This window comes from Pseudomonas sp. B21-047 (genome assembly GCF_024748775.1).
In the GTDB taxonomy this organism is placed as follows: Bacteria; Pseudomonadota; Gammaproteobacteria; order Pseudomonadales; family Pseudomonadaceae; genus Aquipseudomonas; species Aquipseudomonas capeferrum.
In genome coordinates, this window is the sequence record NZ_CP087169.1 from 2848580 (window position 1) to 2903235 (window position 54656).

At 62.6% G+C, this 54656-nt stretch carries 59 protein-coding genes and 2 pseudogenes (2 of these 61 running past the window's edge); 36 read left to right on the forward strand and 25 right to left on the reverse strand.

Translation table 11 applies throughout. The features are described from left to right. The 3 genes in view from LOY26_RS12740 to LOY26_RS12750 are tightly spaced (at most 54 nt apart) and all read left to right on the forward strand, a layout consistent with a single transcriptional unit that may run on beyond the window. Positions 1–916 carry the 3' portion of a zinc-binding alcohol dehydrogenase family protein gene (locus LOY26_RS12740; RefSeq protein WP_186653154.1) on the forward strand. 92 nt of this gene lie to the left of the window's left edge, so 916 of the gene's 1008 nt are visible here — the last part of the coding sequence; its start codon lies beyond the left edge, outside the window; the stop codon is at positions 914–916. Between the two features lie 54 nt (positions 917–970). Continuing rightward, positions 971–2143: an L-dopachrome tautomerase-related protein gene (locus LOY26_RS12745; RefSeq protein WP_186653157.1), complete on the forward strand. Its 1173-nt coding sequence runs from the start codon at positions 971–973 to the stop codon at positions 2141–2143. Positions 2144–2162: 19 nt separating this feature from the next. Continuing rightward, the gene (locus LOY26_RS12750; protein ID WP_186653159.1) at positions 2163–2489 is read left to right on the forward strand and encodes a putative quinol monooxygenase; all 327 of its coding nucleotides are present in this window, start codon (positions 2163–2165) and stop codon (positions 2487–2489) included. Positions 2490–3965: 1476 nt separating this feature from the next. Here the strand turns inward: LOY26_RS12750 and LOY26_RS12755 are convergent. From LOY26_RS12755 to LOY26_RS12770, 4 genes and pseudogenes are all read right to left on the reverse strand, one after another. Continuing rightward, positions 3966–4271: a DUF6482 family protein gene (locus LOY26_RS12755; RefSeq protein ID WP_016486281.1), complete on the reverse strand. Its 306-nt coding sequence runs from the start codon at positions 4269–4271 to the stop codon at positions 3966–3968. Beyond that, positions 4268–4441, reverse strand: a pseudogene (locus LOY26_RS12760) (DUF3833 family protein); the annotation flags it as partial. The pseudogene LOY26_RS12760 and the gene LOY26_RS12755, both read right to left, overlap by 4 nt. 36 nt (positions 4442–4477) lie before the next feature. Continuing rightward, entirely contained in the window at positions 4478–5005 is a 528-nt protein-coding gene (locus tag LOY26_RS12765; RefSeq protein WP_186653209.1) for a chalcone isomerase family protein, read from the reverse strand. A gap of 99 nt (positions 5006–5104) precedes the next feature. Next, positions 5105–5665 carry a hypothetical protein gene (locus LOY26_RS12770; RefSeq protein ID WP_033697871.1) on the reverse strand — a complete coding sequence of 187 codons (561 nt, stop codon included), beginning with the start codon at positions 5663–5665 and terminating at the stop codon, positions 5105–5107. 212 nt (positions 5666–5877) lie between these two features. Between LOY26_RS12770 and chrA the strand changes: the two genes are divergently transcribed. Next, entirely contained in the window at positions 5878–7095 is a 1218-nt protein-coding gene (chrA, locus tag LOY26_RS12775) for a chromate efflux transporter (protein WP_258714853.1), read from the forward strand. 241 nt (positions 7096–7336) lie between these two features. Here chrA and LOY26_RS12780 read toward each other — a convergent pair whose 3' ends face one another. The 7 genes from LOY26_RS12780 to LOY26_RS12810 are packed head-to-tail and all read right to left on the reverse strand — an operon-like array spanning position 7337 to position 13610. Next, a complete protein-coding gene (locus LOY26_RS12780) occupies positions 7337–8698 on the reverse strand; it encodes an ATP-binding protein (protein WP_186653230.1) in 1362 nt (453 codons plus the stop codon). Continuing rightward, the gene (locus LOY26_RS12785; protein ID WP_033697875.1) at positions 8695–9357 is read right to left on the reverse strand and encodes a response regulator; all 663 of its coding nucleotides are present in this window, start codon (positions 9355–9357) and stop codon (positions 8695–8697) included. Before LOY26_RS12785 ends, LOY26_RS12780 begins: the two co-directional genes overlap by 4 nt. A gap of 2 nt (positions 9358–9359) precedes the next feature. Next, on the reverse strand, positions 9360–10001 hold the full coding sequence (locus tag LOY26_RS12790; protein WP_258714854.1) for a hypothetical protein: 642 nt from the start codon (positions 9999–10001) through the stop codon (positions 9360–9362). Next, positions 9998–10804 (reverse strand): SDR family oxidoreductase, encoded by an 807-nt coding sequence (locus LOY26_RS12795; RefSeq protein WP_186653236.1) that lies wholly within the window; start codon positions 10802–10804, stop codon positions 9998–10000. The genes LOY26_RS12790 and LOY26_RS12795 overlap by 4 nt, the downstream gene beginning before the upstream one ends. Then, positions 10791–11471 carry a TenA family transcriptional regulator gene (locus LOY26_RS12800; RefSeq protein WP_258714855.1) on the reverse strand — a complete coding sequence of 227 codons (681 nt, stop codon included), beginning with the start codon at positions 11469–11471 and terminating at the stop codon, positions 10791–10793. Before LOY26_RS12800 ends, LOY26_RS12795 begins: the two co-directional genes overlap by 14 nt. Before the next feature lie 8 nt (positions 11472–11479). Continuing rightward, a complete protein-coding gene (locus tag LOY26_RS12805) occupies positions 11480–12943 on the reverse strand; it encodes an AMP-binding protein (RefSeq protein ID WP_258714856.1) in 1464 nt (487 codons plus the stop codon). Further along, complete coding sequence (locus LOY26_RS12810) at positions 12933–13610, reverse strand: thermostable hemolysin (RefSeq protein WP_186653247.1); 678 nt, start codon at positions 13608–13610, stop codon at positions 12933–12935. The genes LOY26_RS12805 and LOY26_RS12810 overlap by 11 nt, the downstream gene beginning before the upstream one ends. A 237-nt stretch (positions 13611–13847) precedes the next feature. Between LOY26_RS12810 and LOY26_RS12815 the strand changes: the two genes are divergently transcribed. Together LOY26_RS12815 and LOY26_RS12820 are read left to right on the forward strand one after the other, a co-directional pair. Continuing rightward, the gene (locus tag LOY26_RS12815) at positions 13848–14273 is read left to right on the forward strand and encodes a potassium channel family protein (protein WP_033697881.1); all 426 of its coding nucleotides are present in this window, start codon (positions 13848–13850) and stop codon (positions 14271–14273) included. Between the two features lie 108 nt (positions 14274–14381). Then, positions 14382–14951, forward strand: a complete 570-nt coding sequence (locus LOY26_RS12820) for a GNAT family N-acetyltransferase (protein WP_033697883.1) — start codon at positions 14382–14384, stop codon at positions 14949–14951. Here LOY26_RS12820 and LOY26_RS12825 read toward each other — a convergent pair. The 3 genes from LOY26_RS12825 to LOY26_RS12835 are packed head-to-tail and all read right to left on the reverse strand — an operon-like array spanning position 14930 to position 17896. After that, entirely contained in the window at positions 14930–15592 is a 663-nt protein-coding gene (locus LOY26_RS12825; RefSeq protein WP_077068405.1) for a hypothetical protein, read from the reverse strand. The genes LOY26_RS12820 and LOY26_RS12825 overlap by 22 nt on opposite strands. Before the next feature lie 19 nt (positions 15593–15611). Next, a complete protein-coding gene (locus tag LOY26_RS12830; RefSeq protein WP_186665311.1) occupies positions 15612–16979 on the reverse strand; it encodes an MBL fold metallo-hydrolase RNA specificity domain-containing protein in 1368 nt (455 codons plus the stop codon). Beyond that, positions 16970–17896 carry a universal stress protein gene (locus LOY26_RS12835; RefSeq protein WP_309475614.1) on the reverse strand — a complete coding sequence of 309 codons (927 nt, stop codon included), beginning with the start codon at positions 17894–17896 and terminating at the stop codon, positions 16970–16972. The genes LOY26_RS12830 and LOY26_RS12835 overlap by 10 nt, the downstream gene beginning before the upstream one ends. 184 nt (positions 17897–18080) lie before the next feature. On the opposite strand from LOY26_RS12835, the gene LOY26_RS12840 reads away from it, so the two are divergent. Beyond that, positions 18081–18629: a GNAT family N-acetyltransferase gene (locus LOY26_RS12840; protein ID WP_186665315.1), complete on the forward strand. Its 549-nt coding sequence runs from the start codon at positions 18081–18083 to the stop codon at positions 18627–18629. A 26-nt stretch (positions 18630–18655) separates the two neighbouring features. On the opposite strand, the gene LOY26_RS12845 is transcribed toward LOY26_RS12840, so the two are convergent. Continuing rightward, positions 18656–19582 carry a universal stress protein gene (locus LOY26_RS12845; protein ID WP_186665317.1) on the reverse strand — a complete coding sequence of 309 codons (927 nt, stop codon included), beginning with the start codon at positions 19580–19582 and terminating at the stop codon, positions 18656–18658. 191 nt (positions 19583–19773) lie between these two features. Between LOY26_RS12845 and LOY26_RS12850 the strand changes: the two genes are divergently transcribed. The 4 genes from LOY26_RS12850 to LOY26_RS12865 all read left to right on the forward strand — a co-directional run bounded on the left by LOY26_RS12850 (position 19774) and on the right by LOY26_RS12865 (position 23163). Further along, positions 19774–20847, forward strand: a complete 1074-nt coding sequence (locus tag LOY26_RS12850; RefSeq protein WP_186653267.1) for an NAD(P)-dependent alcohol dehydrogenase — start codon at positions 19774–19776, stop codon at positions 20845–20847. An 81-nt stretch (positions 20848–20928) separates the two neighbouring features. Next, on the forward strand, positions 20929–21117 hold the full coding sequence (locus tag LOY26_RS12855; RefSeq protein ID WP_186653269.1) for a hypothetical protein: 189 nt from the start codon (positions 20929–20931) through the stop codon (positions 21115–21117). Position 21118: 1 nt separating this feature from the next. Continuing rightward, complete coding sequence (locus tag LOY26_RS12860) at positions 21119–21925, forward strand: helix-turn-helix domain-containing protein (protein WP_258714858.1); 807 nt, start codon at positions 21119–21121, stop codon at positions 21923–21925. Then, a complete protein-coding gene (locus LOY26_RS12865) occupies positions 21925–23163 on the forward strand; it encodes an MgtC/SapB family protein (RefSeq protein ID WP_186653272.1) in 1239 nt (412 codons plus the stop codon). Before LOY26_RS12860 ends, LOY26_RS12865 begins: the two co-directional genes overlap by 1 nt. A 97-nt stretch (positions 23164–23260) precedes the next feature. Here LOY26_RS12865 and LOY26_RS12870 read toward each other — a convergent pair whose 3' ends face one another. Both LOY26_RS12870 and LOY26_RS12875 read right to left on the reverse strand, forming a co-directional pair. Then, positions 23261–24475 (reverse strand): type II toxin-antitoxin system HipA family toxin, encoded by a 1215-nt coding sequence (locus tag LOY26_RS12870; RefSeq protein ID WP_258714859.1) that lies wholly within the window; start codon positions 24473–24475, stop codon positions 23261–23263. Then, a complete protein-coding gene (locus LOY26_RS12875; protein ID WP_186665323.1) occupies positions 24475–24819 on the reverse strand; it encodes a helix-turn-helix domain-containing protein in 345 nt (114 codons plus the stop codon). Before LOY26_RS12875 ends, LOY26_RS12870 begins: the two co-directional genes overlap by 1 nt. A gap of 223 nt (positions 24820–25042) precedes the next feature. On the opposite strand from LOY26_RS12875, the gene LOY26_RS12880 reads away from it, so the two are divergent. From LOY26_RS12880 to LOY26_RS12890, 3 genes are read left to right on the forward strand one after another with little or no spacing between them, the layout of a single operon-like run. Beyond that, a complete protein-coding gene (locus LOY26_RS12880) occupies positions 25043–26698 on the forward strand; it encodes a mechanosensitive ion channel family protein (RefSeq protein ID WP_186665330.1) in 1656 nt (551 codons plus the stop codon). Between the two features lie 13 nt (positions 26699–26711). After that, positions 26712–28052, forward strand: a complete 1341-nt coding sequence (gene potE / locus LOY26_RS12885) for a putrescine-ornithine antiporter (protein WP_186653278.1) — start codon at positions 26712–26714, stop codon at positions 28050–28052. Further along, complete coding sequence (locus tag LOY26_RS12890) at positions 28049–28954, forward strand: amino acid ABC transporter substrate-binding protein (RefSeq protein ID WP_258714860.1); 906 nt, start codon at positions 28049–28051, stop codon at positions 28952–28954. Before potE ends, LOY26_RS12890 begins: the two co-directional genes overlap by 4 nt. Before the next feature lies 1 nt (position 28955). Here LOY26_RS12890 and paaX read toward each other — a convergent pair whose 3' ends face one another. Together paaX and paaY are read right to left on the reverse strand one after the other, a co-directional pair. Then, the gene (paaX, locus tag LOY26_RS12895) at positions 28956–29879 is read right to left on the reverse strand and encodes a phenylacetic acid degradation operon negative regulatory protein PaaX (protein WP_186653285.1); all 924 of its coding nucleotides are present in this window, start codon (positions 29877–29879) and stop codon (positions 28956–28958) included. Between the two features lie 77 nt (positions 29880–29956). After that, positions 29957–30556, reverse strand: coding sequence for a phenylacetic acid degradation protein PaaY (gene paaY, locus LOY26_RS12900; RefSeq protein WP_047583185.1), 600 nt, complete (start codon positions 30554–30556; stop codon positions 29957–29959). A gap of 346 nt (positions 30557–30902) precedes the next feature. Between paaY and paaF the strand changes: the two genes are divergently transcribed. The 16 genes and pseudogenes from paaF to LOY26_RS12980 all read left to right on the forward strand — a co-directional run bounded on the left by paaF (position 30903) and on the right by LOY26_RS12980 (position 46747). Further along, positions 30903–31676: a 2,3-dehydroadipyl-CoA hydratase PaaF gene (paaF, locus tag LOY26_RS12905; protein ID WP_047583186.1), complete on the forward strand. Its 774-nt coding sequence runs from the start codon at positions 30903–30905 to the stop codon at positions 31674–31676. 37 nt (positions 31677–31713) lie between these two features. Further along, complete coding sequence (gene paaG, locus LOY26_RS12910; protein WP_186665347.1) at positions 31714–32505, forward strand: 2-(1,2-epoxy-1,2-dihydrophenyl)acetyl-CoA isomerase PaaG; 792 nt, start codon at positions 31714–31716, stop codon at positions 32503–32505. A 1-nt stretch (position 32506) separates the two neighbouring features. Next, on the forward strand, positions 32507–34024 hold the full coding sequence (paaH, locus tag LOY26_RS12915) for a 3-hydroxyacyl-CoA dehydrogenase PaaH (protein ID WP_258714861.1): 1518 nt from the start codon (positions 32507–32509) through the stop codon (positions 34022–34024). Continuing rightward, positions 34017–34472, forward strand: a complete 456-nt coding sequence (paaI, locus tag LOY26_RS12920; protein ID WP_012314480.1) for a hydroxyphenylacetyl-CoA thioesterase PaaI — start codon at positions 34017–34019, stop codon at positions 34470–34472. Before paaH ends, paaI begins: the two co-directional genes overlap by 8 nt. After that, the gene (gene pcaF, locus LOY26_RS12925) at positions 34465–35685 is read left to right on the forward strand and encodes a 3-oxoadipyl-CoA thiolase (protein WP_258714862.1); all 1221 of its coding nucleotides are present in this window, start codon (positions 34465–34467) and stop codon (positions 35683–35685) included. The genes paaI and pcaF overlap by 8 nt, the downstream gene beginning before the upstream one ends. 106 nt (positions 35686–35791) lie before the next feature. Further along, positions 35792–37111: a phenylacetate--CoA ligase PaaK gene (gene paaK, locus LOY26_RS12930; protein ID WP_039603753.1), complete on the forward strand. Its 1320-nt coding sequence runs from the start codon at positions 35792–35794 to the stop codon at positions 37109–37111. A gap of 303 nt (positions 37112–37414) precedes the next feature. Next, a complete protein-coding gene (gene paaA, locus LOY26_RS12935) occupies positions 37415–38404 on the forward strand; it encodes a 1,2-phenylacetyl-CoA epoxidase subunit PaaA (RefSeq protein ID WP_033697905.1) in 990 nt (329 codons plus the stop codon). A 25-nt stretch (positions 38405–38429) separates the two neighbouring features. Further along, positions 38430–38711, forward strand: a complete 282-nt coding sequence (paaB, locus tag LOY26_RS12940) for a 1,2-phenylacetyl-CoA epoxidase subunit PaaB (RefSeq protein ID WP_004374528.1) — start codon at positions 38430–38432, stop codon at positions 38709–38711. A gap of 8 nt (positions 38712–38719) precedes the next feature. After that, positions 38720–39478, forward strand: a complete 759-nt coding sequence (paaC, locus tag LOY26_RS12945; protein ID WP_258714863.1) for a 1,2-phenylacetyl-CoA epoxidase subunit PaaC — start codon at positions 38720–38722, stop codon at positions 39476–39478. Further along, on the forward strand, positions 39465–39998 hold the full coding sequence (gene paaD / locus LOY26_RS12950; protein WP_033697907.1) for a 1,2-phenylacetyl-CoA epoxidase subunit PaaD: 534 nt from the start codon (positions 39465–39467) through the stop codon (positions 39996–39998). Before paaC ends, paaD begins: the two co-directional genes overlap by 14 nt. 15 nt (positions 39999–40013) lie before the next feature. Continuing rightward, the gene (gene paaE / locus LOY26_RS12955; RefSeq protein WP_095064473.1) at positions 40014–41090 is read left to right on the forward strand and encodes a 1,2-phenylacetyl-CoA epoxidase subunit PaaE; all 1077 of its coding nucleotides are present in this window, start codon (positions 40014–40016) and stop codon (positions 41088–41090) included. A gap of 82 nt (positions 41091–41172) precedes the next feature. Further along, on the forward strand, positions 41173–41481 hold the full coding sequence (locus tag LOY26_RS12960) for a DUF485 domain-containing protein (RefSeq protein ID WP_012314487.1): 309 nt from the start codon (positions 41173–41175) through the stop codon (positions 41479–41481). Continuing rightward, positions 41472–43040: pseudogene (locus LOY26_RS12965) on the forward strand (cation acetate symporter); the annotation flags it as partial. The gene LOY26_RS12960 and the pseudogene LOY26_RS12965, both read left to right, overlap by 10 nt. A 32-nt stretch (positions 43041–43072) precedes the next feature. Next, the gene (locus LOY26_RS12970; protein ID WP_186653316.1) at positions 43073–44305 is read left to right on the forward strand and encodes an OprD family porin; all 1233 of its coding nucleotides are present in this window, start codon (positions 43073–43075) and stop codon (positions 44303–44305) included. A gap of 24 nt (positions 44306–44329) precedes the next feature. Beyond that, entirely contained in the window at positions 44330–46384 is a 2055-nt protein-coding gene (paaZ, locus tag LOY26_RS12975) for a phenylacetic acid degradation bifunctional protein PaaZ (RefSeq protein WP_258714864.1), read from the forward strand. Positions 46385–46576: 192 nt separating this feature from the next. After that, positions 46577–46747, forward strand: a complete 171-nt coding sequence (locus LOY26_RS12980; protein ID WP_186653691.1) for a hypothetical protein — start codon at positions 46577–46579, stop codon at positions 46745–46747. A gap of 46 nt (positions 46748–46793) precedes the next feature. Here LOY26_RS12980 and LOY26_RS12985 read toward each other — a convergent pair whose 3' ends face one another. From LOY26_RS12985 to LOY26_RS12995, 3 genes are all read right to left on the reverse strand, one after another. Further along, complete coding sequence (locus LOY26_RS12985) at positions 46794–47063, reverse strand: DUF6555 family protein (protein ID WP_077068408.1); 270 nt, start codon at positions 47061–47063, stop codon at positions 46794–46796. Positions 47064–47231: 168 nt separating this feature from the next. Further along, the gene (locus LOY26_RS12990) at positions 47232–47441 is read right to left on the reverse strand and encodes a general stress protein (protein ID WP_186653322.1); all 210 of its coding nucleotides are present in this window, start codon (positions 47439–47441) and stop codon (positions 47232–47234) included. A gap of 140 nt (positions 47442–47581) precedes the next feature. After that, on the reverse strand, positions 47582–48133 hold the full coding sequence (locus LOY26_RS12995; protein ID WP_186653324.1) for an ATP-dependent Clp protease proteolytic subunit: 552 nt from the start codon (positions 48131–48133) through the stop codon (positions 47582–47584). A gap of 189 nt (positions 48134–48322) precedes the next feature. On the opposite strand from LOY26_RS12995, the gene LOY26_RS13000 reads away from it, so the two are divergent. Genes LOY26_RS13000 through LOY26_RS13020 form a run of 5 tightly spaced genes read left to right on the forward strand, consistent with a single transcriptional unit; the run spans position 48323 to position 52628 of the window. Then, positions 48323–49240: a DUF72 domain-containing protein gene (locus tag LOY26_RS13000; protein WP_258714865.1), complete on the forward strand. Its 918-nt coding sequence runs from the start codon at positions 48323–48325 to the stop codon at positions 49238–49240. Continuing rightward, positions 49237–50022 (forward strand): endonuclease/exonuclease/phosphatase family protein, encoded by a 786-nt coding sequence (locus tag LOY26_RS13005; RefSeq protein ID WP_186653338.1) that lies wholly within the window; start codon positions 49237–49239, stop codon positions 50020–50022. Before LOY26_RS13000 ends, LOY26_RS13005 begins: the two co-directional genes overlap by 4 nt. Further along, a complete protein-coding gene (gene clsB / locus LOY26_RS13010; RefSeq protein ID WP_033697918.1) occupies positions 50019–51221 on the forward strand; it encodes a cardiolipin synthase ClsB in 1203 nt (400 codons plus the stop codon). The genes LOY26_RS13005 and clsB overlap by 4 nt, the downstream gene beginning before the upstream one ends. Further along, positions 51221–52168, forward strand: a complete 948-nt coding sequence (locus LOY26_RS13015; RefSeq protein WP_047583190.1) for a lysylphosphatidylglycerol synthase domain-containing protein — start codon at positions 51221–51223, stop codon at positions 52166–52168. The genes clsB and LOY26_RS13015 overlap by 1 nt, the downstream gene beginning before the upstream one ends. Positions 52169–52202: 34 nt before the next feature. Further along, on the forward strand, positions 52203–52628 hold the full coding sequence (locus LOY26_RS13020) for a hypothetical protein (protein ID WP_033697920.1): 426 nt from the start codon (positions 52203–52205) through the stop codon (positions 52626–52628). Positions 52629–52679: 51 nt separating this feature from the next. On the opposite strand, the gene LOY26_RS13025 is transcribed toward LOY26_RS13020, so the two are convergent. The 3 genes from LOY26_RS13025 to LOY26_RS13035 all read right to left on the reverse strand — a co-directional run bounded on the left by LOY26_RS13025 (position 52680) and on the right by LOY26_RS13035 (position 54098). Further along, positions 52680–52871 carry a metallothionein gene (locus LOY26_RS13025; RefSeq protein WP_077068409.1) on the reverse strand — a complete coding sequence of 64 codons (192 nt, stop codon included), beginning with the start codon at positions 52869–52871 and terminating at the stop codon, positions 52680–52682. Beyond that, positions 52864–53331: a phosphotransferase system, HPr-related protein gene (locus LOY26_RS13030; RefSeq protein ID WP_095064468.1), complete on the reverse strand. Its 468-nt coding sequence runs from the start codon at positions 53329–53331 to the stop codon at positions 52864–52866. The genes LOY26_RS13025 and LOY26_RS13030 overlap by 8 nt, the downstream gene beginning before the upstream one ends. Positions 53332–53396: 65 nt before the next feature. Further along, the gene (locus tag LOY26_RS13035; protein WP_186653346.1) at positions 53397–54098 is read right to left on the reverse strand and encodes a FadR/GntR family transcriptional regulator; all 702 of its coding nucleotides are present in this window, start codon (positions 54096–54098) and stop codon (positions 53397–53399) included. A 95-nt stretch (positions 54099–54193) separates the two neighbouring features. Between LOY26_RS13035 and LOY26_RS13040 the strand changes: the two genes are divergently transcribed. After that, a protein-coding gene (locus LOY26_RS13040) for a FadR/GntR family transcriptional regulator (RefSeq protein ID WP_047583192.1) crosses the window boundary here: on the forward strand, positions 54194–54656 show its 5' portion. The gene runs 281 nt beyond the window's last position; 463 of the gene's 744 nt are visible here — the first part of the coding sequence; its start codon is at positions 54194–54196; its stop codon lies off the right edge, out of view.

A 54656-nucleotide genomic window follows, 5' to 3' on the forward strand; every position in this document is an offset into this window, starting at 1 on the left:
CAGGGACCTTCTGGTCGAGGTCAAAGCCGTGTCGGTAAACCCCGTTGACACCAAGGTGCGCGCCGGCACTTTCATGCGTGAGCCAAAAATACTTGGCTGGGACGCGGCCGGTATCGTCCGTGAGGTCGGGCGGCAGGTGACCCTGTTCAAGCCAGGTGACCAGGTTTACTACGCAGGTTCCATCGCCAGGCCCGGCAGCTATAGCGAATATCACCTGGTTGACGAACGTATCGTCGGGCATCAACCACGTAGCCTGGGTGCAGCACAGGCAGCCGCGCTTCCGCTGACGGCCATCACCGCCTGGGAACTGCTGTTCGATCGCTTGGGCATCATGGAAGGCGGCGGGGAGGGCGATGCCCTGCTGATCGTTGGCGCTGCCGGCGGCGTCGGTTCGATGCTGGTGCAGTTGGCCCGGCAACTGACCCGCCTGACAGTTATCGGCACGGCCTCCCGCGCCGAGACCGGCAACTGGGTGCGCGAACTGGGCGCCCATCACGTCATCGATCACCGTGCGCCGCTGCAAGGGCAACTGCAGGCCTTGGGGATCGAGTCAGTCAGCCATGTCGCCAGCCTCACCCATACTGATCAGCACTTTGCGCAACTGGTTGAAGTGCTGCGACCACAAGGTCGCCTGGGCGTGATCGACGACCCGCAGACCCTGGACGTCATGCCGCTCAAGCGCAAGTCGCTGTCGCTGCATTGGGAGTTGATGTTCACCCGCTCGCTTTACGAAACCGACGACATGGTGCGCCAGCACGAACTGCTCGAGCGCGTCGCCGGGCTGATCGACCAAGGCATCCTGCGCACCACCCTGGGCGAGCATTTCGGCGCCATCAATGCCGCCAACATGCGCCGTGCCCATGCGCTGATCGAGAGTGGCAAGGCGTGCGGCAAGATCGTTTTGGAAGGCTTTTGAGGCCTATTTGACAGACAACGGCGGACCGGCCGATCCGTTCCGCCAGGAGCAAGCATGCTTAAACAAACCGTGTTTCTCTGCGCAGCATTGACGGCAGGTATGTCCTCTGCGCAGGTTATCGATGCCGACGCGCTTTCTCCGCATGCGCCTGCAGAGCGGGCATTCGGTACGCTCGAACAGGTCCATGCATTCTATGACGCCATGCCGACAGGCGTTACCGTCACCGAGACCGGGCGCATCTTCGTCAACTATCCGCGATGGGGCGACAAGGTGCCTTTCACCGTCGGCGAGCTTCGGGACGGCGAGATCCGGCCATTTCCGGACCTGTCGGTGAATCAAGAGGACCCGAAGGACCCCGGAAAGGGGCTGATAAGCGTGCAGAGCGTGGTGGCCGACGGCCGGGGCCGCGTCTGGCTGCTGGACACTGCGGCACCGGGGTTCAAGTCGCCGCGCCCAGGAGGCGCGAAGCTGATCGCCGTCGATCTGGCAAACAACCGGATCGTCAAGCGGTTGGTGTTCCCGGAAAACGTGATGCTGCCAAGTACCTACGTCAATGACATGCGCTTCGACTTTCGCCACGGTGCCGAAGGAACGGTCTATGTGACTGACTCTTCGCTCCGCGGTCCTGGTGCCATTATCGTGATGGACATCGCCAGCGGACGCGCCACGCGGCGCCTCAGTGGCGCCACCTCGACCTCCGTGGCACCGGACTTCATCCCAGTGGTCGAGGGAACGCCAGTGATGGCTGGCCAGCCAGATGGCACCTCGAAACCGTTGTCGGTGGCGTCCGATGGCATCGCCTTGTCGGCCGATGGCCAGACGCTCTACTTCACACCGCTGTCGAGCCGGCACTTGTATGCCATTTCCACCGCCTTGTTGCGCGATCCTGCCATCAGCGAGATACAACTCGCCGCAGCCGTGAAGGACCTCGGTGAAAAGGGCGCCTCCGACGGAATGGAGGCCGACGCCGAGGGCGCTGTCTATGCCGGCGATTACGAGCATAACGCCATCCGCAAGCGCTGGCCGGACGGGCGCTGGCAGACTTTGGTACATGATCCGCGACTGCTCTGGCCCGACACCCTGTCGATCGGGCCGGACGGCTACCTGTATTTCATTGCCAACCAACTTCACCGGCAGGCGTTATTCCAGGGTGGGCGGGACCTGCGGCAGAAACCCTATGCCTTGATGCGTCTGAAGATTGATGCGGCGCCGGCACCGACCCATTGAGCACTTGCAGGAGTACGATATGAACCGACAGGATCAACCCCTATTTTCCCTTGCCATCCTCAAGGCCAGGCAAGGCCAGGCACCGGCACTGAAAGCGGCCTTGCTGGCCTTGATTGAGCCAACCCGAGCGGAGCCCGGCAACCGCGACTACATGCTGTTCGAACGCAGCGACGAGCCCGGGACGTTCTACATGCGCGAAGCGTTCGACCACCAGCAGGCCCTGGACACGCACTTGGCCACCGCACACTTCCAGCGTTTTGCCGAGCAGGCCGACCAGCTGTTGGCGGAGCCCTTGCAATTGATCTTCCTTGACCCGGTTTCGTCTGCCGTTGCGCCCCATCCCTGAGGGGGACAGGCAATGCGACCGGTCAAGCGCAGACAATTCATCCAGGCCCGTGCCTCCAAGCTAGTTGAGGTGTGGGGCGCAAAGGCAGAGCTGCTGTTGTTAGCAAGGCAAGGCTGCCTGTAGCTCTTGATGCGTTACGGCACAGAGGTGCTCTTGAGTACGGCTGACGGTGTCCTGAATGACGTCGGCCTCGACTGATCCCATACAGAGTCGTTCATGAGGTGTAGCGGCTTTTGCGGTGCGCGGACTGGCTACTAATCTCGCTGCGCTGTCCATGAATGCCTGCGGAGGATATGGCTGGCAAGGCATCCAAGATGGCGAGGGGGCGTTTCCGCATAATTTCGTGAACGCATCACATTTCTAATGATTACCGACGCTGGTGATATTGGTAAAGCGCACCTCCAGACACACAATTTAACATAATATGCATTATGCGCACCTTCGTATGGAGCTGCCGGGGCGTGTGTTGGCCAGATTGGAAGCCAGATCGCAGTACAATTTTCGCGGACGCGAAAAAATCCGACCTGTTCGGCCGGCACCAGGTATTGCTAGTAGCAACACCCGCCGTACCTGTTAACGGCTATGTCATGTCCCGTTTAGCCTAAGCGGCTTTCTCGACCAGATGCTAATCATACTGGTACTCCAGCTCGTGCTCCCGATCAAGGTCGCTGTCGGTGATGCTGTCAACGACCTCAAACGGAGTCTCTTCATCGAAAGACCAACTGTCGAAACGACGAATGATGTTGAACCTGGCCCAGCTTTCCTAGAGCCTGAATCGTAATTAGCGCTGGTGATTTTCAAGGAGGTCACTCGAAAGTCGGACGCATTCATGTCGGCCCAGGCTTCTGAGGTAGCGTCCTCCAACAAATTGTCAAGCTGAGACGGCAGATCATCTTCCCGAATGGCGTCCTTGAGGTCGTTGACGCCAAAGGCGGCACGACCAAGCCGAGGATCGTCAGGATTACGCGTGGCTACAGTGGTAAGGTCATGAAAATTTTAGAATTTCGCTCTCTGAGCGAATAGCTCTTGAGCCGAGGACAGCGAAATTCCTTCCGATTTGGAAAGAGCTTTGGCCTGCTGCTTGATAAGACTGAAGATAGCGTAGGACATGGCACTTCTCCTTCTGACGACGCGCGCTCAAGGGGAAAACTGCTTGCGCATCTACCCGGTGCATCCAAGGAAAAATGCGATAAATAAAGGGTGTGGGTTGGAGCAATGCGTAGGCCCAGTGACGCGACCTCGGCATGGACTACCCTGCCCCTTTATATGCCTGCAATGAATAACTATGCTAAATATTCATTTAGTTTAGTTATATATGGCTGCGGCAAATGATCCCGACGCTGCCCCTCAAACACAGCTATAGCCACCCCTTCGCTCTCCGAGAGCAAATCACGCAAAGGCGGCACCTAGCGGGCCTTACCCTCCACTTCCGCCATCAGAACAACATCGCGGGCGGGCCCAGGCGCATCGTTCAGGCTACCACTGGCTGGTGAGCGTTACCGGTACGCGCAGCGGCGCAATGGGGCCGTCACGTTGCCCGCACATCTCATCATGCACCACCTGCTGTACCAGCATGCAGGGCACGGGTGGCAGGTCGGCCAACAGCTGCCGCAGCTCGGTAGTGGAGCGCACGCGAACGGGCTGCCCATGGGCATCGCTCAATGTCACGGGGCCGGCGTCGGTCAAGGCGCGCAGGAGGTAGAAACCACCCTCCAGCGACAGCAGTTCAAGTTCCTTTGCTTCGCCGGTCGAGACCAGCTGGGTAAGCGCGATCAGGTTCATGGTGTGCCCTCTGGCAGGCGGCGGAAGAACAGGGTGATCTGGGCGATCTCAACGCCCAGCTTGCTCATGCTTGAACGGTTGATTAGGCTGTCGTCATCCATGAGGTACATCCAGTCGTCCAGGTCTACCTGCCAGTGCCGCCCGTCAACTGGCAGGTCCAGCTGGTAACGCCTAGGAAACCAGCAACAGCACTTTGTACATGTTCCTCAGTCGTTGCCAGCCAGCCCAAGCAGGCGCTGGCGCAGTTGTGTATCCCGGGCTCCGGGGTCGAGCCAGATGGCAAAGAACGCCCTGGCAAAGACCGGGTCGGCGATATCGCGGCTGAATTTACCGTCGACGTAAAAGCGGCACCCCTGCCCCGGCAGGTACAAGCCAGTAATGCGCATGCCGGGGCGCACATCCACGAATGCCTCTTCAATCCCATGGGTCCACGCCGTGCGTTGTTGCGGCGTTATGCTGCCACCGTTGAGGCGGCGCATTTCCTCAAGGCTGGCCTGTACCAAGGTGTCCCTGGACAACGAACGGTGGTAGAGGAGCTCAAGGGCGAAAGGCTGGCTCCAGTCATGAACTGGCCCTGCTGTCCATAATTGTGCTGTGTAAAGACGCAGGCCAAACCAGGTGAACTCACCACTCCCCAGCCGTTGCGCCCCAGGCAGCTCCGCTCGCCAGCCCGCCACCGCCGAAAAGGCCGCCAGTAGCAGACAAAGGCAAGTCCAACGAGCACGGTGCGCCATACTGACCTCAAGCACGCGTAAATACTGTACAACAATAGCATTTTGTACAGATATTGTGCTCGCAATGCATAGATTTTAATGCACAGCGCAAGACCTCGGTCACGCCACTAGCGATATGATCAGGTCCGCAATATTAAGAGGTACGAATGCCACGGTCAGCAGCGCATAGGCCTTGCGCGAGCTGGCTGCAAACACACACAGCGGGATCATGATCATGACCACGTCAAAGGCGCCCCAAAGCGCCATGGGCGAAACGCCGAACAACAGAATGTTGACGATGAACCCAAGCAGGTAATAGCCCGACAGGAACAGCAGCGCGTAGCGGCCATCCTGCTCGAAGTACACACGAAGCCCTTCACGCTCGTCCTCGCTGCGGCTAGGCAACATCAGCGCCGAGGAAACGAACAGCGCAAGAGCCAGCAGCACCAACAGCAAGAACTCCTGGAACGAGAAGGTCGCCCTGACTTGCGGCAGCGAATTGACCGCCCACCAGAAATCCATCTGGGTGGTGAAGAGCATGACCGCCCAGACCAGAGCCACCCAGTCTGGAGCAGCGGTGCGACGGATACGGAAGACGGTCAGCGCCCCCAGAAGCAGGCGCGTGACAGAAAGGCCCAAGACCATAGACAGGACGGTAGCAACGATAGGGAAATTGCTCATGGTGCCTCCTGCTGACCAAGACTCTGGACAGCGTAGGCGGCGAACAGCAAACTTTGCACAAATGAGTACGGATTATGGGGCTTGTCGCAGGATTTTAGTGCCGGTGAAACCGAGCGCCGCGCGGGCGGCGCTGGGGCTACGCGCCAAAGCAACCTTCAAGGCTGGCTGTTCCCCACCAAAAACTGCAGCGTCACTTACCCAAGGAGCCTGTCTTGTCAGAACGCACTCACTGCGGCGTGAAGCCCAGCGACTCTGCCTGGTCGGTGTTTCTGGTGTTCTTGCGCCTGGGGCTGACGTCTTTCGGTGGCCCCATTGCGCACTTGGGTTACTTTCGTGAAGCATTTGTAGCGCGCCGCCAATGGCTCAGTGAACGCAGTTATGCCGAGCTGGTCGCCCTGTGCCAACTGCTTCCCGGCCCCGCCAGCAGCCAGGTGGGCATCGCGCTGGGCCTTTCACGGGCGGGGTACCCGGGCGCTGTCGCTGCGTGGGCTGGGTTCACATTGCCATCGGCCCTCCTGCTGACGCTGTGTGCTCAGGGCCTGGGGGCATGGGGAGGTGGCGCCCCAAGTGGCCTGTTGCACGGCCTGAAAATCGTCGCAGTCGCCGTGGTGGCCCAGGCCGTATGGGGCATGGCACGTAGCCTCTGCACCGATTTCGCGCGGGTAGCCATCGCCCTGTTCGCTGCCTGTACCGCGCTGCTGTGGCCCAACGCAGTCGGGCAGATAGCCGTGATCACAGGCTCGGCCATCACAGGCTTGATCCTGCTCAAGCCTCCGGGCTCCCCGGCAGGGGAAGAGCTGCCGTTTTCACTCAGCCGAAAGGCCGGGCTGGCTGCGCTGGTAATGTTCTTTGCCTTGTTGGTGGGCTTGCCGCTATTGACCCGCATCTGGCCCTCGCAAGCACTGGCAATGATCAACGCCTTTTATAGCGCAGGCTCGCTGGTATTCGGCGGTGGGCATGTCGTTCTACCGTTGCTGGAATCGGCCACAGTGGCCAATGGCTGGGTCGCGAATGACACCTTTCTCGCAGGTTATGGCCTGACGCAGGCCATACCGGGCCCACTGTTCACGTTTGCAGCCTTCCTGGGTGCATCCATGAGCGTGCAGCCGTCCGGCTGGGTGGGCGCGACCGTTGGCATTCTCGCCATTTTTACCCCCTCCTTCCTATTGGTGGTCGGTGTAGTTCCCTTCTGGGTAACACTGCGGCGCAGCGCCCGCAGCCAGTCAGCGCTTGCCGGTGTAAACGCCGGCGTGGTCGGGCTTCTGCTGGCAGCCTTGTACCAACCGGTGTGGACGAGCGCCATAGCCAAGCCAGCAGACTTGGCATGGGCGCTGATCGCCTTGATGGCCCTGATGTTCTGGAAGTGGCCTGCGTGGTTGGTTGTCCTGGGCTGCGGCGTATTCGGTTGGCTGCTGAGCAGCACCTTTTAGGCTCTGTACGAAAAGTTTTGTGGGAGCGGCGGTGCGGCGATCCGACTTGTCCCGCGATGGAGTGCGAAGCGCTCCTGTACCCGACATCAAATGGTGTCAAAGAAGCCGCGAACTCAGGCTTTGCTGCCGCGTTGCGGCAGATCGCGGGGCAAGTCGGATCGCCGCACCGCCGCTCCCACAACGATGAATGACCCTACTTTTCGTACAGAACCTAAGGGCCTTAAAGACAGTATCGGGCCGCTCACTGCAAGGGAAGCGACACGATGGCAGCCAGCCCACCAATGGCCCTGTTTTCCAGGCGCACCTGCCCCCCCAGCCGCTCGACGATAGTGGCCACGATGGATAACCCCAGCCCTGCGCCATTGGGGCTATTGCGGCTATAGAAGCGCTCGAATACCCGCACAAGATTCGCCTCGTCTAGACCTGGCCCTTCATCTTCGACAACCAGTTCGAAGCGATTGGCCAGGCGCCTGAGTGATACCGTGATACGCCCGCCAGGCGGTGAATGCTCTACCGCATTGGAAACCAGGTTCTGCAAGGCGATGCCCAGCGCTCCGGAGTCGATCATCAGGGCATGGTCACCTTCGCTGAGATCCAGCGAGGGCTCCAGGCCGCGATCCAGTATCCAGGGTGTGAGATCCGCCAGCACATCGGTGACCACTTCGCCCAAGTCGACACGGGTGGCGCGCTGACCGAGGCGCGGCTCGACGCGGGCAAGGGTCAGCAACTGGTTGACCACCCGGGTCAGCCGGTCGACACCGCCAATTAAAAAGCCCAGGGCTTTCTGCCGCTCGGCATCGGTACTGGCGGCCTGTGCGTTTTGCGCATGCAGGCGCAGGATCGCCAGGGGCGTGCGCATCTCATGGGCGGCGTCGGCAATGAACCGATGCTCGCGCCGCAGCAGGTCATCGATCTGCGCAAGCAGGCGATTGATAGCCGCCTGCATGGGCTCAAGCTCGGTCGGCAACGGCACCAGTTGCAGGGGTTCGAGGGAGTCGGCATGGCGCGCACGAATCACATCGGCCATGTTCTGCAACGGGCGCAACCCCCAGCCGATGGCCGCCCAGACCAACAGCGCCAAGCCCAGGCTGCCGAGCAGGAACGGGAACAGGGTATGGCGTACGATGCGGTCGATCAGGTCGTAACGCACGTCGTCGCGCTCACCCACCCAGATCACCCACTGTTTTTCGGGTACCGGTAATACAAAGCCGCGCCATTGTTCGCCACCGCTGGCAAAATCGTAGAAGCCCGCCGCCGTAGGCGGTGCGTCGAGGGTCGGTGCACTGGGGGTGTGCACCAGCAACCGTGCTCCCTCCCCCCACACCTGGAACGCCAGCTTGCTCTCATAGGGGTGGCCCACACGGTGGCGCCCGGCCTTGCCCAGCGCCTCGTCGAATGCCTGATACAGCTTTTCGCGGTTGCCATCCTGCACCGGCAGGCTCATCACTCCCTGCAACAGCCGGGCATTCTGAGCCATGTGAGCATCGTAGACTTCGTTGATCTCGCGTCGGCTGTCGTGATAGTTGTACAACGCCAACAAGCCGGTGCCGAGCAGCATCAGCACCATCACCCGCCACAGCGTGCGCTGGCGCAGCGAGCTCATACCTTGCCCTCGACCAGATAACCGATACCGCGCACCGTGCGGATCAGGCCGTTGAACAGTTTCTTGCGCAGGTGATAGATGTTCACTTCCAGCGTGTTGCTCTCAGGCTCCTCGTCCCAGCCATACAGCAGCTGGGTCAGCCGCTCACGCGTGAACACCTTGCCCGGTTGCGCCAGCAACTCGTGCAGCAGGCGATACTCCTTGGGCGTCAGTATCACGGGCACACCGTTGTAGTGCACCTGCTGAGTGGCAGGGTCCAGGCTTACGCCTGCGTGCTCGATGAGCACCTTGGCCCGGCCGGCGCTGCGCCTGAGCAAGGCGCGCAGGCGAGCCTTGAGCTCGTTGAGGTCGAAAGGCTTGACCAGGTAGTCGTCGGCACCGGCATCCAGGCCAGAGATACGGTCCTCGGTCGCATCGCGGGCAGTGAGGATCAGCACCGGCAGGCTGTTGCCCCCTGCCCTCACCCGTCGCAGCAGATCGATGCCGCCCAACCGCGGCAGCCCGAGGTCGAGGATCACCAGGTCGAACACTTCGTGTTGCAGGGCATGCAGCCCGCTCAGGCCATCGCGCAACCAGTCGAGGGTGTAGCCCTCCTGGCGCAACCCGTCGCAGATCCCCTCGCCCAGGGCGGTATCATCCTCAACCAGCAGCAGCCGCATGTTCAGTCCTGTTTGTCCTTGATGGCCTTGAGTAAAGCATCGATATCGCCACGCCGGCCCTGGTCGGCCAGCTCGCGGCCTGGCCGTGGCGGCGCCTGGCGTGCTTTTTCCAGGGCGGCGGTGGCTTCAGCGTAGCGTTTTTGCCGGAACAGATGATCGGCCCAGAAGTAATTGCTGTCGATACCGTTGGGGTTCACTTGCAGCGCCTTGCGCAATAAAGTGTCTGCCTTGTCGCTGTCACCGAACCCGATGGGCCAGCCCGGCACCTGGTCGTACAAAGTGCCCAGGCTGGTATAAGCCGAGCCCTGCAGGGCATTAGGGTCGAGTTTCATCGCCTCTTCGAGGCTGGCCTTGGCCGACTTGACCTTGCCCAGCGCCCCCAGGCCGCCGATGGCACCCGCCCAACTGCTGTTGATGATGCCCTCCCAGATCAAGGGTTCGGCCGAGCCCGGATGCTGATGGACCAGCGTAGAAGCGTCGGCTGCGAGTTTCTCGAACGCATCGGCGCGTTTGTCTTTGGGCGTTTGGTACTGGATCTGCGCCCAGCGCTGCTGCAAGTTAGCCAATTGTTGGCTGCCGGCCTGGTTCAGCGCCCAGGTGAGCGGTGCGAATGCCAGCAAGCCAGCGATGAACAGACGTTTCATTTGATCGACTCCTTGGAATGGCTAGCGAGGTAACGACGGATCACCGGCAGTTGCTTGCGCAATGCACGGTCGACCACGCCGGGCAACATGCCGTTGATGCGTACGAAGAGCTTTTCCGGCCAGCCCAGGTAAAGCTCCCTGCGCTCTGACTGCACGGCCTTGAGCACAGCGCGGGCCACATCTGCCGGGTCGTCCATGCCGACTTTCAGGGCCTTGTTGAGCGCCGTGGCAGCGGTGCTGTTCATCGCGGTGCGTGTTGCCCGGGGGGCGGCGTACATGACATTCACCGAGGTATCGGCCAGCTCGCGGCGCAGCGCCTCCGAGAAGCCGCGCAGGGCAAACTTGCTGGCGCAGTAGGTGGCATAGCCGGGGTAGCCGATCGAGCCGTAGGTGGAACCGACGTTGACCACCAGTGCCCTGGGTTGTGCGCGTAGCAGCGGCAGGCACACACGCGTCAGTTGCAGGGCGGCTTTGAGGTTGATGTCCAGCAACTCGTCCAGCGCCTGCTCGTCGATCTGATCGAACAGGGCAAAACGGTTCACGCCCGCGGCATTGATCAGGACGTTGACCCCGCCCATCTCCTGGGCACGGGCAAGCACCTGCTCGCGCCCCTCATGGCTGCGCAGATCGGCCGACTGCCAGAGCAGCCTGTCGTGATAACGGTTCATCAACCCGGCGAGTTTGCCCATCTGCCGGCTCACCGCCAGTACCCGGGCACCGGCTGCGCACAACTGCTCGGCCAGTTCCAGGCCGATGCCTCCGCTGGCGCCGGTGAGTATCACTACACACTCAGGCAAGCGCATGACGCACCTCTTGCAGGCCCGCACGCGGCAGCCCCTGGAACATATCGGTATACAGCCGGTAAACCACTTTGGCCGCTTGGATCACAGCCCGCTGGTCGTCAGCATCATCAAGGCGGTCCATTAACTGCCGGTAGGTGACCATGTGATCCTGGTCCAGCGCGCCATGGGAGCTGAGGTAGCTGAAGGCCCTGTCGGGCAACGCCAGCGTGCTCTGGATCGTGCCGGCGGCCTGGGTGGCCAGGGCAATGCTGGTGCCTTCGAGCACATTTACCATGCCAAACAGCCCGACCGGGTTGCCGCGGGCGATGATGTCGTAAAGGTAGGCGACCATCAGCTCGATCGGCAGTGCCGGGCGACCGTCGCGTACCGCTTCCCAGTCGCCACCGCAGGCATTGATGTCATTGAGGATCCACTGCTCGTGGCCGTACTCTTCCTCGATGTATTCGCAGACGGCGCCGCGCAGCCATTCCAGGCGCGAAGGCAGGCGCGCCCCGCACGCCATCATCAGCGGCACGGTATGGCGTACATGGTGGTATGCCTGGGTCAGGAAGGCCACATAGCTGTCGAGGCTGACGAGCCCGGCCAACGCATCGCGTATGATCGGCACGGCGAACAGGGCCTGACGCTCCTGGCTGGTTTGCATTTGCAGGGTATCGAAAAAGGACATGGCAGACCTCACAACGGGATATCGGATAACAGGGAGTGGTAACGCCGCAGGATGGCCTCGCGGCGCGGGCGGCCATTGGCGGTCAGGGTGTCTTCGGTACTGGACAAGGGGCACGGCAGGCGACGCCAGGCATGGACCCTGGCGTAGTCCGGCAGCACGGCATTGCAATGCTGCACAGCCTGGTCGATGAGGGTGTCGGGGGTAGCGGGGTCCAGCGGCCAGAGCAATGCGAGGTTCTTTGGCAGGGCCTCGCCATGCACGAACGCCTGGGCGATCACGCCGCTCTGGGTCAGTTCGGCCTCCACCCACTCCGGGTTGACGTTGCGCCCGAAGCTGGTGATGAACTGGTGTTTCTTGCGGCCATCGAGGTACAGGTAGCCCTCCTCGTCGAAATGGCCGAGGTCGCCGGTGGCCCACCAGCTATCGCAAACAGGTGGTTCCGCCAGATAGCCGAGCAACACCGAGCCCGCCACCAGCACCTCCCCGTCCTCGGCGATACGCACCTGCACATGGGGCAGCGGTTTGCCGACACTGCCTCGGCGGGCTGCGCCCGGCTGGTTCAAGGCCACCACCGAAGCGCACTCGGACAGGCCATAGCCCTCGAACACCGGCAGGCCGATCGCTTCGGCGCGGGCCAGCAAGCTGGGCGCCACCCGGGCACCGCCGACCGCAACGAACCGTAGCGCCCCCACCTGCATCAGCCCGCGCTCGATGGCAGTGATCAGCCCCATCAACAGCTGTGGCACCACAATCAGGCTCTGCGCGCCGCTCAGGGCGATAGCCCCCAGCAAGCGCTTGAAATCGACCTGGCTTGCACCGCCCATGCCCAGTTGCGCCTGGGGGTACAGCAGCAGACTCGCCCCGGCCATCAATGCGGCGTAGACCCCAAGGTTTTCCAGCAGCACACCAAGCGGCAGCACCGCCAGGTAACGCTGAGGTTCACAGGGCCGGCTGGCCACCTCCAGTTCCCGGGCGACACGCAACAGGGCTTCGACAGACAGGCACACGCCTTTGGGCTTGCCCGTACTGCCGGAGGTGTAGGTGATCTTGGCGGTGCCGGCAGGCAGCGCTGCAGCGGGCTCTGCCTCGCGAACCCAGAACACGTCCTGCTGAGCGAACCCCAGCTCGGCGAGCGTACCGTGCCATTGCGGGTCGCACAGCACATGGCTGGCACCACTCTGCTCAATGCAATGGCTGAACTGGGCAACACTGAAGAACGACGGGACGATTACACAGGGACGCTCGGCAAACAGCGCCGCCAAATCCCAGAACAGCAACTGCGGGCTGTTATCCAGCGCCAGTACCAGAGGGCCTGGCGAACACGTACGCAATCTGTGGGTGCGTAACCCCACCTCTGCCAGCAACTGCCTGTAGGTGAAGCGCTCGGTCGCCCCTTGCACGGCAATGGCGTCAGCGTGATCGCGGGCAAACGTGACCAGCAGTTGATGAAAGCGCTCCAGTTCATGCGGCATGGCCAGCCTCCTGAAAGGCCGTAGGTAATCCCAGGCGCTGGAACACTCCAGCCTTGCTCAAGGCATCGAAGCCATGACCGATGCTGCCGGCAAAGACTTGCGGATGCTGAGCGTAGTAGTTACCCCATTGGTCCACCTGCCCATTCAGCCGAGCCGGGTCGGCCGACGCCAGTACCGATGGCACCAATCCCAGGCGCCGGAAACTGTTGATCAGCGTCGTCGCGCCGGTGAACGCCACCCACTTCAGGCCCCGTGTGGCCAGCAACCAGGTCACCGCTATGATCATGATTCGCGCGCTACCGGCACTGAGCGAGGCCAGGTTGCCGACTTCGACCATGCACTCACGCTCAAGGGGGCAGCCTGCTACGCGTGAAACTGCAGCTTCCAGCGGCTCATCCAGGTAGTGCTCGAGAAACAGCGGCCCGCTGCTGGCCGGGCGCAAGCCTGCGGCAGCAACCAGCCGACCATGGCTGTCGTGCAGCGCCAGCAGTTCTGGGAGGTAATGGTGCACATCAGCGTGGTGCACGCTGGCAAAACACTGATGAATGAAGTGTTCCAGCTCATCGCGGCCAGGGTCCTTGTGCAGATGAAGCGACAAGTGGGCGTGATTGTCGACGTGGCTGCCGATAGGCAATGGGAGCAGGCTGCTCCACTGAGACTGGGTCATGAAACTCCCCCCGTTTGGGCTTGATGGGGTGAGTATCAGTGGTCAATCTGAAGGGAATCTGAAGTCAAGGATTCGACCTTGGTCGCAGGGCGCGTGCTGATCGTTGGAGACAGAAGCCAGCGCGATAAGAGCGGCCACTGACTGACCTTTATCAATCACCCCGTGATGTTCAAGCGTAGAACCGACACGATGGCCTTTATCGGCCAAACTTCTGTCAGGGCCACAGGGGAGCCACCAATGTTAACCGTCACACTGATCAACGCGCTGGTCGTGATGCTGGTGGTGGTGATTCATTACGAATGCCTGCTACGCCTGAACGACTGGCTACCGCGGCTCAAGCTCTGGAGCCGGTTTCGCATCGTCATCGGGGTGTTCGGCGCGTTGGCGGCCCACGCACTGGAAGTCTGGTGCTTTGCCCTGGCCTATTACCTGATGGCCAATGCCAAAGGCTGGGGTACGCTGAGCGGCAACTTCGATGGCACATTCATGGACTGCGTGTACTTCTCATTCACCACCTACACCACCATCGGCTTTGGCGATATCGCGCCAAGTGGCGACCTCAAATACCTCACAGGCCTGCAGGCGCTGACGGGCCTGGTGATGATCACCTGGACGGCCTCCTTTCTGTTTCTGGAAATGCAGAAGTACTGGAAGACCAAGTAGCGAGGCGTGGGGAAATCAGCGCGGCAATTGACAACTATCAAGTACGCAAAAGGCGCCGCGTTGAAACTGTACCTCCTTTGTACACCCCCAAATATAAGGAGGCTTGCCATGGCATCCGCCGAAACACCCCGCCCCCACGCCGCAGCGTCATTTCCTGCCACCACCGGCGAACACTGGATCGAAGCGCTCGACAACGGCACCCATGTGCTGATCAGGCCTTTGCAGCCCAAAGACCGCCAGCGCGAGAAGAACTTTATCGAACGCCTGTCGCCACAGTCGCGCCACTTCCGCTTCCTGTGCCAACTCACGGAGCCTGGCGAAGCCATGCTGGATCAACTGATGGTCGTCGACCACGACCAGCATATGGCCTATGTGGCCCTCGCCCATGTCGACGGTGAACTGCAGGAGGTTGGTATTTCCCGTTACGCGACCCGATCGGGTAGTGAAGAATGCGAGTGCGCCGTCACCGTCCTCGATAGCTGGCAGCGTCACGGTTTGGGTACATTGCTGCTCCAGCACCTGATCGACCACGCACGCGCCCAGGGCCTGCGGCACATGTATTCCATGGACGCTGCGGCCAATGTGGCGATGCGCGACCTGGCTCAGGCAGCAGGGTTTACCAGCGCCAGAGACCCGGATGACCCAAGCCAGTTGATTCACCGGCTTTCGCTGGCCTGAGGCGATGCCGCAGCGGTGGCCTCCGGCAGCAGGTCCAGTTGCTCCAGACACTGCCGCTCATCGGCCGCGGTCACCCCCTCGAACGCCCTGACTTCAAGCAACGGCGTATTGAACAGGGCCAGCCGGATGACGCCGTTGCGATCCAGAAACGTTTGCGCCAGGCACTGGCAGACCGATTTGGCCACCAGTGCGGCGAACGCTCGATCCTCTGGCAGATCAATCTGTGCCTGCAAGTGGGTCTCGCACCCGCTCACAATGCCTTGTACGGAACGGCTGGCGAGCACGAGTGTGCTTATGCCCAGCACGGCGAACAGTAGCAGCATGCCCAGCATAATGTTCGACTCTCTGGCCACACCCCGGATCAAGGCAAGCCTCGCTTGCCAACCTGTGCCCTGCTCGGAAAAAATGGTCTCGCCCACAGCGCCCTTGAAACAGCGCTGCACGGCCAACCCGACCGCCGCGCTCAGCGCCAGCACTGCCAGCACAATGACCGGGGCACGCATGGGCAGCCGCCAGGCCGGGCCCAGCACCTGATACACCGAGGCGGCAACCACCAGCGTGGCAATTGCCGCGATCCATCCAAGGCTGCCCTTGGGACGTGTTACCCAGGCCCTGAGCTTTGCCCTTGCTTGCATATTCATGAGAACCTCCAGCACCGTGCTAGCGCACAGGGTCTATGGCAACCGTTTCCAGGTGCTCGGGCACGCACACCTGCCAGCCGAGCTCGAGGCTTATCCGTCGACGCAAGGTGTCCGCAGCATGCGGTTCGCCATGAATGACGTAGGTTTGCCGCGGTGGCCGGGTGAACCCGCGTAACCACTCCATGATTTCGTCCGCATCGGCATGCGCCGACAGGTTGTCCATGGCAAAGACCTGCGCCCGGATCGGCACATCTTCGCCATGCAGGCGCACGCTGCGCGCGCCGGCAACAATATCGGCACCCCGAGTACCGCCTGCCTGAAAGCCGGAGAACAGGATGCTGTTATGAGGATTGGGCGCCAGCGCCTTGAGGTGGTGCAACACCCGCCCCCCCGTGGCCATGCCGCTTGCGGCAATGATCACCGCAGGTTCGCGCAGCTGATCCAGGTGCCTGGATTCATCGACCGTACGGATGATCTGTGTGCCTTTGCACATCTGCGCGCACTCCAGCGCCGTCAGGCGGTGCTCACGCCTGAACTGCTGGTACAGGGCCGTGGCATCCATCGCCATCGGGCTGTTGAGATACACGGGTATGTCGGGTATCAGCCCGTCGCGCTTGAGCGTGTACAGGTAGTACATCAACAGTTGCGCACGGCCAATGGCAAATGACGGTACCAGCGTGATGCCATGGCGCAGCAGGGTCTGGTTGATCACATCGGCCAGGTAACGCTCCGGAGCCTGAGCAGGGTGCGAACGGTCACCATAGGTCGATTCCACCAGCAGCGCATCGGCCGCACCGATCAGCTCGGGCGCGCGCATCACGGGGTCGTGGGGCCGCCCCAGATCGCCTGATGACACCAGCGTCTGGCCATCTACCGTCAGTTGCACGGTCGCCGCGCCCAGAATGTGCCCGGCCGTGCGCAGCAACAGTTCGATACCGGGCGCGATCTGGGTGCGATGGTGCAACGCGACGGGCCTGAACAGCTGCAGTGCGCGCTTGGCATCCTGCTCGGTGTACAAGGGGCGGGCCGGCGAATGCTTGGAATAACCATGACGATTGGCATGTTCGGCCTGCTCCTCCTGCAGCCGGGCGCTGTCGAGCAACAGGATTTCAGCCAGGGCACAGGTCGCAGGGGTGGCATATACAGGCCCGCAGAAGCCTTCGCGCGCCAACACCGGCAGGTATCCGCTGTGGTCCAAGTGGGCATGGGTGAGTACCACCGCATCGACCGCACGCAGTGCCGCTGGCAGTGGCTCCCAGTTACGCAAGCGCAGTTGCTTGTAGCCCTGGAAAAGCCCGCAGTCGATCAGCACCCGTGTCGAATCACGCGTCAGCAGGAACTTGCTGCCCGTCACCGTGCCCGTACCGCCGAAAAAGGTCAGTTGCATGGCGGTGGCTCCCAGGTGTCGATCACGCAGGGATGAACGGTCAGCACGCTGCACGGTGGATCGCTCACCATACGTTCGGTGGTGTCGCCCAGCAGCTTGCTCAAACCCTTGGGCTGCACTACCCCCAGGACCAGTACGTCGATATCTAGGGCCGCTACCTGCTCCCGGATCACGTGCACTGCCCCGCCTTCCTTGAAATGCCGGCAATCGAGGGGCACACCTTCGGCATCGGCCAATGCATCGAAGGACACCTGCAAGGCATCACGCATCTCCTCGACCCAGGTCTGCGCAACCAGCATGTCCGGGGCAAACACACCAACCAGGTCATATGCCGAGAGCAGGTGCACCTGCGCATCGCATTGCAGCGCCAGCGCATCGGCTGCCCGGATGAGGGCGCGATTGAATAGCATCTGGGCATCGGGTTCATCGTGCAAGGCGGTGTCCACGGCTATCAGTATGCGTTTGGGCAAGGACGCGGCTGCCCGGGGCACGAAATGCATCAAGCCTTGGTACGATCGCATCAGCGCGCAGTCCAGCGGCGTGCCGAAAAACCGGGCCAGTGCCGGTGTTGTTTCGGTGTCCTTGATGACCATATCGGGCTTGAGCTCGCGGATGTAGTCGGCTGCCTGGTCGCGCAGGTCTTCTGCCTTGACGATATCCACCGTCAGATAGGTATTACTGGACCGGTGATGTTCGACCAGTTCCACAAGCTGCTTGCGATAGAGCCCGTATTGGCGCTGCAGCTCGGCTTCGTTCAGCCGCTCCTGGTGTAAAGAATGCGCCTCGTACGGCTCGAACAGCCCAACGATATGCACCGCTGCGCCGCTGACCTGCGCCAGGGCAAGTGCCCGGCGCAGAGCCGCCGAGTGCGGGTCTATGGCTGTAAGCAGCACCAGCAGTTGTCGATACTGACCCATGGGAAACCTCCGGCCGCACGCGGCGATGGCAAGTAGCATCGATTTTCGAGCGCCCTACCCTTCAGCGCTTGATGCAGATCAGAAAGTCATCACCCGCGCACCAACTTGATCAATGTCAGAACCGTACCGACGCCTCACGGTACAACCAGTACAGCCCACGTTGATCAGGCCCTCTGGAGGCCCTATGAACAATCAGTTGCTGGAAACCGAAGACACAAGCGAACACTGGGTAGACACCCTTGCTGACGGCACAGCCGTGCTGATTCGCCCGCTGCGCGATGATGATCACGAACGGGACAGGCGCTTTGTGAGCACGATCAGCCATGAGGCCCGGCGTTTTCGTTTTCTCGCCGGACTCAGCGGTGGCTTGCCCGGCCTTGACGCGCAGTTGATGCCGGTTGACGGTCACCAGCGCATGGCCTACGTAGCGCTGGCCCATGCGAATGGCCAGCTGCATCAGCTTGGCGTAAGCCGCTATGCCGCGACCCCGGGTAGCCACAATTGCGAATGTGCCGTCGCTGTCAGTGAACAATGGCAACGCAAAGGGCTGGGCAAGCTGTTGCTGCAGCACCTGATCGAAGCGGCTCGGCGCAATGGCTACCAGTGCATGGTGTCCAGGGACCTGTCGAGCAACTACGCCATGCACCGGCTGACCAAGGCGCTGGGCTTCAGTTCGCGCTACCTGGGCGGCGATGTCAGCGAAATCCTCCATGAGCTTGACCTGCGCGCCTGAAACAAGGCCCTTGCGGGCCTTGCACTTCAACCTTGCGAATGCTCGGGCGAGATCACCAGAACACTGCTGCTGAGCCGATGCAGGATGCGCTCGGCCGTACTGCCGATAAACCAGCCGATACCATGATGGTGGTAGCTCCCCATCACCAGCACATCGATATCGTTGTTGTCCATGAACAGCGCCAGCACCTTGGTCGGGTCCCCCACCCGCATGTGGCGGTGCTCGGCGGGGATCCCGTTGCGTTCGGCCAATGCCTGGAAGGCATCGGCCTGAGCCTCGTGAAGTGTCCGTGACAGGTTCGAATCGAACAGGAATGAATGTTCCCGACTGCCTTCGGTGTCCAGGTACATGGAACTCATATCGTAGGCATACAGCAGTTCGATCTGGGCGTTGCATTGCAAGGCCATCTTGAGAGCTTCGCTGATGATATGGTCGTTGAAGCCTTCGAACTGATCCTCCGGGCGAGAAAGGTCAACCGCTGCAAGTATCCGCCGCGGCAGGGCATTGCTGGCGTTGTGTACAAGGTGTAGGGGAATTCGGGTGTCGCGCAGCAACTGCACGTCGAGCGAGGTGAACATGGCTCGCATCCACCACGGCTCATGCTCCAGCCCCTTGATCAGCAGGGCGAAGGGCTGCTCACGCAGATGCACCTGGATCTCGTCCAGCGGATTTTGCACCCACAAAACCTCCGTGGTTACTGTCACGCCGTTGCGGCGCATCGACAGTGCCTGGGTTTCCAGCCATGCACGGTGTTGCTGAACATAGCCCTCACGCATGACCGCCAACGCCTGGTCGTTGACCAGGCCGGCAGTGGCCAGGCCCTCAAGGTAGTCAAAGGCGACGATGTGCAATGGCATACCCTTGGCTTTGGCCAGGGCCGCCGCACGGTCATACACCGGCGTGCGGCGCATCAAGGGCGATGCGATCAGAAGAAGTCGTTGCGGGTTGGTCATGGCACACCTCTGCGGGCTCGATGAGTACCTTGATGATCTGACAGCGGCGCCTGTGCGGTTTGATGTTTATCAAAAGTCAGAGGGCACTGATCAACGGCTGCCGCCGTTTGACGCAAAATTGACACGGATCAAGACTTACACGCTTTTTAGGCGCACGCTGCTAACAATCAGCGATGCCCCGGAGGCATGCCATGGCACTCATGAAAGCGGCCATTTATGTCGAAAAGAACCGCATCGTGCTGGAAGACAAGCCCATCCCTGAGATCGGCCCGCTAGATGCGCTGATGCGCATCAGCACCACGACGATCTGTGGCACCGATGTGCATATCTTGCGTGGCGAGTATCCAGTGGCCAAAGGGCTGACCGTCGGCCACGAGCCAGTGGGTGTCATCGAAAAACTGGGCTCAGAGGTTCGCGGATTCCACGAAGGGCAACGCGTCATCGCTGGCGCCATCACCCCAAGCGGCTACAGCAATGCCTGCCTGTGTGGCTGTGGCGCCCAGGACGGCGCCGGAACGGCGCATGGTTTCAAGGCCATCGGTGGCTGGAAGTTCGGCAATGTCATTGACGGTTGCCAAGCTGAATACGTGCGGGTGCCGGACGCGATGGCCAACCTCTCCCCCATTCCTGACAGCCTCAACGATGAACACGTGCTGATGTGCCCCGATATCATGTCCACTGGCTTTTCCGGTGCAGAACGCGGGGGCGTGACAATCGGCGATACCGTCGCCGTGTTCGCCTTGGGCCCGATCGGCCTGTGCGCGGTCGCCGGCGCCAAAATGCTGGGTGCCACCACCATCATCGGCGTGGACACCGTGGCGGCGCGCATCAGCGTGGCACGCGAAATGGGGGCTTCACACGTAGTCGACTTCAAGCAAGGCAACGTGGTGGCGCAGATCATGGCGCTGACCGATGGCCGTGGCGTAGATGTAGCCATCGAAGCGCTAGGCACCCAGGCCACCTTCGAATGGGCACTGCGGGTGCTGCGCCCCGGCGGCACGTTGTCCAGCCTGGGCGTGTACAACGCCGACCTGCGCATCCCCGTGGATGCATACGCTGCCGGCCTTGGCGATTACCGCATCGTGAGCACACTGTGCCCCGGCGGCAAAGAGCGGATGCGCCGGTTGATGGCGGTGGTTGCCAGTGGCCGCGTCGACGTTTCCCCCTTGGTCACCCACCGTTTCCGGCTCGATGATATCGAAGCTGCCTACGAATTGTTCGCCAACCAGCGCGACGGCGTGATGAAGGTGGCGATCACGCCCTGAACCTCGCCACGCCGTCGGCAAGGACGCCATTGCCCCCTATCGATAGGCAGTCCCTTGCTCATGCATGCACTGGAGGTTCCGATGAACGTCTACGTCGAGAAAAGCGCCAACGACAATCGCTGGTGGGTACACATGGACGAGTGGCGGGTGAGTTTCAGAACACCCATAGAAGCCGAACGGTTCGTGGGCGTGCTGACCGCCCGCCTCAACGCGCCTCATTCACTGTACAAGATCACCACCGTCGCTTTCAGACCTGCGAAGGAGGCATGAAATGTCGGGCCTGACCGACTTTCAGCTGCTCGGGCAGCCTGCACCAACGTGCAAACCACGGCCCGTTCATTTCAAACCACTGACATGCCCGTGCAGTGAGTGCCGGGTCAGCGGCTTGTGTTTGCCCACGGGTTTGCCCATGCAATGCAACAGTTATTTCGGCACACTGATCGGCCCTCGTATCCGGGTCAGGAAGGGGGCTGCGCTGTTCAACGCAAATGTGCCCTTGAGTAGCCTGTATGCAGTGCACTCAGGCAGCTTCAAAACGAACCTGAACAACGCCGAAGGTCAGGGTGTGATCATCAACTTCTGGATGCCAGGGGACGTAATGGGGCTAGATGCCATAGCCACCGAGCTTCATGTCTGTGATGCCATCGCCCTGGAAGACAGCGAAGTGTGCCCGGTGCCCTATCATCGCCTGCAAGCCCTGGCGCGTGATTTCCCCGCGCTGCAACAGAGCTTGAACCGCCTAATGAGCCGGGAGATTATCCGCGAGCATGAGCGCGTGCTGATGCTCTGCAACCTCTCTGCCGAGCAGCGGCTTGCCAGTTTCCTGCTGAGCCTTTCCCGCCGCTTCGTCAGCCGCGGCTATTCATCCCGAGGTTTCGTGTTGCGCATGTCTCGCGAAGACATCGCCTCCTACCTCGGGCTGCGCCTGGAAACCATATGCCGCTCGGTCGCTCACTTACGCAGTTTGGGTATCGTCAACCTGCACGGCCGGCGGGTGGAGATCCTCGACATGCCAGCGCTGATCGCGCTCGAACTGGGTTCCCAAGGCAGCTTTGCCATCGCCCCGGTGCAGACCTGATGCTCGACCTGGTGAACTTGGCTCACGGGGCCGTGGCATTGGGCATCGGCATGCTGGTTGGCCTTGAGCGGGAGCGCAAGAAGGTCAACAGTGAGGCTCCCGCCGCAGCGGGTTTGAGAACCTTCGCAATCACCGCCCTGATGGGCTATGTCTGCCATGTAATGGCTGGCCCGGTTCTGGTCGGCGTTGCATTGGTGGGCATAGCGCTGCTGTTGGCCATTTACCACCGCACAAAACCCGACGAAGATTCGGACATTACCAGCGCAATCGCCTTGCTGCTGGTGTTGGTGTTGGGAGGCTTGACAGTCGAACACCCCGAGCTGGCAACCGCCATCGGTATCGTACTCACCATACTGCTGGCCCTCAGGCGTGAGCTTCACCGTTTCGTGCTGCAGCAACTAAGCGAGGCCGAACTGCGCGATGGCTTGTTGCTCCTCACAGTAGCGCTGGTTGTGCTGCCGTTGACGCCGGACCGGTTCATTGGCCCCTACGGGGTACTGAACCCGCGGGTGATCTGCACGCTGGTCGTGTTACTGATGGCAGTCGGTGCGCTAGGGCATATCGCCATGCGCCTGCTGGGGCCACGCTATGGCTTGGCCCTGAGTGCGATCGCATCCGGGTTTGCCTCTGGCTCGGCGACCATTGCGGTGCTTGGCCATCAAGCACGAAAGCAGGACACGTTCATGCGCGCGTTCGCCGCTGCGGCGGTGCTGTCCAACCTCGCCACCCTTGTCCAGTTTGGTTTGGTGCTTGGCGTTGTCGACGTGCGCTTGCTGCGCCCTTTCTGGCCATCTATAGGTCTCGGTATACTGGTCACGCTCATTTACGGCGTGCTGTTGCTGGCGCCTTGGCGCCCTGTGCCAGCCGGCCCCACGACCAAGCCTGGCAGCGGTGCTTTCAGCCTGTTCACAGCACTGCTCATCACGCTAGCGATTACCTGCATTGCATTGTTCTCGGCGTTTCTGCTCGAGCACCTTGGTCACAAGGGGGTCAGCATTGCTGCCTTTATCAGTGGCTTGGGCGATGCGCATGCCGCAACTGCTTCGGTCGCTTCGCTCGTTGCTGCAGGCCAGCTGAAAAGTGCCGACCTGATGTTACCGGCAATGATGGCGCTCACAGGGAATACCGTGACCAAATGCGTACTGGCATGGAGCGGCGGCGGATCTTCGTTCGCTCGCCACCTCATTCCGGCTCAGCTCGTCATTCTTGGCACGCTATGGCTTGCGTTGTTGATCTGATACATCAGTCCGAACAGCTACCGTTTGGCGCGCGCCGAAAATGCTAAGCCAGGTACCTGCTGCTGGGTTTTTTAATGATTAAACAGTCCGTACTCGCTCAGCTGAGCATCCGCACCGAACTCGCCGCCTCACACGCCATCCTCAGGTCTTCCCCCGCAAGCAAATGCTGGTAATGCGCCTTCAATGCCGGCTCCCAGCCCGCCACTTCGTCCAGTACTTGCTCGGCCTGCTCCCGCGTCAGGGCAAAGTGAGCGTGGTGGCTGAGCAGGTTTGCGCGACTGATCTGGCTGCCCTCACGGCCAACAGCCATGGCCAAGGTTTGTGCCGGCCCTTCTTCGAGCATGGGCAGTACGTCGTACATCGGCGACAGACGCCACCCGCCTGCCACCCAGATCACTGCATGGTTGCGTGGATGGTCGTCAGAGTTCCCCACCAGAGCGTTGTAGCACATGCGTTTGAACAGCTCCTGCAGATCAGCATCGGGCACGCCCCGCCGGCGCATTTCATCGGCTACGGCGGCGTAGCGCCAATCCCGATGGTGTGCGCCGTTCCATTCTGAATCCAGCAGGGTCAATGCGCTGAGCATGGGAATGCGCCGGGCGCCCTGCGCAATTGGCGTGCGGTCGAAGCGTTCGATCAGCAAGGTTGAAGGGTTTTCGGCATGCAGCGCGGTTTTTGCCACGTTCAAACCCTGCCCTGCTGCAAAGGTCATGCAGGCATATTCGATGGAGGGCAGGTCGTAGTGGTCGTAGCGATCACGGGGCTTGGCCAGGATCAGCATGCCGTTGTCCTGCAGCGTGCGTTTGGGGCGCGCGCCGCCCAGGGCGGAACGCTGTTGGCGGACGTTGAGGGTTGCTACCGACTCGGCGTCGAGCTGGCCGTCGTACACCGCTTCGCACGCGGCGACGAATTTCGCCAGGCCTTTCAAGGTGGGTACCGCGCCGTCGCCCAGGCCAGGTGCGGGCGTGGTTGCGCCGCCGGCCATCAGGTTGCCGACGCGGTCGTTGTTCGGTGACTTGAGCAAGAAATCGAGGGTGCCCAGTTCCTGGCCGTACGCCCTATGCAGCAGCCGCTCGCCCCAGCCATCAGGCATGGCGTCATTGATGAAGCCGGGTATGCCGCGGTTCTTGGCGATCCCCGTGTAGGGCTCGGCACGCAGGGGGTAATTGATGGGGTCGGGTACCCAGCCGCCCTGCGCCACATGGTCAGGCGCATAGAGGAACTCACCAAGCTTGCCTTTGAGGGTCAGCCGGCCAAGGGTGATGACCTCACCCGTCTCGGGGTGCTCCATATAGATGTAGGCACGGGACATCAGAATTCCTCGGGCTTGGGTTTTGCCAGCCGCACGCGGCGGGATGCTAGGCGCTGGTGGCCATCGTCGTCATCACTGAAGCGGGTGATCTGGGAGGTTTTTTCAATGCCCTCCAGCGAGGCGAAGACCGTGTCGCTGATGCCCAGGCGCCATAACACCAGCATGAAAGAACGCAGGTCCACGCGTGCGGAGCCGCCTTCGATCTTGCGAAGGGTATGCGCGGAGACGCCGATTGCTGCCGTGAGGTCTGTTTGACGCAAACCGAGCGACAGGCGCCTTGCCTTCACCAGAAGCCCTATTTTATTAAGAGTATCGACGCAGGCGACAGGGAAAAAGTCATCCATAAAGTCTACCAGTACTAACATTAAGTCTCATAAGGCAAACCATAGCACGCATTACGGTTTGTTACGATGAACATAAAGCTCGAAATCGTAAGCTTTAACTCTAATAAGGGGCACCACGATTGACGTTATAGATTGCTGATGGTCACCTGTCGGTGATACCGGGCAGGCCAGAAACCCGACTATGCTGGAAGCAGCCCAACCTCGGGTCGCAGGGGAGCGAAGCATGAGGATCATGCGTAGATTCAGGCAAGTGTGTTGGCTGGCTCTGGCGGTGCAGATGCTGTGCTCAACCCTCCTCCATGCAGAGGGCCTGGAGCCTTCGGCGACGGCAGCCGATGCTGCCACCCCTGAGCCTGCAGCACTGCAGATCATCAACCGCACGGTATTTGTCTTTCGTGCCACCCTGCTGGGTGAAACACCACAGGTTCGAGCACTGCGGGCCAAGTCGGCCATTGAAGAAGCGTTGCAGGATGAAGATGACCAAGGCATCAGAATCGACGCTATCCTGAACAGTTACCTGGTACTGCTGGGCGATCGGCGCGCGTTCATTGTCACGCCGCAGGACGCCGCCGCCAACGATATCACCGCGCGCGAAGCCGCCGAGCTGGCCGCAGAGAACCTGCGCCTGGTGGTCGAGGAAACACGCCAGGCGCGCAGCGTGCGTTTTCTCCTTAATGCCGTCGGCTATTCGGCTGCGGCCACCTTGGTGTTCATGCTTCTGGTCAAGGGCGCGCGAGGTGTGCGGCGAAAGCTTTTGGGGCTGCTGCCCAGGCTGATGGGCAAGCATTCCGAGCGTTTCAGGGTGGGTCAAACACCCCTGTTCGACCTGCAGAACCTCTACTACCTGGCCGATCGTTCGCTGTGGTTGGTGTACTGGCTGGTGTTGCTGTTGCTCTGCTACCAGTGGCTGGGCTTCGTGCTGTCGCAGTTCCCTTACACCCGGGCGTGGGGCGAAAGCCTGAATGTCTACCTGATGGAGCTGGTCAGCTACCTGGTCAGCGGCATCCTTCACGCCATCCCCGGGCTTACCGTTGCCCTGTCGATTTTCTTCATTGCCCGCGGTATCAGCGCGTTTTCCAAGCGGGTGCTGCGGCGCATGGCACGGCCGGGCACGTTGAAGTGGCTCAACGAAGAAACCCTGCAGCCCACCATGCGCCTGACATCATTGGCGATCTGGCTGTTTGCGCTGGTGATGGCCTACCCGTACCTACCTGGCTCTGGCACCGATGCCTTCAAGGGCCTGTCGGTACTGCTCGGGCTGATGATTTCGCTCGGTGCCACCAGTGTCGTCGGCCAGGCGGCGGCCGGGCTGATTCTCACCTATACAAGGACGCTGCGCGCCGGTGAGTTCGTGCGCGTGGGCGACTATGAGGGCACGGTGACCGAGGTGGGTATGTTCACCACCACCATCCGCACCGGCCTTGGCGAGGTGTTGACGCTGCCCAATTCGATGATCACGGGCACCGTGACGAAAAACTACTCACGCATCGTCGAGGGGCCAGGCTATGTGGTCGATACGGTGGTGACCATCGGCTACGACACACCGTGGCGGCAGGTCGAAGCGATGTTGCTGGAGGCGGCCAGGCGTACCGATGGCGTACTGGCAAAGCCCGAACCCCAGGTGTTCCAGACGGCGCTGTCGGATTTTTATCCGGAGTACCGCCTAGTGGCCCAGGCCGTTCCGTCGCAGCCCAGGCCACGCGCCCTCCTCCTCAGCCTGCTGCACGCCAATATCCAGGACGTTTTCAACGAGTACGGCGTGCAGATCATGTCGCCCCACTACCTCGGCGACCCATTGCAGGCCAAGTGGGTGCCAAGGGAGCAGTGGTACGCCGACCCTGCCAAGCCAGAACATCCGCAGCCAGCCAGCAAGCCTTGAAAGGGAGTTTGCGATGACGGACCCACGCAAGAAGATGAGCCTGATGGGCCTTACTACGCTGGTGACGGTCAACATGATGGGGTCGGGCATCATCATGCTGCCGACCAACATGGCGCAACTGGGCGCAGTGTCGCTGTTGTCATGGGCCTTCACCGCGATTGGTTCGATGGCCATTGCCTACTGTTTTGCTCAATGCGGGATCTTCTGCCCGCGCTCTGGCGGCTTGTCGGCCTACACCGAAGAAGCCCACGCAAAATCAGGCTTCTTTCTCTGCTCCTACCTGTACTTTCTGTCGCTGGCGATCGCCAACGTCGCGGTGGCAATTTCTGCGGTGGGCTACATGACCGCGTTCGTGCCTTGGTTGGGTACCGGTGCCGTGCCGCTGTTCATCGGCACCGTGGGGCTGATCTGGCTAACCATCGTCGCCAACTTTGGCGGCCCGAACATCACCGGCAAGATCGGTGCGATCACGGTCTGGGGTGTCATCATCCCCGTTGCGGGGCTGAGTATCATCGGCTGGTTCTGGTTCAAGCCCGACCTGCTCCAGGCCGCCTGGAACCCCAATGCGTTGCCGCTTTCCGAGGCCATCGGCAAGGCCATACCGCTGACCCTGTGGGCCTTTCTCGGCATGGAGTCGGCAGCCCAGGCGTCTGATGCGGTCGAGAACCCGAAGCGCGACGTGCCGCTGGCGTGCCTCTTCGGCACCCTGGGGGCGGCAGTGGTCTATGTGCTTTCGACCACGGTCATCCAGGGCATCATCCCCAACGCTGAGCTGGCCAACGCGTCAGCGCCTTTCGCGCTAGTCTACGCGAAGATGTTCAGCCCGCTGGTGGGCAATATTGTCATGGCCTTGGCGGTCATGGCCTGTGTCGGCTCACTGCTGGGCTGGCAGTTCACCCTGGCCCAGACCGCCAAGATGACCGCCGACCAGAACCTCTTTCTCAAGCTGTTTAGCAAGCTCAACAGGTTTGGGGCGCCGGTTATTGGCATGATCGTCTGTGGCCTGTTGCAGACTGCAATGGCCGTTTCGACCATTTCACCCAATGCCAGTGCGCAGTTCAGCAAGCTGGTGAACCTTGCTGCGGTGACCAACCTGATCCCCTACGTGACAGCGCTGACCGGGCTACTGGTAATCATGTACAAGGCCAACGTCTCGCCAACGGTGTACTCGCGCAACCTGGTTGTGCTGCTGATTGCCGTGTCCTACTCGCTTTACGCGCTGTATGCCTGCGGCATGGAGGCTTTGTTTGGCGGGTTGCTGGTGCTCGCCTTTGGCTACCTGCTGTACGGGTTTCTCGCCAAGCGGTTTGTCTACTCGCCAACTGACGGCCTGAGCGGAGGGCGCGAGCAATGAAGTCGTTATCAGCGAAGCTTTTGCGTCTGCTGCTGGCGGGTGCGCTTTCTGGTGTTTCGGTTGTTTCCTGGGCCGATACCCTGGAGCGGGTGCGCAGCAGTCATACCCTGACGCTGGGCTACCTGCCTGGGTCAGCACCGTTCAGTGACCTGAACGGCGATACCGTCGAGGGTTATGCCATTGATCTTTGTCTGAAGATCAGTGAACGGGTGAAATCCGAACTGCAGCAACCCGCGTTGCAGGTGCGGTTTCAGCCCGTGGAAATTATCCAAGCGGTTGCTGCGGTCAGCTCGGGCAAAGTCGATATCCTCTGCACGCCGACCCCGCAGACGCTGGAGCGGCGCAAAGCAGTGAGCTTTTCGCTGCCGGTGTATACCGCGGGGCTCTCGGCCGTGGTCCGTAAGCAGTCACCTGAGCCGTTACTCAAGGCGCTCAACGGTGAGGTGGCGCATGACGGGCCGACCTGGCGCGCCACGGTCAATCGGGGCCTGGCCAAGCAGACCTATGCCGTATTGGCGGGTAGTGCCACGCAGCAGTGGGTTGGCGAGCAGATGCGGCTGCTTGGGGTGATCGCGACCTTGGTTAGCGTCAAGAGCAATGAGGAAGGCGTACGGCGCGTGGCCGAGGACGGTGCCGATGCGTTCTTTGCCGACCGTATCCTGCTCAAGACCCACATCGCGTCGGGCTATCCGGACGGCAGCCTATTGCTGCTCGACCGAATCTACGAATATGCGCCGGTTTCGCTGATGATCGCGCGCGGCGATGATGACTTCCGGTTGCTGGTCGATACGGTGCTGAGCGAGATGTACCGGTCGGGCGAAATCGAGCAGGCCTACGTCAAATACCTCGACGGTGTGAGCGACACGGCCAGGCGGTTGTTCAAGGTTTATGCGTTGCCCTGACTCAGCCCAGCCCACCAAACCGCTTGTAGAAGCTCTCGTTAACATCCGGCAACGGCCCATCTGCCGTCTCCAGTGCGGTCCCCAGCCACGCTTCCGCCTTGCCCCACACCAGCCGATAGAGGTTACGGCACAACTGGCGAGCAGCCCTGCCTTCCCAATCCCCAGGCAGCAGCTCATCCGGCAACTGCGGGTCACGCAGCAGCAGCCGGCGGTACTCATGAATCAACAAGGTGCGCGCCAGGAAGCAGTCCTGGGCATCGAGTTCCTTCTGCTCCTTGAGCGCCTGCCACAGCGGTCGGAACAAGCGGATGAACTCGCTGTAGTGCTCACCCAGTTCCTCGATCCGCCAGCTTTCCCGCACCTGGGCGCGCATGGCCTTGGAGGCTAGTACTTCCTGGGTGTGGGTTTCGAAGACGATGCTGTCGTCAGTGGCGTCCAGCTCGCGCAAGGTGGTCGCCAGGTCGGCACGATCAGCGCGCGGGCAGCCCAGTACGTTCGGGGCGATGGCGCCGTAGCCCTGCCACTCCAGTTCCTCGCGCACGGCCTTGCGCTTGCTGGCCTCCAGCTGCGACAGCAACACCAGCGTCCAGGCGCCGTCCCAGGCTGGCAGGCTCGCGCTGTACACACGCTTGAAGGCTTTTTCGAAACGGCGCCGGCCCGTGCCGGTGAGGCTGTAATAGCTGCGCCGGCCGACTTTTTCGGCGGTCAGCCAGCCTTCCTTGGTCAGGCGGAAGATCGAGGTGCGGATCAGCCGTTCGTTGATGCCGATCGGCTCCAGCAGGTTGATCAGGCTGCCCAGCCAGACCGTGCCACCATGCGGCTCGATGGCGTCGCCATACAGGGTGATGATCAGCGAGCTCGCGCGGATCGGCGTCTGCTCCTGGAAGCGGGTGATCAAAGTATTGAGGGGGGCAAGGCTGCTCATGAGGGAACTGTAAGCCGATGGAGCCCCGACTATACCTGCCCGCCGTGCCGCCTGGCCATTACCAGTCACCACCAGGCTCATGCCTGCGCCTCGCCTTTGGGGCGAAAGCCGCAATCACCCATGCGTGGGCGCTGCGCTTCGACTTCGCTCAGGGGCGGGCATTCGACCAGGGCGGCACTGCAGCGCTGGGCCAGACGCTGGTATTCGGCTGTGCCGCGTTGCTTCCAGGCGACCTCTTGATCGCTGAGGGTACGCTTGGCCTGTGCCGGCGCGCCCATTACCAGGCTCTGCTCGGGGCATTCGAAGCCAGCCTTGACGAAGGCCGTGGCGCCGACGATGCAGCGTGGCGCGATGTGTGCGCCGTCCATGATCACCGCATTCATGCCCACCAAGGCATCGGCGCCTATCCGGCAGCCGTGCAAAACCGCGCCGTGGCCCACATGGCCATGGCGCTCTATCACCGTATCGCCGCCCGGGAAGCCGTGCATCACGCAGGTGTCCTGCAGGTTGGCACCCTCCTCCAGCACGATGCGGCCAAAGTCGCCGCGCAATGACGCCAGGGGGCCGACGTAACACTGCGGGCCGATGATCACATCGCCGATCAGCACGGCCGTCGGGTGTACGTACGCCGTTGGGTGGATCACGGGGGTCAGGCCGTCCAGCCGATAGCAAGGCATGTCACACCTCTCAAAATGATTCAGTTAGTGAGGCGATCATGTATCACGATAAATGTAACCGTCAATTGCTGATTCTTTGTATCGCTTTTCGAGGTGCACCTCCCAACTCATAAACCTTGACTTTAATGGCGTATTTGCTGGGCTTTAAAAGCCTAACCCGGGCCTGACTGGAAGTAATTTCTCGCATTAAGGGACACGTAATGCAATATTTGCTATTGCCGTTCTGTATCATATAAGGCATATACTGGACCTCACCCGGGCAGGCCTCAGCGTTTTCCCCTGCCCCTGCAGACAATTCCAATAAATGCCGGCCCACGTGCCGTGCGTGCAGCCTGAGGAAACCGACATGCCTCGCTATCTCGTTGTGCAGGCGCCTGAGGACGGCGTCCGCCTGATCACCCTGCAGCGGCCCGAAGCCCTCAATGCGCTGTGTACCGAACTGCTCGCCGAGCTTGCGGCCGAGCTGGAAAGTGCCGAGCGCGACCCGGCAACCCGCGCCGTAGTGCTCACCGGCAGCCGCAAGGCCTTCGCTGCCGGCGCCGACATCCGTGAAATGGCCGAGCGCGACCTGGTCGGCATCCTCAATGACCCGCGTGTCGCCCATTGGCAGCGCATCGCCAGTTTTGCCAAACCGCTGATTGCAGCGGTCAACGGCTTCGCCCTGGGCGGTGGCTGCGAGCTGGTGATGTGCGCCGATATCGTCATCGCCGGCGAAGACGCACGCTTCGGCCAGCCCGAAATCAACCTCGGCATCATCCCCGGTGCGGGCGGCACACAACGCCTGTTGCGCGCGGTCGGCAAGCCGCTGGCCATGCAGATGGTTCTGACCGGCGAGCCGATCACCGCCCGGCAGGCCCAGCAGGCCGGCCTGGTCAGCGAGCTGACGCAGCCCGAGCTTGCCGTCGAGCGCGCCCTGCAAGTGGCGGCCAGCATCGCCCGCAAGGCACCGCTGGCCGTGCGCCTGGCCAAAGAAGCCCTGCTCAAGGCCGGGGACACCGACCTGGCCACCGGCCTGCGCTTTGAACGCCACGCGTTCACCTTGCTGGCCGGTACCGTCGACCGCGACGAAGGCATCCGCGCCTTCCAGGAAAAACGCCCGGCGCACTTCTTGGGCCAGTAACCCCCTCTTCCCTACCGACTGACGGAGCGAGCCTGTCATGGCTTTCGAGCACATCCTGTTTTCCATCGAGGACGGTGTCGCCCTCCTCTCGCTGAACCGGCCTGACCAGCTGAACAGCTTCAACACGCAGATGCACAAGGAAGTGCGCGAGGCGCTCAAGCAGGTACGCCAAGACCCGCAGGTACGCGTGTTGCTGCTGACTGGCGAAGGGCGTGGCTTTTGCGCCGGGCAAGACTTGTCTGACCGCAACGTCGCGCCTGGCGCGCAAGTGCCCGACCTGGGCGAGTCCATCGAGGCGTTCTACAACCCGCTGGTGCGGGCCCTGCGCGACCTGCCGATGCCGGTCATCTGCGCGGTCAACGGCGTGGCGGCCGGTGCGGGCGCGAACATTCCGCTGGCCTGTGACCTGGTGCTTGCGGCCCGCTCGGCCAGCTTTATCCAGGCGTTCTGCAAGATCGGCCTGGTGCCGGACTCGGGTGGTACCTGGCAACTGCCGCGCTTGGTCGGCATGGCTCGGGCCAAGGCGCTAGCCATGCTCGGTGAACGCCTGAGTGCGGAAAAAGCCGAGCAATGGGGCCTGATCCACCGGGTGGTCGACGACGCCGCACTGCGTGACGAGGCGCTGGCCCTCGCCCGCCAGCTGGCGACCCAGCCGACTTACGGGCTGGCCCTGATCAAGCGTGCGCTTAACGCCAGTTACGACAATCACTTTGACCAGCAGCTCGAACTTGAGCGTGACCTGCAGCGCCTGGCCGGGCGCAGCGAGGACTACCGCGAAGGCGTCGCGGCGTTCATGGCCAAGCGCGCACCGGCCTTCAAGGGGTGCTGACATGAGTGCACTTAACGGTAACGCCCAGGTCGCGGTGATCGGCGCCGGTGCGATGGGGGCCGGCATCGCCCAGGTGGCCGCCCAGGCGGGGCATCCGGTTTGCCTGTATGACAATCGCCCAGGCGCTGCGGCCCTGGCCGTGCAAGGCATCGACCGCCAGCTCGGCCGCCTGGTCGAAAAAGGCAAGCTCGACGCTACCGCACGCCAGGCGATCAGCGCGCGCCTGCAGCCCGTGGAAACGCTCGAAGCACTGGCCGATGCGCAGCTGGTAATCGAAGCGATCGTCGAAAACCTGCAGGTCAAACAGGCACTCTTGCAGCAGCTCGAAGCCCTGTGCAGCGACAGCTGCATATTGGCCAGCAACACCTCATCGCTGTCGATCACCAGCCTGGCCGCCGGCCTGCGGCGGCCCGAACGGGTGATCGGCATGCACTTTTTCAACCCTGCGCCGTTGATGGCGTTGGTCGAGGTCGTCTCAGGCCTGGCCACCGCCCCCGCCTTGGCCGCCACGCTGTACGACACGGCCATGGCCTGGGGCAAGCAGCCGGTGCATGCGCGTTCGACGCCGGGCTTCATTGTCAACCGGGTGGCGCGGCCGTTTTACGCCGAGAGCCTGCGCCTGTACCAGGAAGGCGCCGCTGATTGCGCGAGCCTCGATGCGCTGATGCGTGACGCCGGTGGTTTCCGCATGGGCGCTTTCGAGCTGACCGACCTGATCGGCCACGATGTCAATTACGCCGTGACCTGCTCGGTGTTCGACGCCTTTTATGGTGACTTCCGCTTCCAGCCCTCGCTGGTACAGAAAGAGCTGGTGGATGCCGGCCGTCTTGGGCGCAAGAGCGGCCAGGGTTTCTACGATTACAGCGAAGGTGCGCTGCGGCCGCAGCCCGCCGAGGTGCAAAGTGCGGCGCGTGTCGAGTGCTGCGTGGTCGAAGGCAGCCTGGGCGTGATGCAATCCTTGCTGCAGCGCATCCAGGCCTGCGGCATCCAGGTCACCGAGCGCCCGGGCAGCGGCCTGCTGCGGGTAGGTGATGCCACCCTGGCGTTGTCTGACGGCCGCCTGGCCAGCCAACGCGCGCGTGAAGATGGGTTGCGCAACCTGGTGCTGGTGGACCTCGCGCTGGACTACAACAAGGCCGAACGGATTGCCATCAGCACTTGTCCCGACACCACCCGCGAGGCGCGCGAACAGGCCGTAGCGTTACTGCGCCAGGCGGGCCTGAAGGTTTGCCTGGTCGCCGATCTGCCGGCCCTGGTGGTGTTGCGCACCGTCACCACGCTCGCCAACGAAGCTGCCGATGCCGTGCTGCAAGGCGTAGGCTCGGCAGCCGACATCGACCTGGCCATGCGCGCCGGGGTCAATTACCCGCGCGGGCCGTTGGCCTGGGCCGAGCAGATCGGCATCGGCTACTCCCTGCGCGTGCTGGACAACCTGCAGCGCTGCTACGGCGAGACCCGCTACCGCCCTTCGCTGCTGCTGCGCCGCGTGCATGCCCAAGGAGGCCGACTGCATGACTGAAGCCCAACGTACCCCCGAGCAACTGGCACGCGCCTGCGCCGATGCAATGTTTTCCCGCGACCGCGCCACCCAGGCCCTGGGCGCTCGGCTGCTCGACGTCGGCCCCGGCCAGGCCCGCCTGAGCATGCCGGTGCGCGCCGACATGATTCAGGGCCACGGCAGCTGCCATGGTGGTTTCTTGTTCAGCTTGGCGGACTCGGCGTTTGCCTTCGCCTGCAACAGCTACGACGAAGCGACCGTGGCCTTGAACTGCAGCATCGACTACGTGGCACCGGCTTTCGAGCAGGACGTGCTCACCGCTACCGCCAGCGAAATCACCCGCAAGGGCCGCACGGGCCTGTATGACGTACGCCTGGAAAACCAGCGTGGCGAACTGATTGCCCTGTTCCACGGAAAATCCTACAAAGTGCGCGGCACGGTGTTGCCGCAGGAGACCCAGGATGACTGACCAGACCTTCGACCAGGCGTTGATCATCGACGCCGTGCGCACGCCAATCGGCCGTTACGGCGGCGCACTGAGCAGCGTGCGCGCCGACGACCTCGCGGCCGTGCCGATCAGGGCGCTGATGGCCCGCCACCCCGAACTCGACTGGGCCGCCATTGATGACGTGATCCTCGGCTGCGCCAACCAGGCGGGCGAAGACAACCGTAACGTGGCACGCATGGCTAGCCTGCTCGCCGGCCTGCCCGATGCCGTGCCGGGCACCACCCTCAATCGCCTGTGCGGTTCCGGGCTGGATGCCGTCGGCAGCGCCGCCCGCGCCCTGCGCTGCGGCGAAGCCGGGCTGATGCTGGCCGGTGGCGTCGAGTCGATGTCGCGGGCACCCTTCGTCATGGGCAAGTCAGAGCAAGCCTTCGGCCGCAGCGCCGAGCTGTTCGACACCACCATCGGCTGGCGTTTCGTCAATAAACTGATGCAGGCGCAGTACGGCATCGACTCGATGCCCGAGACCGCCGAGAATGTCGCCGCGCAGTTCGGTATTTCGCGCGAAGACCAGGACGCTTTCGCCTTGCGCAGCCAGCACAAGGCGGCCGCCGCCCAGGCCCGGGGCCGGCTGGCACGGGAGATCGTCCCGGTCGAGATCGCCCAGCGCAAAGGCCCGGCCAAGCGTGTCGAGCATGATGAGCACCCGCGCGCCGACACCACCCTGGACCAGTTGGCCAGGCTCGGCACGCCGTTCCGTGCAGGCGGCAGCGTGACAGCAGGCAACGCTTCAGGCGTCAACGACGGCGCTTGCGCCCTGCTGCTGGCCAGCACTGATGCGGCCCGCCGCCATGGCCTGAAGCCGCGCGGCCGGGTCCTCGGCATGGCCGCCGCTGGGGTCGAACCGCGCATCATGGGCATCGGCCCGGTCCCGGCGACCCGCAAGGTACTCGCGCAGGCCGGCCTGAGCCTGGCCGACATGGACGTCATCGAGTTGAACGAAGCATTTGCGGCCCAAGGCCTGGCAGTGCTGCGCGAGCTGGGCCTGGCTGACGACGACAAGCGCGTCAACCCCAATGGCGGCGCTATCGCCCTGGGGCATCCGCTGGGCATGAGCGGCGCACGGCTGGTGACCACCGCCCTGCACGAGCTGGAAGAACGCGGCGGCCGCTACGCCTTGTGCACCATGTGCATCGGCGTTGGCCAAGGCATTGCCCTGGTCATCGAGCGCCTCTGAGCACATCAGACCAATGGCCTGAGACTGAACACGACACGGGCAGTATGCTGCCCGCATGACACTCAAGGCCTTAGCGCCAACGTACAAGAACAATTCGAGTGAAGCCATGAACATGTACCACGATGCCGACCGCGCCCTGCTTGACCCGATCGAGACTGCCAGTGTCGACGAGCTGCGCCAGCACCAGCTGGACCGCCTGCGCTGGAGCCTGAAGCACGCCTACGACAATGTACCGCTGTACCGCCAGCGTTTCGACGAGTGCGGCGCCCACCCAGACGACCTTACCGCGCTGGAAGACCTCGCCAGGTTCCCCTTTACCGGCAAGAACGACCTGCGCGACAACTACCCCTATGGCATGTTCGCCGTGCCCCAGGAAGAGGTGGTGCGCCTGCACGCCTCCAGCGGCACCACGGGCAAGCCGACCGTGGTCGGTTATACCCAGAACGACATCAATACCTGGGCCAACGTGGTCGCCCGTTCGATCCGCGCGGCCGGCGGGCGCAAGGGGGACAAGGTGCACGTGTCCTATGGCTATGGCCTGTTCACCGGCGGCCTGGGCGCGCACTACGGTGCCGAACGGCTCGGTTGCACGGTGATCCCCATGTCGGGCGGCCAGACCGAGAAGCAGGTGCAACTGATCCGTGACTTCCAGCCTGACATCATCATGGTCACGCCCTCGTACATGCTCAACCTGGCTGACGAGATCGAACGCCAGGGTATCGACCCGCACGACCTCAAGCTGCGCCTGGGGATCTTCGGCGCCGAGCCGTGGACCGACGAGTTGCGCCGCTCGATCGAGCAGCGCCTGGGCATCAATGCCCTGGATATCTATGGCCTGTCGGAGATCATGGGGCCAGGGGTGGCCATGGAATGCCTGGAAACCAAAGACGGGCCGACCATCTGGGAAGACCACTTCTACCCCGAGATCATCGACCCGGTCAGCGGTGAGGTGTTGCCGGACGGGCAACTGGGCGAACTGGTGTTCACCTCGTTGAGCAAGGAAGCGCTGCCAATGATCCGCTACCGCACCCGCGACCTGACACGCCTGTTGCCGGGTACGGCACGGCCGATGCGGCGGATCGGCAAGATCACTGGGCGCAGTGACGACATGCTGATCATCCGCGGGGTCAACGTGTTCCCCACGCAGATCGAAGAGCAGGTGCTTAAAATAAAACAGCTTTCAGAGCTGTATGAGATACACCTGTATCGCAATGGCAACCTGGACAGTGTCGAGGTGCATGTGGAGTTGCGTGGCGAGTGCCAGGCACTCGACGAGGCGCAGCGCAAACTGGTGGTGGCTGAGCTGAGCAGGCAAATCAAGACCTACATCGGCATCAGCACCCACGTGCGGCTGCAGCCTTGCGGCACGCTCAAGCGCTCCGAAGGCAAAGCATGCCACGTTTACGACAAGCGTTTGGCTGGCTGATCGTTCAGCGCTGAATCCTTTTTCCTCGGGGCCGCCAGGTGCTTGGCTTGGCATTTTCAGCGCCCATCAGATCGAGCGCCGCCCGCGCGGCGCTCGATCTCCGCCCCACCTCCAAACCCAAGACAGGCACCTAGCCGCCATCACCCTATCTCCCGACAAGCACATAGCAGCCGCTGTGGGCACTTCTTTGCGGCAATCCGATACAAAAATATTATCCGATACCTAATAATCTGTTTGATGTTGTGTTTTGTATCGCTTATAAATGACTCATGCCCCACCCAGCCCTGAGGCAGGAGTCAGAACATGTACGCACAGCTAGTCGAAACCGGTGTAAAACGCGTCAAGTCGCTAGACGAGATGTCGCCTGAAGAGCGCAACTTCCAGGAAAAGATCGACGCCGAGATCAAGATCGAAGCCAAGAACTGGATGCCCGAGGCTTATCGCCAGACCCTGATCCGGCAGATCTCCCAGCACGCCCATTCGGAAATCGTCGGCATGTTGCCCGAAGGCAACTGGGTCACCCGCGCCCCAAGCCTTAAGCGCAAGCTGCAACTGATGGCCAAGATCCAGGACGAAGCTGGTCACGGCCTGTACCTGTACAGCGCCATGGAAACCCTCGGCGCCGACCGCGACGAAGAAATCGCCAAGCTGCACAGCGGCAAGGCCAAGTACTCGAGCATCTTCAACTACCCGACCCTGAGCTGGGCCGACATGGGCGCGGTAGGCTGGCTGGTCGATGGCGCCGCGATCGTCAACCAGGTGGTGCTGCAGCGCACCTCCTACGGCCCCTACTCCCGCGCCATGATCCGTATCTGCAAGGAAGAGAGCTTCCACCAGCGCCAGGGCTACGAGCTGCTGCTGACCATGATGCGCCACGGCACCCAGGCGCAGAAGGACATGGTCCAGGACGCCATCAACCGCCTGTGGTGGCCGTCGCTGATGATGTTCGGCCCAAGCGACGAGCACTCCCCCAACAGCGCCCAGTCGATGGCCTGGAAGATCAAGCGCCAGACCAACGACGAACTGCGCCAGCGTTTCATCGACCAGACCGTGCCACAGCTCGAACTGCTCGGCTGCACCGCGCCCGACCCGCACCTGAAGTGGAACGAGGCCCGCGGCCACTACGACTTCGGCGAAATCCAGTGGGACGAGTTCTACGAAGTCATCAAGGGTAACGGCCCGTGCAACCTGGAGCGTGTCGCCACCCGGCGCAAAGCCATCGAGGACGGTGCCTGGGTGCGCGAGGCCGCCGTGGCCTATGCGCGCAAGCAACAGAACAAGAACGCCGCCTGAGCGGCGATTGATGCGGAGATCGAAAATGTCTGTCTGGACCCTCTACGAAGTGTTCGTGCGCAGCAAGCACGGCTTGAACCACAAGCATGTCGGCAGCGTGCATGCCGCCGACGCCGCCATGGCCATCGAGAATGCCCGTGAGCTGTACACCCGCCGCAGCGAAGGCGTGAGCCTGTGGGTGGTGCCTTCGGCGCTGATCACCGCCTCCTCGCCTGACGAGAAAGACCCGTTGTTCGCCCCTTCGGACGACAAGGTCTACCGCCACGCCAGCTTTTACGAACTGCCCGACGAAGTCGGACACATGTGAGGTTGGCCATGCATACAGAAACGCTTATCCCGTATTTGCTGCTACTGGGCGACACCGCCCTGGTGCAGGGCCAGCGCCTTTGTGAATGGTGCGGCCATGCGCCGGCCATCGAAGAAGAGCTGGCCTTGATGAACGTCGGCCTCGACCTGGTCGGCCAGGCCCGTAACTGGCTGGAGTACGCCGCCGAGCTGCTCGATGACGGCCGTGATGCCGACGCCCTTGCCATGCGTCGCGACGAACGCGCCTACCGCAACCTGCTGCTGGTCGAGCAACCCAATGGCGACTTTGCCGTGACCATGACCAAGCAGTTCTTCTATGACGCCTGGCATTACGCGGTGCTGCAGGGCCTGGCCGCGTCCAGCGACGAACGTATCGCCGGCATTGCCGCCAAGGCACTCAAGGAGGTCACCTACCACCTGCGGCGCTCCGGCGAATGGGTGCAGCGCCTGGGCGGCGGCACTGACGAAAGCCGTCGGCGCATGCTCGATGCGATCCCCGCGCTGTGGCGCTTCACCGTCGAACTGACGGCAGGCAGCGAAAACGAAGTGCGCCTGGCCGAGGCCGGCATTGCTGCCGACCCGCCCAGCGTCGGTGCGGCCTGGCTCAAGCAGGTGACAGCGATTTTCGATTCGGTGCAACTGCCGCTGCCCAAGGCGGCCAGCCATTTCTACCTGGACAGCCGCAAAGGCCTGCACACCGAGCACCTGGGGCTGTTGCTGGCCGAAATGCAGTTCCTGCCACGGGCCTACCCCGATGCAACCTGGTGAGCTGATTGCCAGCGACCTCGGCGCCCGTGCGGCCCGCGGCGATGACCTGGCCCGGGCCTGGGAAGTACTGGAGCAGGTCATGGACCCGGAAGTGCCGGTAGTCAGCGTGGTCGACCTGGGCATCGTCCGCGACCTCGACTGGCGCGCCGGCCACCTGCACCTGGTAGTCACGCCGACCTATTCCGGTTGCCCGGCGACCGAGGTGATCGAGGCCGACATCCGTGACGCGCTGCAACAGGCCGGCTTCGCTGCCCCTGCGCTGGAGCGGCGGCTGACCCCGGCCTGGAGCACCGACTGGATCAGCGAGCTGGGCCGCCAACGCTTGCGCGCCTACGGCATCGCACCGCCCGAGGGCAGCACCAGCAAGCGCAGTTTGCTCGGTGAAGCGCCCCAGGTGTGCTGCCCGCAGTGCGCCAGCCCCCACACCGAACTGCTCAGCCAGTTCGGCTCCACGGCCTGCAAGGCGCTGTACCGCTGCCGCGAGTGCCTGGAGCCGTTCGACTATTTCAAATGCATTTGAGCCGTGGAGAACACCATGAGCCAGTTTCACAGCCTGACCATCAAGCAAGTGCGTAACGAGACCCGCGACGCGGTATCCATCGCCTTCGACGTGCCTGAGCACTTGCAGGCGCAATTCAGCTTTACCCAGGGCCAGTACCTGGTCATGCGTACCCAGTTGGACAACGAGGAAGTACGCCGCTCGTATTCCATCTGCAGCGCGGTTCAGGATGGCGAGCTGCGGGTAGCCGTCAAGCGCGTGCCGGGCGGGCGTTTCTCCGCCTTTGCCAATGACGTGCTCAAGGCTGGCCAGCAACTGGAAGTGATGCCGCCGTCCGGCAGTTTCCACGTACCGCTGGACCCTGCCCGTCATGGCCACTACCTGGGCGTGGCCGCAGGCAGCGGCATCACGCCGATCCTGTCGATCATCGCCACCACCCTGGCCAGTGAGCCGCACAGCCGCTTCACCCTGCTGTACGGCAACCGCTCCAGCTCCGGTGCGTTGTTCCGCGACAAGCTCGAAGACCTGAAAAACCGTTACCTGGACCGCCTGAACCTGATTTTCGTGTTCAGCCGCGAACAGCAGGATGTCGACCTGTACAACGGCCGGATCGATGCCGACAAGTGCGGCCAACTGTTCGCCCGCTGGCTGGACGTCACCACGCTGGACGCGGCGTTCATCTGCGGCCCCCAGGCGATGACCGAAACCGTGCGTGACAGCCTGCAGGCCAACGGCATGGGCAAGGAGCGCATCCATTTCGAACTGTTTGCCGCCGCCGGCAGCGAAGCACGCCGCGAGGCCCGTGAAGCGGCGCGCCAGGTGGATTCGGCGCTCAGCCATATCACCGTGATCAGCGATGGCCGCGCCCTGTCGTTCGACCTGCCGCGCAACAGCCAGAACGTGCTGGACGCCGGTAATGCCATTGGCGCCGAGCTGCCCTACTCGTGCAAGGCGGGCGTGTGCTCCACCTGCAAGTGCCGGGTGATCGAGGGCGAGGTAGAGATGGATAGCAACCATGCGCTGGAAGACTACGAAGTGGCGGCGGGCTATGTGCTGTCGTGCCAGACCTACCCGGTGAGCGACAAGGTGGTGCTCGACTTCGACCAGTTGTAAACCCGCGCCGCTTTACAACACCGCATGCAACACCCGTGTGACCTCACAAAAAACAACTACAACACCAAGAGATCGCTGACCCATGACCCCCGAACGCATCGCAAGCATCGCCAACCACCCCGACTTCCAGCACCTGGTCCGGCGCAAGCGCCGCCTCAACGGCAGCCTGACCCTGGCCATGCTGGTGATCTACTACGGCTTCGTCCTGCTGGTGGCGTTCTCGCCCAGCACCCTCGGCCAGTCGCTCAGCGGTGGCGTGACCACCGTCGGCATGCTCGTGGGCGTGCTCATGGTGCTGTTGTCGTTCGCCCTCACCGGCATTTACGTGCACCGCGCCAACAACGTGCTCGACCCGCTCAACGACAAGGTCAAGCAGGAGTGCGCGCAATGAACTGGACCGCCATCTCGATGTTCATGGTGTTCGTCTGCTTCACCTTGCTGGTCACCCGCTGGGCCGCATTGCGGACCCGTTCGGCCAGTGACTTCTACACCGCCGGCGGCGGCCTGACCGGCATGCAGAACGGCCTGGCGATCGCCGGCGACATGATCAGCGCCGCGTCGTTCCTGGGCATTTCGGCAATGATGTTCATGAACGGCTACGACGGCTTGCTGTACGCCTTGGGCGTGCTCGCGGGTTGGCCGATCATCCTGTTCCTGATTGCCGAGCGCTTGCGCAACCTGGGCAAGTACACCTTTGCCGATGTGGTGTCCTACCGCCTGGCTCAAACCCCCGTGCGCCTGACGTCGGCGTTCGGCACCCTGGTCGTGGCGCTGATGTACCTGGTGGCGCAGATGGTCGGTGCCGGCAAGCTGATCGAGCTGCTGTTCGGTATCAGCTACCTGTATGCGGTGATGCTGGTCGGGGTGCTGATGGTCGCCTACGTGACCTTCGGCGGCATGCTCGCCACCACCTGGGTGCAGATCATCAAGGCCGTGATGTTGCTCAGCGGTACCACGTTCATGGCCTTCATGGTGCTCAAGCACTTTGGCTTCAGCACCGAGGCGATGTTTGCCAGTGCCGTTGCCGTGCACGCCAAGGGCCAGGCAATCATGGCGCCGGGCGGCTTGCTGTCGAACCCGGTGGACGCGATTTCGCTGGGCCTGGGCATGATGTTCGGCACGGCGGGCCTGCCTCATATCCTGATGCGGTTCTTCACCGTCAGCGATGCCAAGGAAGCGCGTAAGAGCGTGTTCTACGCCACCGGTTTCATTGGCTACTTCTACCTGCTGCTGATCGTCATCGGCTTCGGCGCCATCGTCATGGTCGGCACCGAGCCGTCTTACCGCGATGCAGCGGGCGCGATCATCGGCGGCGGCAACATGGTCGCGGTGCACCTGGCCCAGGCGGTGGGTGGCAACCTGTTCCTCGGTTTCATTTCTGCCGTGGCCTTCGCCACCATTCTGGCGGTCGTGGCTGGCCTGGCGCTATCCGGTGCGTCGGCGGTGTCCCACGACCTGTATGCCTGTGTGATGCGCAAAGGCCAGGCAACCGAGCAGCAAGAGATGAGGGTTTCGCGTATCGCCACCCTGGTGATCGGCCTGCTGGCCGTGGTGCTCGGGCTGGTGTTCGAGTCGCAGAACATCGCCTTCCTCTCCGGCCTGGTGCTGGCCGTGGCCGCGTCGGTCAACTTCCCGGTGTTGCTGCTTTCGATGTTCTGGAAGGGCCTGACTACCCGCGGCGCGGTGTGCGGCAGCATGGCCGGGCTGTTCTCGGCCGTCGTGCTGGTGGTACTGGGCCCGGCGGTGTGGGTCAACGTGCTGCACAACGAACAGGCACTGTTCCCCTACAGCAACCCGGCGCTGTTCTCGATGAGCCTGGCGTTCCTCGGCGCCTGGGTGTTCTCGGTCACCGACAGTTCGGCGCGGGCCACCGAAGAACGTGGCCGCTACCTGGCGCAGTTCATTCGCTCCATGACCGGTATTGGCGCCGCCGGCGCCAGCAAGCACTGATTTCGAGAACAACCATGTCGGGTACAACAACAATGAACCGCACTCGCTTCTCTTGCCTCACCTGGCTTGCCACGCTCGCCCTGCCCTTGCCGGCCATGGCGGACTTCGTCGGCGACAGCCATGCGCGCCTGGAACTGCGCAACCACTACATCAACCGCGACTTCCGCCAGAGCAATGCGCCGCAGGCCAAGGCCGAGGAATGGGGCCAAGGCTTTACTGCCCGCCTGGAATCGGGCTTCACCGAAGGCCCGGTAGGCGTCGGCGTGGATGCCATGGGCCAGTTGGGCGTCAAGCTCGACAGCAGCCGTGACCGCCGCAACACCGGCCTGCTGCCGTTTGGCCCGAACAGCCACGAGCCTGTCGATGACTACAGTGAGTTAGGCCTGACCGGTAAAGTGCGCGTGTCCAAGAGCACCCTGCGCCTGGGCACCTTGCAGCCGATCCTACCGGTGGTGGTGTACAACGACACACGCCTGCTGGCCTCGACCTTCCAGGGCGGCCTGCTGACCAGCCAGGAACTCGACGGCCTGACCGTCAACGCCGGGCGCCTGACCAAGGCCAACCTGCGCGACTCGTCCGGCCGCGACGACATCGGCTACGGCGCCGCCAGCAGCGACCACCTGGACTTCGGCGGTGGCAGCTACGCCATTACCCCGCAGACCAGCGTCAGCTACTACTACGCCAAGCTCGAAGACATCTACCGCCAGCAGTTCGTCGGCCTGGTCGACACCCGCCCGCTGGGCGAAGGCCTGAGCCTGCGCAGCGACCTGCGGTACTTCGACAGCCGCAATGATGGCGCCGAACGCGCCGGCAACATCGACAACCGCAACTTCAACGCCATGTTCACCCTCGGCGTCAGGGCGCACAAGTTCACTGCCACCTGGCAGCAGATGTCCGGCGACAGCGCCTTCCCCTTCGTCAACGGCGGCGACCCGTTCACCGTCAACCTGGTGACCTACAACACCTTCACCCGCGCCGGGCTCGATTCGTGGCAGGTGCGCTATGACTACGATTTCGTCGCCATGGGCATCCCTGGCCTGAGTTTCATGACCCGCTACACCGACGGCCGCCACGCCGAGACCGCAACCGTCAGCAACGGCCGTGAGCGCGAGCGCGACACCGACCTCACCTACGTCATCCAGAGCGGCCCGTTCAAGGACGTCAGCCTGCGCTGGCGCAACGTCACCTTCCGCTCCGGCAATGGCCTGACCAATGCCGTGGACGAGAACCGCCTGATCATCGGCTACACCCTGGCGCTGTGGTAACAGCGCCCTCAAGAGGAGAACAGCATGTCTGACGCCCCAACCCTGCAGAGCTTCATCGCTGGCCGCTGGATCGGACAGCACGGCGCCCAGGCCCTGCGCAGCGCCTTGAACGGCCATGTCCTGGCCTACAGCCATGAAGAACGCCCAGACTTCGCCGAAGCCGTGGACTTTGCCCGCGCCCGTGGCCTGGCCGAACTGATGGCCATGGACTTCCAGCAGCGCGCAGCCTGCCTCAAGGCCCTGGCGCTGTACCTGGCCGAGCACAAAGAGCAGCTCTATGCCCTGTCACACCACAGTGGCGCCACCCGCGCCGACAGCTGGATCGACATCGAAGGCGGTAATGCCACGCTGTTCGCCTACGCCGGCATCGGCAGCCGCGAACTGCCCTCGGGCAACCTGGTGCACGAAGGCCCGGCGATACCATTGGGCAAGCAAGGCCATTTCGCCGGCAGCCATATCCTGGTGCCGCGTGCTGGCGTCGCCGTGCATATCAATGCGTTCAACTTCCCCATCTGGGGCATGCTGGAGAAGTTCGCGCCCACCTTCCTGGCCGGCATGCCGTGCATTGTCAAACCCGCCACATCCACCAGTTACCTGACCGAAGCCGTGGTGCGCCTGATGCACGCGTCGGGCCTGCTGCCGGCCGGCAGCCTGCAACTGGTGATCGGCAGCACCGGCGACCTGCTCGACCGCCTGCAGGGCCAGGACGTGGTGACCTTCACCGGTTCCGCCGATACCGCAGCCAAATTACGTGTCACGCCGAACCTGATCCGCAACTCGGTGCCCTTCACCGCCGAGGCGGACTCGCTGAACTGCGCGATCCTCGGCCCGGACGTAACCCCGGACAGCGAAGAGTTCGACCTGTACATCAAGGAGGTGGTGCGTGAAATGACCACCAAGGCCGGGCAGAAATGCACCGCCATCCGCCGCGCCATCGTACCGGCCAAGCACATCGACGCCGTCGCCACCCGCCTGCGCGAGCGCTTGAGCAAGGTGGTGGTCGGCGACCCTTCGCTGGAGGGCGTGCGCATGGGTGCCTTGGCTTCCCATGATCAGCAACGTGACGTTGGTGAGAGGGTCCGCAGCCTGCTGCAGAGCTGCGACCAGTTGTTCGGCGCCAGTGACGGGTTCGCGCCGCGTGGCGAGGGCGTTGCCGAAGGGGCGTTCTTTGCACCGACCCTGCTTCAGGCGCGCGACCCGCATGCCGAAGGCGGTGCCCACGATATCGAAGCGTTCGGCCCGGTCAGCACGCTGATGGCCTACGACGACCTTGACGAAGCCTTGGCCTTGGCTGCCCGCGGCAAGGGCAGCCTGGTGGCGACCCTGGTCACCGCCGACCGAGCCGTTGCCGCCAAGGCCATCCCAATCGCCGCCGCCTGGCATGGTCGCCTGCTGGTGCTGGACCGCGAAGCCGCGCTGGAGTCCACCGGCCATGGCTCGCCGCTGCCCCAGCTCAAGCACGGCGGCCCTGGGCGTGCCGGTGGTGGCGAAGAGCTCGGTGGCCTGCGTGCGGTCAAGCACTACCTGCAGCGCGCCGCAGTGCAAGGCTCGCCGAGCATGCTCAGCGCCGTGACGGGCGAGTATGTACGCGGTGCCGAGGTAATCGAAAGCGAAGTGCATCCGTTCCGCCGCTACTTCCAGGACCTGCGTATCGGTGAATCACTGCTCACCCACCGGCGTACCGTGACCGAAGCGGACCTGGTCAACTTCGGCTGCTTGTCAGGTGACCACTTCTACATGCACTTCGATGAGATCGCCGCCAAGGAGTCGCAGTTTGGCAAGCGTATCGCCCATGGTTACTTCGTGCTGTCGGCGGCGGCGGGCCTGTTCGTCTCCCCCGGCGCTGGGCCGGTGCTGGCCAACTATGGCCTGGACACCTTGCGTTTCATCAACCCAGTGGGTATCGGCGACACGATTCAGGCGCGCCTGACCTGCAAGCGCAAGATCGACCAAGGCAAGACCAGCCCGCTGGGGCAGCCGCAAGGTGTGGTGGCGTGGGACGTCGAGGTGACCAACCAGTTGGGCGAGCTGGTGGCGAGTTACGACATTCTCACCTTGGTGCTGAAGAAGCCTGATTGAGCGCGGGCCAAGGGTAGCCGCGCTTTACCGTTGGTCAGGGCGTGCGGCTATCGGACTGACCTCCCCCGGCGCTGGTCGCTCTGAGTTCATGAGGGGTGGTCAATGGCTTCGCCTCTCACTCCTGTATTGGGCCCGCCTGATCGCGGGCCCTTTTTTATCGAAGTGGACTCGATCCAAGCGGAGGGTTGCGAGATGAAAGACAGACTGCAGATGGGGGGTGGCAGCGTCGAGGATGACTGGCCAGAGCTGGAACCTGACAGGCGCCAGGACCAGGTGGACGACCCGGATGCCGATCCGAACCTGACCGATGATGACGAAAACCGCCCCGGGGTACCTGCCAGCGACCCTGAATCGGGCGCCTGATTGCCGAATCGATGGGCTGCAGTGCAGCCCATCGCCGCACCACCGATCAGCCCACTACTGCAGGGTCACCCACTGGCTGATTGGGTTTACTCCCGGAAATACGCCAGCTCACCGCCGTAATCCCGTAGCGTTCTGCCATCGGCCTGCTCACTTTCTTGATTTTCTCCCGCCCGAACTTGGGAATGATGCCGATGCCCGCATCACAACTTGCCCAATGCCAGGCTTCGGCGTTGTCCAACCGTTCAAGACGAATGATGAAACTGCGCGGCTGACCATGCAGTTGATAATCGATGATGTAAAGCTGTGGACCAGGCATCGCAGGGGCCTCCTCTTCTCCATGGATGACTCACTGATTGATCGGGGCAGTGTGAGAAAATTCAAAATTTTTGCCGACCTTCGGTACCAGTGGCCTCGAATGGCGTTGAAGCGGGTTCAACGCGGCGCCGAACCCGCTCCCATCACATTCAATCGGCTAGGCCCTGGGTCACGAGTGTCGCCCGCCACCATGGCTGTTCTGCCCACCCTTGCGTCCGGCTTGCGACGCCCGTTCACGGTCGTTGGCGAAGTTGCCGCCGGACACTTTCCCGCCCTTGTGCCCCGCGCGGGACGCCTTTTCCCGGTCATTGGCGAAATTGCCCGGGTTGTTCTCCTTGGTGCCGCCGCGCTGGCTGGTCCGCCCTTGTTCAAGCGCCATGTCGTTTCTCCTTGCGATGGAAGGGTTGTCTGCGCAATGCCTTAATTCCGAGCCAGTGATCAGCGCCAATGCTCAATCGTTTTGCACAGGGCTGACGGGTGGCATGAAACAGCCGTAGGCCAAATGTTTGCGCCGCAGCCTCAGGCATGCACACTCCACTGGGTGCTTTGCGATTCGATCGGCATCTCGTCGATGGCGTGGATCAGCCCGTTCTCCAGCGCCTCCTCGGGCCCCAGTATCCGCGGATACGCCATCAGGTAACGGGGCACATCCAGCACTTCGGCACTGCCCTCGGTCCGTTCGGCGACGATCTGCGCGTAAAGGCGCAGGTCGTAGTCCAGGCTCATGGCGTATTCAGCCATCCTGGCATGGTCGACCGAGCCATGCAGCGTCCAGTGAAAGGGGTGAAACAGGAACTTGCTGAACGCACAGGCGGTGCGGTGCTCGCCTGCCAGAAACAGGATATTGCCCATCGACTCCACCGTGCCCAGGTTGTGGGTGTGCAGCGGAATCGGCAACGCGCGCAGGAAGTTGTACAAGGTGAACCCATAACTGCACTCACCGCCCATGGTGGCGATGTTCAGTTGCAGCAATTCGGCGCCTTGTTGCATGGCCCGCGAGCAGGTGCTGATCAGGTTGCCGCAGGTGGATGAGTTGATCGGGCCGGTGAAATGGATGATATGTCTGGCCATGCTTGCCTCCAGGGTGGCGGGTCATCCATTGAATGGGCAGGCCCTCATTGGTATGCGGTGGAGACGCCATCGGCGGCAAAGTTCAACTCTGCTCGCGCTCCCGTTGGTCAACCGTGCTGAACCTCACAGGCCCGTGCCAGTCGCAATTTCAGAGTGACCTCTCAAAGAGCTGGCAATGAGGAAGGCAGCGTGAGCGAGATCCGCATCGGAATATCAGGGTGGCGCTACGGCCCTTGGCGCAGGGATTTCTACCCCAAGGGGCTGCGCCAGGACAGCGAACTGGCGTTCGCCTCGCGGGCAGTCAACAGCATCGAGATCAATGGCTCGTTCTACAGCCTGCAAACTCCCGAACGGTATCTGGGCTGGCGTGAGGAGACGCCAGACGGTTTCGTGTTCTCGGTCAAGGGGCCGCGCTATATCACCCATGTACGCAGGCTCAAGGATATCGAAGAGCCGGTGGCCAATTTCTTTGCCTCCGGGCCGTTGTTGCTGGGTGACAAACTGGGCCCCATCCTGTGGCAGTTTCCGCCCAACATGACGTTCGACGAAGCACGCTTCGCCCGGTTTTTCCAACTGCTCCCGCGCAACCGGGACGCCGCGCGCGAATGTGCCAAAGGGTGTGCCGAGCGCCTCAAGGGCAATGGCAGTACCAACATCGATGGCAACGCACGGCTGCGCCACGCCGTGGAAATCCGCAACGAGAGCTTTCTATGTGAAGCCTTCGTCAAGCTGCTGCGCAAACACCGTATTGCGCTGGTAGTGGCCGACAGCGCAGGCAAATGGCCATATGTCGAAGATATCACCGCCGACTTTGTCTACATGCGCCTGCACGGCGACGTGGAACTGTACAGCAGCGGCTACACCGCGCACGCCTTGCGCCGCTGGAAGCAACGCATCGTGCGTTGGAGCCAGGGCGGCCAGGTGGAAGACGCGCAGTTGATTGTGCCCGGCGCGCCACCCCAGCGTGCCTCCCGCGACATCTATTGCTACTTCGACAACGACCAGAAGGTGCATGCGCCCTACGACGCGCGACGCCTGCTGGAAAAGCTGAAACTCGATTACGACCTGGTCACCGAGCCTGGCGTCGCACCGGAGGTCGAGCTTTGAACCGAACCCTGACAGCCCCCCGCTGCATCATCGACAACGTCACCACGGTGCATCGGCTGAACGTGCTGACTATCAACGTGCACAAGGGCTTCACTGTATTCAACCGGCGTTTCATCCTGCCGGAGCTGCGTGAGGCCGTACGCGCCACCGGTGCCGACCTGGTGTTTCTTCAGGAGGTGCACGGCAGCCATCAGCAACATGCCATACGCCATGCGGCGTGGCCGGAAATCCCGCAGTACGAGTTTTTGGCCGACAGCATGTGGCCGCAGTTCGCCTATGGGCGCAACGCCGTGTACCCCCATGGCGACCACGGCAATGCCCTGCTGTCGAAGTTCCCGATCCGCCAGTTCACCAACCTCGATGTCTCCATTCAGGGCAATGAACAGCGGGGCCTGCTGCACTGTTGCCTGGACGTGCCAGGCCATCAGCAGGTACACGCGGTGTGCGTGCACCTGGGCCTGCGCGAGGCCCACCGCCAGCGCCAGGTGCGCTTGTTGCTGGAACTGCTCGACAGCTTGCCGCCCAAGGCGCCGGTGATCATTGCCGGCGACTTCAATGACTGGCGCCTGAAGGCCGATGCGGTGTTGTCCGAACACCTGGTCGAAGCCTTTGGCGAGCATTTCGGGACCCCGGCGCGCAGCTTTCCGGCGCGGTTGCCACTGCTGCGGCTCGACCGTATCTACCTGCGCAATGCCATGCCGGGCAAGGCGCAGGTGCTGGCGAAGTACCCTTGGTCGCACCTTTCTGACCATGTCCCCCTTGCTGCGGAGATAAGCCTGTGAACCGACCTTGGCTAGAGGGCAACAGCGTGCAGTTGCTGATCAACGGCGAACAATACTACCCACGCGTATTCGAGGCGATGGCCCAGGCGCGGGAAGAAATTCTGCTGGAGACGTTCATCATTTTCGATGACAAGGTCGGCCAGCAGCTGCAGCAGGTGCTGATAGCGGCCGCTGGCCGTGGTGTGCGCGTCGAGGTGGCGGTCGATGGCTACGGCACTGCCGACCTGCCCGACGCCTTCATCTCGGCGATGACCGACGCCGGCGTCAACTTTCATGCCTTCGACCCCCAGCCCAGGCTGGCGGGCATGCGCACCAACCTGTTTCGCCGCCTGCACCGCAAGATCGTGGTGATCGATGGGCAGCGCGCGTTCATCGGCGGCATCAACTACAGTGCCGATCACCTGGGCGACTACGGGCCCATGGCCAAGCAGGACTACGCCGTCGAGGTCACCGGCCCCGTGGTGGCCCAGGTGCACGCCACCAGTAGGCGCCTGATGTCGCCGGTGCTGCAGCCCCCCAGCGAGGTGCGCCCGGTCACCGAGCCTACCGGGGCGATCACGGCCGTGCTGGTCGAGCGCGACAATGGCCAGCGCAGCACCGCCATCGAAGCGCAGTACCTGCAAGCCTTTCGTGCGGCCCGGCAGCGTATCGTGGTGGCCAATGCCTATTTCTTTCCGGGCTACCGGTTGCTGCGCGAACTGCGTAATGCAGCGCGGCGCGGGGTGGCCGTGACCTTGATTCTGCAGGGCCAGCCCGACATGCGCTGGGTGCGGGCCTTGTCGCGGCTGCTGTACAACTACCTATTGCGCGACGGGGTGCGTATTCACGAGTACTGCAGCCGGCCGTTGCACGGCAAGGTCGCCTTGGTCGACGACCAGTGGGCCACTGTGGGTTCAAGCAACCTGGACCCGTTGAGCCTGTCGTTCAACCTGGAGGCCAACCTGTTCATCCGCGATCGTGGGTTCAACCAGCAGTTGCACCAGCATCTGCAGGCGCTGGCCAGCGAACAATGCAAATCGGTCACCCTGGAACGGATGATCCGCGGCTACTGGTGGCGGGCACCGCTGATCTTCCTGTGCTTCCACGCCATACGCCACTTCCCGCGGATAGCCGGCTGGTTCCCGGCGCACCGTCAGCGCTTGCGCTCGGTGCAACCGGAGGTCGAAGCACACGGCGATTTTCACGAGGGGCAGACCTGATGGCGCGCACACGGTGGCAAACCTGGGCCAAGCGCCTGTTCACCTTGCTGTTCCTGTTGCTGATACCCGCCTTGCTGTACATGCTGGCGCGCAACCTTGACTGGAACGAGGTGCGTCAGTCACTGCTGGCCTACAAACCCGGGACCCTGGCCATCGGCTTGGTCATCGCCTTGTGCAGCTACCTGACGTTTGCCAGTTACGACCTGCTCGCACGTGCCTACACAGGGCATACGCTGCCCGCCAGGCAGGTGTTGCCGGTGGCGTTCGTGTGCTACGCCTTCAACCTCAACTTCACCACATGGGTGGGCGGCGTCGCCTTGCGTTATCGGCTGTATGGCCGGCTTGGCCTGGACACCGCGACGATCACCCGCATCCTGACCTTAGGCCTGTTGACCAACTGGATGGGCTACATGCTGCTGGCCGGTACGGTATTCGCCCTGCGCTTGGTGAAACTGCCCGAAAGCTGGGCGGTGGGCGCTACAGGCTTGCAACTGATCGGGTTCGGCTTGCTGGCCATCGCCCTTGCCTACCTGCTGGCCTGCGGCTTTGCAAAAAAACGTACCTGGCAGTGGCGCGAACATGAAGTCACCCTGCCGGCCTTGCGCCTGGCGCTGTGCCAGGTAGCCCTTGGCGCCAGCAACTGGGCGTTGATGGCGCTGCTGATCTTCTGGCTGCTCCCTGAAAAGGCCTTTTACCCGTCGATTCTCGGGATCCTGCTCATCAGTTGCGTGGCAGGTGTGGTCGCGCACATCCCGGCAGGCCTTGGCGTGCTTGAAACGGTGTTCCTGGCCTTGCTGCACGGCCAGATCCCTCAAGGCACGCTGGTAGCCGCGCTATTGGGGTATCGAACGCTGTACTACCTGATCCCCCTGGTGCTGGCAGTCGTTACGTATCTGATTCTGGAAAAGCGCGCCAAGGCCATGCGCCAGCGCGATAACCCAGCCTAGCGCGGTTCAAGGGCCTTGGCCCGGGAGGTAGCGTATGCGAGTCGCTCTGTTGATGATGATGCTCACAAGCTTTGCCAGCACCCATGTGCTGGCAGAGGCCTGCAATGTGCTCACCCGTTCCTCCAGCGAAGCCGTCAAGCCGGTTGAGCAGCACACCTGTTACAGCTACAGCAACCTGCCTGCCGAAGCGATCAACTGGTCGTGCAGCAACGAGAGCAAGGACATGCTCAGTACGCAGAAGCAGAAAGTCGCGCGGTGCGCGGATGGCAGCGTAGGCAGTTGCATCGCGCCCTTGACCCAGGAAGCCTTGGCCAACCCCAAAGCCGGGGGTGGGCAACCTTCGACACGGCCGGCGTTGTCCAAGGATGCGCGGGTGATTACCTACTATTACGACACGCCCAGCCTTGGCCAGGCGCGGGCAGATTGCGAGCGCAGCGACGGGATCTGGCAAACGCATTGACCCGTAGTGGCGCCTTTTGGGGCTGCTCGCACCCCCAAAAGGCGGTCCAATTCACACCGCGCTGTCGTCGTCCTCGACTGGCCGCGACGCCTCAGCGCAATCACAACCGCTCATGCGGCACGGCTCGCCATTGCGATGCCCCGACGCACAGGCTTCACAGCAATACGCCTTGCCCTCTTGTTGCAAGGCATTGACATCCACCGTGCAAGAACAGTGGGCACAGGCACAGCGTTGCTCATTCATGGGGTTTGTCCTCCTCGTCTACTACGTCATCGGTCCAGGGTTCACCGTCCAGCGGCGCCGAACGCGCCAGCTCAGCCTCGTCCAGGCCGAACCCGCCGCCAATTTCGCCCGCACCGACCCGCCGCAAGGACTGGTCAGCCGGGCCTTCGCCGTCACCGGCTTCATACGGGTCACGGGCACCGGTCTCGTCCAGCAAGGTGTCCGGGCTCATGTCGTCATAGGTGACATTGTCTTCATGGAGGCTGTCGCTCAGCGCCTCGCCGCCCGTCATGCCGGCTTCGGCGACACGTTTGGGCGCAAATTCCTGGTCGACTTCACGGGCAGGTCGCTCGTCACCCACCCGCCCTTCGCGTTCGTCGTTATGGTCATCGAAGTCAAGCTCGTGGACACTGCCCATGCGGTCTTCGGTGTCGTCGATTTCCGCTGGCGTGTAAGGCTTGGGTTGATCGGGGCGAGACATGTGCGTTCTCCGTCAGTTGGCTACAACCGGTCGACTGCGCTACCCCCGGGAAGATTCAGAGTTTTTCACGCCGGCGCCTGAACGGCGCTGCGCGCGCGATGCAGGGCATTGGTCAGATGCAGCCGCATGGCGGCCCGAGCGGCATCGGCGTCGTGATGCTCGAGCGCAACGTACAGCTGCGCGCGCTCACGCACGTGCTGGGCGCGTTGCCCGTCGCTGAGCGTGCGTTGTGCGCCGCTCATCAAGGTATCGGCCAGGTGCTGCATGGCATCGATGAAAAAGCTGTTGCCGGTGCACAGGGCAATCTGCAGGTGAAACTCGAAGACGATACGGGTGCTGTCCTTGTGCAGCGGCCCCACGGCATTGGCATCGTCCAGCGCCGCGCGAATGGCCAGCAACTGGCCGGGTGTAGCGCGTTGCGCAGCCAGCGCAGCGCACTCCACTTCAAGGCTCAGGCGTAGTTCGAGCAGTGCCACCGCATCAAGGGCGCTGCCCTTTTCATGTGGATGAGCTTGAAGGTCGCCCGGCCGGATGGTGTCCATCACGAACGTACCGATGCCACGCCGGGTTTCTACCAGGCCCTCGGCCTGCAGCCGCGACATCGCCTCGCGAACCACGGTACGGCTGACCTTGCGCGCTTCGGTGAAGGCTTGCTCGGTCGGCAGCTTGGTACCGGCCGGCAGTTCGCCGGCCAATATGCTGCGCGACAACTCCAGCACCAGTTGCTGGGCCAGGCTGACCCGTCGATCAGGGTTAACACGCTCCATGGGAGGATCCATTCAAACCAGACGATGGAGGATTGTAACCGCAGTTTTGCCGCAAAACGCACTATAATGCCCGCTGATCAGCCAAGAGCACGACGATGTCGGACTTCAACGCCACCGCCCAAATCAAACCGCGCCGCCTCGCCGAATCGCTGGTCGAGCGCTTTGCCCAACGCATGCGCGAGGGCACCCTCAAGCGTGGCGACAAACTCCCCACCGAAACCCAGATCATGGCCGCCGAAAGCGTCAGCCGGTCGGTGGTGCGTGACGCCTTGTCGCGGATGCAGGCGGCCGGCCTGGTCGAAACCCAGCACGGCGTCGGTACCTTCGTCCTCGATATGCCGGCACCGGAAGGCTTCAACGTCGGGCCGGCGACCATCATGCTGTTGTCCGACGTGCTCGACCTGCTGGAGTTTCGCCTGAGCCTGGAGGTGCAAGCCGCCGGCATGGCCGCCGAACGGGCCACGCCCCAGGCCATCGACGAACTGGAACAGGCGCTGAAGGCGCTGCTGCAAGGTCCGGAAAAGTCCGGTAGCACCACCAACGCCGACTTCCAGTTCC

Coding starts and splice junctions, on each gene's coding strand:
- LOY26_RS12745 (WP_186653157.1), top strand. CDS start 971: ATGCTTAAACAAACCGTGTTTCTCTGCGCAGCATTGACGGCAGGTATG.
- LOY26_RS12750 (WP_186653159.1), top strand. CDS start 2,163: ATGAACCGACAGGATCAACCCCTATTTTCCCTTGCCATCCTCAAGGCC.
- LOY26_RS12755 (WP_016486281.1), bottom strand. CDS start 4,271: ATGAACCTGATCGCGCTTACCCAGCTGGTCTCGACCGGCGAAGCAAAG.
- LOY26_RS12765 (WP_186653209.1), bottom strand. CDS start 5,005: ATGGCGCACCGTGCTCGTTGGACTTGCCTTTGTCTGCTACTGGCGGCC.
- LOY26_RS12770 (WP_033697871.1), bottom strand. CDS start 5,665: ATGAGCAATTTCCCTATCGTTGCTACCGTCCTGTCTATGGTCTTGGGC.
- LOY26_RS12780 (WP_186653230.1), bottom strand. CDS start 8,698: ATGAGCTCGCTGCGCCAGCGCACGCTGTGGCGGGTGATGGTGCTGATG.
- LOY26_RS12785 (WP_033697875.1), bottom strand. CDS start 9,357: ATGCGGCTGCTGCTGGTTGAGGATGATACCGCCCTGGGCGAGGGGATC.
- LOY26_RS12790 (WP_258714854.1), bottom strand. CDS start 10,001: ATGAAACGTCTGTTCATCGCTGGCTTGCTGGCATTCGCACCGCTCACC.
- LOY26_RS12795 (WP_186653236.1), bottom strand. CDS start 10,804: ATGCGCTTGCCTGAGTGTGTAGTGATACTCACCGGCGCCAGCGGAGGC.
- LOY26_RS12800 (WP_258714855.1), bottom strand. CDS start 11,471: ATGTCCTTTTTCGATACCCTGCAAATGCAAACCAGCCAGGAGCGTCAG.
- LOY26_RS12805 (WP_258714856.1), bottom strand. CDS start 12,943: ATGCCGCATGAACTGGAGCGCTTTCATCAACTGCTGGTCACGTTTGCC.
- LOY26_RS12810 (WP_186653247.1), bottom strand. CDS start 13,610: ATGACCCAGTCTCAGTGGAGCAGCCTGCTCCCATTGCCTATCGGCAGC.
- LOY26_RS12815 (WP_033697881.1), top strand. CDS start 13,848: ATGTTAACCGTCACACTGATCAACGCGCTGGTCGTGATGCTGGTGGTG.
- LOY26_RS12820 (WP_033697883.1), top strand. CDS start 14,382: ATGGCATCCGCCGAAACACCCCGCCCCCACGCCGCAGCGTCATTTCCT.
- LOY26_RS12825 (WP_077068405.1), bottom strand. CDS start 15,592: ATGAATATGCAAGCAAGGGCAAAGCTCAGGGCCTGGGTAACACGTCCC.
- LOY26_RS12830 (WP_186665311.1), bottom strand. CDS start 16,979: ATGCAACTGACCTTTTTCGGCGGTACGGGCACGGTGACGGGCAGCAAG.
- LOY26_RS12835 (WP_309475614.1), bottom strand. CDS start 17,896: ATGGGTCAGTATCGACAACTGCTGGTGCTGCTTACAGCCATAGACCCG.
- LOY26_RS12840 (WP_186665315.1), top strand. CDS start 18,081: ATGAACAATCAGTTGCTGGAAACCGAAGACACAAGCGAACACTGGGTA.
- LOY26_RS12845 (WP_186665317.1), bottom strand. CDS start 19,582: ATGACCAACCCGCAACGACTTCTTCTGATCGCATCGCCCTTGATGCGC.
- LOY26_RS12850 (WP_186653267.1), top strand. CDS start 19,774: ATGGCACTCATGAAAGCGGCCATTTATGTCGAAAAGAACCGCATCGTG.
- LOY26_RS12855 (WP_186653269.1), top strand. CDS start 20,929: ATGAACGTCTACGTCGAGAAAAGCGCCAACGACAATCGCTGGTGGGTA.
- LOY26_RS12860 (WP_258714858.1), top strand. CDS start 21,119: ATGTCGGGCCTGACCGACTTTCAGCTGCTCGGGCAGCCTGCACCAACG.
- LOY26_RS12865 (WP_186653272.1), top strand. CDS start 21,925: ATGCTCGACCTGGTGAACTTGGCTCACGGGGCCGTGGCATTGGGCATC.
- LOY26_RS12870 (WP_258714859.1), bottom strand. CDS start 24,475: ATGTCCCGTGCCTACATCTATATGGAGCACCCCGAGACGGGTGAGGTC.
- LOY26_RS12875 (WP_186665323.1), bottom strand. CDS start 24,819: ATGGATGACTTTTTCCCTGTCGCCTGCGTCGATACTCTTAATAAAATA.
- LOY26_RS12880 (WP_186665330.1), top strand. CDS start 25,043: ATGAGGATCATGCGTAGATTCAGGCAAGTGTGTTGGCTGGCTCTGGCG.
- potE (WP_186653278.1), top strand. CDS start 26,712: ATGACGGACCCACGCAAGAAGATGAGCCTGATGGGCCTTACTACGCTG.
- LOY26_RS12890 (WP_258714860.1), top strand. CDS start 28,049: ATGAAGTCGTTATCAGCGAAGCTTTTGCGTCTGCTGCTGGCGGGTGCG.
- paaX (WP_186653285.1), bottom strand. CDS start 29,879: ATGAGCAGCCTTGCCCCCCTCAATACTTTGATCACCCGCTTCCAGGAG.
- paaY (WP_047583185.1), bottom strand. CDS start 30,556: ATGCCTTGCTATCGGCTGGACGGCCTGACCCCCGTGATCCACCCAACG.
- paaF (WP_047583186.1), top strand. CDS start 30,903: ATGCCTCGCTATCTCGTTGTGCAGGCGCCTGAGGACGGCGTCCGCCTG.
- paaG (WP_186665347.1), top strand. CDS start 31,714: ATGGCTTTCGAGCACATCCTGTTTTCCATCGAGGACGGTGTCGCCCTC.
- paaH (WP_258714861.1), top strand. CDS start 32,507: ATGAGTGCACTTAACGGTAACGCCCAGGTCGCGGTGATCGGCGCCGGT.
- paaI (WP_012314480.1), top strand. CDS start 34,017: ATGACTGAAGCCCAACGTACCCCCGAGCAACTGGCACGCGCCTGCGCC.
- pcaF (WP_258714862.1), top strand. CDS start 34,465: ATGACTGACCAGACCTTCGACCAGGCGTTGATCATCGACGCCGTGCGC.
- paaK (WP_039603753.1), top strand. CDS start 35,792: ATGAACATGTACCACGATGCCGACCGCGCCCTGCTTGACCCGATCGAG.
- paaA (WP_033697905.1), top strand. CDS start 37,415: ATGTACGCACAGCTAGTCGAAACCGGTGTAAAACGCGTCAAGTCGCTA.
- paaB (WP_004374528.1), top strand. CDS start 38,430: ATGTCTGTCTGGACCCTCTACGAAGTGTTCGTGCGCAGCAAGCACGGC.
- paaC (WP_258714863.1), top strand. CDS start 38,720: ATGCATACAGAAACGCTTATCCCGTATTTGCTGCTACTGGGCGACACC.
- paaD (WP_033697907.1), top strand. CDS start 39,465: ATGCAACCTGGTGAGCTGATTGCCAGCGACCTCGGCGCCCGTGCGGCC.
- paaE (WP_095064473.1), top strand. CDS start 40,014: ATGAGCCAGTTTCACAGCCTGACCATCAAGCAAGTGCGTAACGAGACC.
- LOY26_RS12960 (WP_012314487.1), top strand. CDS start 41,173: ATGACCCCCGAACGCATCGCAAGCATCGCCAACCACCCCGACTTCCAG.
- LOY26_RS12970 (WP_186653316.1), top strand. CDS start 43,073: ATGAACCGCACTCGCTTCTCTTGCCTCACCTGGCTTGCCACGCTCGCC.
- paaZ (WP_258714864.1), top strand. CDS start 44,330: ATGTCTGACGCCCCAACCCTGCAGAGCTTCATCGCTGGCCGCTGGATC.
- LOY26_RS12980 (WP_186653691.1), top strand. CDS start 46,577: ATGAAAGACAGACTGCAGATGGGGGGTGGCAGCGTCGAGGATGACTGG.
- LOY26_RS12985 (WP_077068408.1), bottom strand. CDS start 47,063: ATGCCTGGTCCACAGCTTTACATCATCGATTATCAACTGCATGGTCAG.
- LOY26_RS12990 (WP_186653322.1), bottom strand. CDS start 47,441: ATGGCGCTTGAACAAGGGCGGACCAGCCAGCGCGGCGGCACCAAGGAG.
- LOY26_RS12995 (WP_186653324.1), bottom strand. CDS start 48,133: ATGGCCAGACATATCATCCATTTCACCGGCCCGATCAACTCATCCACC.
- LOY26_RS13015 (WP_047583190.1), top strand. CDS start 51,221: ATGGCGCGCACACGGTGGCAAACCTGGGCCAAGCGCCTGTTCACCTTG.
- LOY26_RS13020 (WP_033697920.1), top strand. CDS start 52,203: ATGCGAGTCGCTCTGTTGATGATGATGCTCACAAGCTTTGCCAGCACC.
- LOY26_RS13025 (WP_077068409.1), bottom strand. CDS start 52,871: ATGAATGAGCAACGCTGTGCCTGTGCCCACTGTTCTTGCACGGTGGAT.
- LOY26_RS13030 (WP_095064468.1), bottom strand. CDS start 53,331: ATGTCTCGCCCCGATCAACCCAAGCCTTACACGCCAGCGGAAATCGAC.
- LOY26_RS13035 (WP_186653346.1), bottom strand. CDS start 54,098: ATGGAGCGTGTTAACCCTGATCGACGGGTCAGCCTGGCCCAGCAACTG.